Origin of the sequence: uncultured Nostoc sp. (genome assembly GCF_937863485.1) — a bacterium.
In the GTDB taxonomy this organism is placed as follows: Bacteria; Cyanobacteriota; Cyanobacteriia; order Cyanobacteriales; family Nostocaceae; genus Nostoc.
In genome coordinates this window covers 1-41,464 of record NZ_CALMFY010000045.1, presented here as the reverse complement: position 1 = coordinate 41,464, position 41,464 = coordinate 1, and the positions used below count along the sequence as shown (strand labels likewise).

Annotated in this window: 38 protein-coding genes and 2 pseudogenes; 15 read left to right on the top strand and 25 right to left on the bottom strand. The window is 41.8% G+C overall.

Translation table 11 applies throughout. The annotated features are described in order from the left end of the window. The 12 genes and pseudogenes from Q0541_RS06620 to Q0541_RS06565 all read right to left on the bottom strand — a co-directional run. Nucleotides 1-213, bottom strand: a pseudogene (locus Q0541_RS06620) (hypothetical protein); the annotation flags it as partial. A 442-nt stretch (nucleotides 214-655) separates the two neighbouring features. Further along, nucleotides 656-1,273, bottom strand: coding sequence for a hypothetical protein (locus Q0541_RS06615; RefSeq protein WP_298907296.1), 618 nt, complete (start codon nucleotides 1,271-1,273; stop codon nucleotides 656-658). A gap of 598 nt (nucleotides 1,274-1,871) precedes the next feature. Further along, nucleotides 1,872-2,585, bottom strand: a complete 714-nt coding sequence (locus Q0541_RS06610; protein WP_298907293.1) for an alternative oxidase — start codon at nucleotides 2,583-2,585, stop codon at nucleotides 1,872-1,874. An 842-nt stretch (nucleotides 2,586-3,427) separates the two neighbouring features. Beyond that, nucleotides 3,428-3,826 (bottom strand): DUF1622 domain-containing protein, encoded by a 399-nt coding sequence (locus Q0541_RS06605; protein ID WP_298907290.1) that lies wholly within the window; start codon nucleotides 3,824-3,826, stop codon nucleotides 3,428-3,430. A gap of 12 nt (nucleotides 3,827-3,838) precedes the next feature. Continuing rightward, nucleotides 3,839-4,657 (bottom strand): aquaporin, encoded by an 819-nt coding sequence (locus Q0541_RS06600; RefSeq protein WP_298907287.1) that lies wholly within the window; start codon nucleotides 4,655-4,657, stop codon nucleotides 3,839-3,841. Between the two features lie 132 nt (nucleotides 4,658-4,789). Beyond that, nucleotides 4,790-5,845, bottom strand: coding sequence for a catalase family protein (locus Q0541_RS06595; protein ID WP_298907284.1), 1,056 nt, complete (start codon nucleotides 5,843-5,845; stop codon nucleotides 4,790-4,792). 190 nt (nucleotides 5,846-6,035) lie between these two features. Continuing rightward, nucleotides 6,036-6,686, bottom strand: a complete 651-nt coding sequence (locus Q0541_RS06590; RefSeq protein WP_298907281.1) for a nitroreductase — start codon at nucleotides 6,684-6,686, stop codon at nucleotides 6,036-6,038. A 532-nt stretch (nucleotides 6,687-7,218) separates the two neighbouring features. Next, nucleotides 7,219-7,626, bottom strand: coding sequence for a hypothetical protein (locus tag Q0541_RS06585; protein ID WP_298907278.1), 408 nt, complete (start codon nucleotides 7,624-7,626; stop codon nucleotides 7,219-7,221). 20 nt (nucleotides 7,627-7,646) lie between these two features. Then, nucleotides 7,647-8,585 carry an NAD(P)-dependent oxidoreductase gene (locus tag Q0541_RS06580; RefSeq protein WP_298907275.1) on the bottom strand — a complete coding sequence of 313 codons (939 nt, stop codon included), beginning with the start codon at nucleotides 8,583-8,585 and terminating at the stop codon, nucleotides 7,647-7,649. A gap of 173 nt (nucleotides 8,586-8,758) precedes the next feature. After that, nucleotides 8,759-9,145, bottom strand: a complete 387-nt coding sequence (locus Q0541_RS06575) for a nuclear transport factor 2 family protein (protein WP_298907272.1) — start codon at nucleotides 9,143-9,145, stop codon at nucleotides 8,759-8,761. Nucleotides 9,146-9,236: 91 nt separating this feature from the next. Continuing rightward, on the bottom strand, nucleotides 9,237-9,908 hold the full coding sequence (locus Q0541_RS06570; RefSeq protein ID WP_298907269.1) for a response regulator transcription factor: 672 nt from the start codon (nucleotides 9,906-9,908) through the stop codon (nucleotides 9,237-9,239). A gap of 267 nt (nucleotides 9,909-10,175) precedes the next feature. Further along, nucleotides 10,176-10,436, bottom strand: coding sequence for a DUF4278 domain-containing protein (locus Q0541_RS06565; protein WP_298907266.1), 261 nt, complete (start codon nucleotides 10,434-10,436; stop codon nucleotides 10,176-10,178). Nucleotides 10,437-11,735: 1,299 nt separating this feature from the next. On the opposite strand from Q0541_RS06565, the gene Q0541_RS06560 reads away from it, so the two are divergent. Continuing rightward, nucleotides 11,736-11,945: a hypothetical protein gene (locus tag Q0541_RS06560; RefSeq protein WP_298907263.1), complete on the top strand. Its 210-nt coding sequence runs from the start codon at nucleotides 11,736-11,738 to the stop codon at nucleotides 11,943-11,945. A gap of 371 nt (nucleotides 11,946-12,316) precedes the next feature. Here Q0541_RS06560 and Q0541_RS06555 read toward each other — a convergent pair whose 3' ends face one another. Continuing rightward, a complete protein-coding gene (locus Q0541_RS06555; RefSeq protein WP_298907260.1) occupies nucleotides 12,317-13,663 on the bottom strand; it encodes an NAD(P)/FAD-dependent oxidoreductase in 1,347 nt (448 codons plus the stop codon). 206 nt (nucleotides 13,664-13,869) lie between these two features. Between Q0541_RS06555 and Q0541_RS06550 the strand changes: the two genes are divergently transcribed. Beyond that, a complete protein-coding gene (locus tag Q0541_RS06550) occupies nucleotides 13,870-15,075 on the top strand; it encodes a DUF4336 domain-containing protein (RefSeq protein ID WP_298907299.1) in 1,206 nt (401 codons plus the stop codon). Between the two features lie 391 nt (nucleotides 15,076-15,466). Here the strand turns inward: Q0541_RS06550 and Q0541_RS06545 are convergent, their stop codons facing one another. The 3 genes from Q0541_RS06545 to Q0541_RS06535 form a co-directional block, all read right to left on the bottom strand. Continuing rightward, on the bottom strand, nucleotides 15,467-15,721 hold the full coding sequence (locus Q0541_RS06545; RefSeq protein WP_298907258.1) for a hypothetical protein: 255 nt from the start codon (nucleotides 15,719-15,721) through the stop codon (nucleotides 15,467-15,469). A gap of 91 nt (nucleotides 15,722-15,812) precedes the next feature. Continuing rightward, complete coding sequence (locus tag Q0541_RS06540; protein ID WP_298907255.1) at nucleotides 15,813-15,992, bottom strand: hypothetical protein; 180 nt, start codon at nucleotides 15,990-15,992, stop codon at nucleotides 15,813-15,815. A 224-nt stretch (nucleotides 15,993-16,216) separates the two neighbouring features. Continuing rightward, nucleotides 16,217-16,429 (bottom strand): hypothetical protein, encoded by a 213-nt coding sequence (locus Q0541_RS06535; RefSeq protein WP_298907253.1) that lies wholly within the window; start codon nucleotides 16,427-16,429, stop codon nucleotides 16,217-16,219. 733 nt (nucleotides 16,430-17,162) lie between these two features. Here Q0541_RS06535 and Q0541_RS06530 point away from each other — a divergent pair. Next, nucleotides 17,163-18,101, top strand: a complete 939-nt coding sequence (locus Q0541_RS06530; protein WP_298907251.1) for a hypothetical protein — start codon at nucleotides 17,163-17,165, stop codon at nucleotides 18,099-18,101. Nucleotides 18,102-18,286: 185 nt separating this feature from the next. Here the strand turns inward: Q0541_RS06530 and Q0541_RS06525 are convergent. After that, nucleotides 18,287-18,497: pseudogene (locus tag Q0541_RS06525) on the bottom strand (transposase); the annotation flags it as partial. Between the two features lie 767 nt (nucleotides 18,498-19,264). Here Q0541_RS06525 and Q0541_RS06520 point away from each other — a divergent pair. The 4 genes from Q0541_RS06520 (at nucleotide 19,265) to Q0541_RS06505 (ending at nucleotide 22,934) form a co-directional block, all read left to right on the top strand. Beyond that, complete coding sequence (locus tag Q0541_RS06520) at nucleotides 19,265-20,185, top strand: NADP-dependent oxidoreductase (RefSeq protein WP_298907249.1); 921 nt, start codon at nucleotides 19,265-19,267, stop codon at nucleotides 20,183-20,185. Further along, nucleotides 20,175-20,378: a hypothetical protein gene (locus tag Q0541_RS06515; RefSeq protein ID WP_298907247.1), complete on the top strand. Its 204-nt coding sequence runs from the start codon at nucleotides 20,175-20,177 to the stop codon at nucleotides 20,376-20,378. Before Q0541_RS06520 ends, Q0541_RS06515 begins: the two co-directional genes overlap by 11 nt. 579 nt (nucleotides 20,379-20,957) lie before the next feature. Next, entirely contained in the window at nucleotides 20,958-22,046 is a 1,089-nt protein-coding gene (locus tag Q0541_RS06510; RefSeq protein ID WP_298907245.1) for a GHMP kinase, read from the top strand. A gap of 354 nt (nucleotides 22,047-22,400) precedes the next feature. Further along, on the top strand, nucleotides 22,401-22,934 hold the full coding sequence (locus tag Q0541_RS06505) for a hypothetical protein (protein WP_298907242.1): 534 nt from the start codon (nucleotides 22,401-22,403) through the stop codon (nucleotides 22,932-22,934). 427 nt (nucleotides 22,935-23,361) lie between these two features. Here Q0541_RS06505 and Q0541_RS06500 read toward each other — a convergent pair whose 3' ends face one another. Beyond that, nucleotides 23,362-23,640: a transposase gene (locus Q0541_RS06500; RefSeq protein ID WP_298907239.1), complete on the bottom strand. Its 279-nt coding sequence runs from the start codon at nucleotides 23,638-23,640 to the stop codon at nucleotides 23,362-23,364. Between the two features lie 88 nt (nucleotides 23,641-23,728). Further along, the gene (locus tag Q0541_RS34340; RefSeq protein WP_366941824.1) at nucleotides 23,729-23,836 is read right to left on the bottom strand and encodes a transposase; all 108 of its coding nucleotides are present in this window, start codon (nucleotides 23,834-23,836) and stop codon (nucleotides 23,729-23,731) included. Between the two features lie 573 nt (nucleotides 23,837-24,409). Here Q0541_RS34340 and Q0541_RS06495 point away from each other — a divergent pair. Beyond that, nucleotides 24,410-25,474: an efflux RND transporter periplasmic adaptor subunit gene (locus tag Q0541_RS06495; protein WP_298907236.1), complete on the top strand. Its 1,065-nt coding sequence runs from the start codon at nucleotides 24,410-24,412 to the stop codon at nucleotides 25,472-25,474. A gap of 407 nt (nucleotides 25,475-25,881) precedes the next feature. Here the strand turns inward: Q0541_RS06495 and Q0541_RS06490 are convergent, their stop codons facing one another. Further along, on the bottom strand, nucleotides 25,882-26,502 hold the full coding sequence (locus Q0541_RS06490; RefSeq protein ID WP_298907233.1) for a DUF1003 domain-containing protein: 621 nt from the start codon (nucleotides 26,500-26,502) through the stop codon (nucleotides 25,882-25,884). Nucleotides 26,503-26,761: 259 nt separating this feature from the next. On the opposite strand from Q0541_RS06490, the gene Q0541_RS06485 reads away from it, so the two are divergent. The 3 genes from Q0541_RS06485 (at nucleotide 26,762) to Q0541_RS06475 (ending at nucleotide 29,370) form a co-directional block, all read left to right on the top strand. After that, the gene (locus tag Q0541_RS06485) at nucleotides 26,762-27,040 is read left to right on the top strand and encodes a DDE-type integrase/transposase/recombinase (protein ID WP_298907230.1); all 279 of its coding nucleotides are present in this window, start codon (nucleotides 26,762-26,764) and stop codon (nucleotides 27,038-27,040) included. 491 nt (nucleotides 27,041-27,531) lie between these two features. Then, nucleotides 27,532-28,689, top strand: a complete 1,158-nt coding sequence (locus tag Q0541_RS06480) for an XdhC family protein (protein WP_298907227.1) — start codon at nucleotides 27,532-27,534, stop codon at nucleotides 28,687-28,689. 12 nt (nucleotides 28,690-28,701) lie between these two features. Beyond that, nucleotides 28,702-29,370 carry a nucleotidyltransferase family protein gene (locus tag Q0541_RS06475; RefSeq protein ID WP_298907225.1) on the top strand — a complete coding sequence of 223 codons (669 nt, stop codon included), beginning with the start codon at nucleotides 28,702-28,704 and terminating at the stop codon, nucleotides 29,368-29,370. 32 nt (nucleotides 29,371-29,402) lie between these two features. Here the strand turns inward: Q0541_RS06475 and Q0541_RS06470 are convergent, their stop codons facing one another. Both Q0541_RS06470 and Q0541_RS06465 read right to left on the bottom strand, forming a co-directional pair. Continuing rightward, nucleotides 29,403-29,660, bottom strand: a complete 258-nt coding sequence (locus Q0541_RS06470; protein WP_298907222.1) for a hypothetical protein — start codon at nucleotides 29,658-29,660, stop codon at nucleotides 29,403-29,405. Nucleotides 29,661-29,676: 16 nt separating this feature from the next. After that, nucleotides 29,677-29,904, bottom strand: coding sequence for a hypothetical protein (locus tag Q0541_RS06465; RefSeq protein ID WP_298907221.1), 228 nt, complete (start codon nucleotides 29,902-29,904; stop codon nucleotides 29,677-29,679). A 402-nt stretch (nucleotides 29,905-30,306) separates the two neighbouring features. On the opposite strand from Q0541_RS06465, the gene Q0541_RS06460 reads away from it, so the two are divergent. The 3 genes from Q0541_RS06460 (at nucleotide 30,307) to Q0541_RS06450 (ending at nucleotide 32,756) form a co-directional block, all read left to right on the top strand. Next, on the top strand, nucleotides 30,307-30,495 hold the full coding sequence (locus Q0541_RS06460; RefSeq protein WP_298907219.1) for a hypothetical protein: 189 nt from the start codon (nucleotides 30,307-30,309) through the stop codon (nucleotides 30,493-30,495). A gap of 267 nt (nucleotides 30,496-30,762) precedes the next feature. Next, nucleotides 30,763-31,647 carry a carbohydrate ABC transporter permease gene (locus Q0541_RS06455; protein WP_298907217.1) on the top strand — a complete coding sequence of 295 codons (885 nt, stop codon included), beginning with the start codon at nucleotides 30,763-30,765 and terminating at the stop codon, nucleotides 31,645-31,647. Nucleotides 31,648-31,655: 8 nt separating this feature from the next. After that, nucleotides 31,656-32,756, top strand: coding sequence for an ABC transporter ATP-binding protein (locus Q0541_RS06450; RefSeq protein ID WP_298907215.1), 1,101 nt, complete (start codon nucleotides 31,656-31,658; stop codon nucleotides 32,754-32,756). Nucleotides 32,757-33,041: 285 nt separating this feature from the next. On the opposite strand, the gene Q0541_RS06445 is transcribed toward Q0541_RS06450, so the two are convergent. Next, complete coding sequence (locus Q0541_RS06445; protein WP_298907212.1) at nucleotides 33,042-37,751, bottom strand: non-ribosomal peptide synthetase; 4,710 nt, start codon at nucleotides 37,749-37,751, stop codon at nucleotides 33,042-33,044. 238 nt (nucleotides 37,752-37,989) lie between these two features. On the opposite strand from Q0541_RS06445, the gene Q0541_RS06440 reads away from it, so the two are divergent. Then, the gene (locus Q0541_RS06440; protein ID WP_298907209.1) at nucleotides 37,990-39,090 is read left to right on the top strand and encodes an alpha/beta hydrolase; all 1,101 of its coding nucleotides are present in this window, start codon (nucleotides 37,990-37,992) and stop codon (nucleotides 39,088-39,090) included. Nucleotides 39,091-39,123: 33 nt separating this feature from the next. Here the strand turns inward: Q0541_RS06440 and Q0541_RS06435 are convergent, their stop codons facing one another. Together Q0541_RS06435 and Q0541_RS06430 are read right to left on the bottom strand one after the other, a co-directional pair. After that, nucleotides 39,124-40,656 carry a glycosyltransferase gene (locus Q0541_RS06435; RefSeq protein WP_298907206.1) on the bottom strand — a complete coding sequence of 511 codons (1,533 nt, stop codon included), beginning with the start codon at nucleotides 40,654-40,656 and terminating at the stop codon, nucleotides 39,124-39,126. Nucleotides 40,657-41,049: 393 nt separating this feature from the next. After that, nucleotides 41,050-41,464 (bottom strand): phosphopantetheine-binding protein (locus Q0541_RS06430; RefSeq protein ID WP_298907203.1); only part of this gene is annotated, 415 nt, incomplete at its 5' end.

Below are 41,464 nucleotides of genomic sequence, written 5' to 3'. Positions count from 1 at the left end.
TCTTTTTACCAAACTACAAATCTGCCCATCACACAACACCTTGAAAGGGCTAGTTCTAGAAGTATCTATATTTTCTAGCAGTAAGTAGAATCTTTCGTCAGAATATACAATTTTAAAATGTAAAAACTCAAATTCTAATTTGTTGTATGTCCGGTCAATTAAATTGTGACGGTGAAAGTTGGGTGTAACAGGTAAAAGCTCACAGGATTGCAACCAGATAACAGGGCAGCAAAGACATGAGCGAATGCATATAAGAGAACGTAAATCAAATGGAATTAGAGATTAAAAATATTATCTTGTCAGCTCTCGCTCTTTAGCATCAGCGATGACGTGCTGATTAGCGATCGCTTGGCTAAGATTTAGGCGTTGGCGTAGCCCGCCGCAGGCATCGCTTTCAGCCTAAGACGATGAATCGAATGATAAATGCTGATTTTTTCGTTGGTTCTTAACCTGGGTTATGATCTAGGACTAATTTAGATGCGGCCGCCCTGGTTTCAACCTCCTTTGAAAGTCAGTTTTGCTCAGGTAAATGTAGTAACAATGAGCGCTGATGCCAAGTTTTTCGCGTTACTGTTTTTGTATTTTCTTTACGTTGAAGCAACGCTGCTTTTAATTTGGAATCTTGGGAAAACAGCATTTTGCAGCTTGCAGCAGACTAATTGACTTGAGTAAGATTCGCCGAGTGGAGATGCCATTTACGCTGCTCTGGAGTTGAGCCAGGAACATCATTGACTCGTCGCAGCACATAGCTACCACGAAATCGCTGCGGAGTTCCATTTGTGGTGACGGCAGTAACAGTAACCGGAATCTCAATGTAGATTGAGCCTGCACCTGGATCTGGTCTACCGGGTTTTCCAACCTCTACAGTAACGGATGTAGTATTGGCAAAACCCTGCTTGAACTGCTCAAACGACTGCTTGCTAGCAGCGCCATTTCCCTCCCAAGCCGAGTAGGCTTGTTTATAGTCTCGACGGGCGATCGCGCTGTAATAGTCACTAATGACTTGAACTGCTTCCTGCTGAAGCGACTCAATACCAGTAGCGCTTTGTGTGGGAGAGACTAATGATGGCGTCGGACTGGAACCGCTTTGAGTAGGAGATGTTGGCGGCAGTGTCGGACTGGATGTGATCAACATTGCAACCTGTGGGGTATTCGCAGAAGATGGCTGTGATTTAAAAGAGGCATTATAGGCTGTTATGGCGATTGGAAGCAGCAGTCCTCCAATCGCCATCCGGTGCTGTTTTAACCAGATACATAAAGAAAATTTCATCATTGACAAAGATATCTCCTTGCAAATCTATTGAGTGCTTTTCAAAGATTCTACATGGTTTACAGGGACTGGATACAGCCATCGACAATCTTAAGTGTCATCAAGTTGTAGATGTTGTTATTCAAATGGTAGATAATGCTAAGTTGTCGCGCCTCCAGTATCTCCATCAAAGCGAAAATTTAAAAATAAAGACAATGCAATTATTGCAATGTAAGACTACTTCCGCTATGCTCGTTGTTGTTAGCATCGTGCCAAATTCTGCTGCGACAATCTAACCTACTTGTTCTGAAAGTTCACAATTGAATTTATTTTTCTCCATAACTAAAGTCAGAACCTTGTACCTTTAATTACGAATTACCCTTCTGTTGTGGTCGCCGCTACGCGAACAGGTAACGCTCGTACTGACACTCACGACTCACTAACGCTAACAGCAGTTCCGATGCAGAGGGAACCGTCAGACACTTGTAGATTCACCCTTGGCATCTCCTCCTCACATTCGTGAGAGGCTAGCGCCTACCGTAGGATGCCCGTACCCCTATGGAGAAGCAAGCTACGCATAGCGTCTTTTAGGAGAAGGGCTGTAGGGAGAACCCGAACTGCCTCACGAAGTAGTAATTATTTGGTCAGTTTCTCCTTCGCTCGATAAAACTTTTGTAGCTTCAAAAACAGTATGGGGACTTTTAAAAGTTAGCCGCGCTTCTGGTTTTTGGAGTGCCACCATTGTTTTCACATGTTCGCATTCGTCATCACGGATGTTCACGAACACATCGTATAGATTATCCACCTTGGGACGGCGAAATTTATGACCTGGTGCAGTCTGAACTTGATCAAACATATAGAGATCACCATCGCGATAGAAGTTGATTGCAACCTGGGGCGCTTTTTGAGCTTTCAGTTGGGCTTCATTGGTTTTCAAGTATTCGTCATAGGTGTGGTAGGCATGACCTTCAATCAGTTCCATTAGGTAGTAGGCGTAAGAGGAAAGAAACATGTAAATCGGCACAATCAACCAGTAGTAAGCCACAGCAACGTGTTGAGCGATGAAGCGATCAATCCAGTGTTGACTGCCCCCCAGTGATTCCATAATCAACAGATGATGTAATTCGTTCCAGGTTTCAGCAAAGTGAACTTTCAACAAGTCAGCTTTGCGCCAGTAACCCAGCGTCTCGTAAAGATGCAGCACTGATAGATAAGAAAAGTAAGGAACACGGGCAATGGTTTCTAGCATATAAAAGCGAGCGTAGGAACGATTTCCGTACACGACATCAATAATGAATACGAAAAAACTGACGATCAATTGAATCAAAACTTTCATGGTATATTCCTCCAAAATCAGAACACATTACTGATTCACAAATTATCAGATCCGATAGACGTAAGTTTGGTTTCTTGGGTCAACCCAACACCCACATGGGTTATGGTATTGCTAACCCATCCGACAAATAATTAAGGTTACTAAACTCTAGCCTCAAGCTTCTGCCTTTACTGCTTCAATAATCAGATTTGCTACTTCAGTAGAGTGTGAAACCATTGAAAAAGAGGTAAAGCAAATGGGATAGAAAAGAGTTGGTATTCGACACTTAGGCGTCGCCCTTCTCTAAGAAAGGCTGGCGCTTAGGGCGTAGCTATGCCGCAGGCTTTATGACGCTGCTCAGGCTAAACTTAGTAACCACTCCACCGGAACAAGAACCACGTTTTCAAGTCTGATAATCCCACTGCACTGATATTTTTTCCACGTTGAAGCAACGCCGCTTTCAGCTTGGAATTCTGTCTGAGAAATCAACGTTTTGCCTTCCATCATTTCCTCCCTAAGAAATGAGAATTAATTAAAAATTAAAAATGTCTGCTAATGGGGTTTTTATTTTTAATTTTGCATTGTCCTAAGTTCATCTGCTTTAATTATGCAATAGCAGTTCAATCGATTCTATGAGCTAGCTCATACTTGAAATGGTCTAACGATCGCCCTTGTGCCCATCAACCAGAATTTATCATGTTCCTGCACATAAGTAAGTCGATGTTACAATTTGTAGTTGGAATAAATCAAGAGGTAAGTGAGTTTTAGCCTAATTTATCTTTCTTTACATAGTTTGGTTTTATTGTACTGACTTACTTACTTAGACCTTTACTGATTTTGCCGTCCTGAGAGTGGCCTGTTTCTCACAATTCTCGTACTTCTCGTTGTAAAAAGAAGTTGAGAAAGGTACGGATACCAGTAATCGCTGCAAGTTTTGCCACTGCATCCCACGAGGGGGAAATAGCTGTGCCGACGATATCGGCAGCTAATAGAAATTCCAGCGCTAAGGCTAACACTACTCCTAGTTCTAAACGGATCGTTTCTTGGAGAACTCGATCGCGTCTCCAGAGATAAAAGATTTTTCGGAGTGTGAGAATGGGTGCGATCGCAACTGTTAAAATTGCAATACCTTCTAGAAAAACTTTCAAAAAGATTGCGAATTCTTGCAATAGTCCTTCTGCCAAAAGTGTGAACTTAGAGGTGTGCTCTACACCAGAGGCAGAATCTAAGACAATGGCTATCCAAGTAGCATAAATTGACATACCCATCTAAGCTCATCTGTTCGAGTAAGGGTGATGCTGGAAATGAGGCAGTTTGACATTTTTAAAAATACTGGGGTAATTAAAAGCGTGATAGAGTTTTCCAGTCAGAACATCCCGTTCGCCTAGTGTGATCAGCCGAAACGCTCCCACAGCGATCGCAGCACCCATTGGCGGAGCAATCCAATAAATCCACTGGTGATGCCAATTTCCACTCACCAGTGCAGGAGCGAAACTCCGCGCCGGATTGAGACTTGTTCCCGAAATTGGAGCTTCTTGCCACACCATCCCGGCAATTAAAAGCCAAAGGATCAAAGGTGTCCAGCGCATCAGCCGATGATGACTGATAAAGATAAAAATCGTCAACACTAAGAGAAATGTAATCGTGACTTCTGATAAAAATACCATCCACAGGGGATAATTCAACCCAGGCAGCGTCATGCCGTTACTAACGCTTCTAGCATAATCTCCCCACAGGGTCACAAGCAGTAACACAGCAGCGATCGCTCCCAGAAACTGTCCAATCACAAAGCCAATAAAATCTTGGAGGTGCATCTTGCCATGTATCCAAAATGCAAGTGAGACAGAAGGATTAATGTGAGAGCCACTTAGTTTCCCGATCGGAGAAACGGCTACAATCGCTCCACTTCCAGCAAAAATTAGTCCCGTAATCAACCGCCGAATACTTGAATCAGGCACAAGCTGTTCTATTGGCAAACCGTGCCCAAAATTAAAGACGATTGCACTCAAGCCGATGAAAATATTGAAAGCGGCTCCCAAGAATTCTGCAAAGTATTCGCGCCAATGCCACTGATTCGGATCGCTAAAATGCATAGATAATGAGTTTTGTCAAGGAATTTGGGTTAAGCCAAGCAATTAGTTAGAAAGAGCAATCGTTAGTGTTGTAGATATTGCCAGACACTACTTTCACCAACAACAATTGGTGGAAGTAGTTGGCAAGCAAAATTATTCAGGATTGTCTAAAACTGAACTGTATGCTTGCGGTTCTTCGATGCGGTGGTGTATGTTACTCCGTCGAGCCTTTACTACCTCCTGGTAAACTTTTTTACGAGCTAAATTGACGCTACCCAGAGGTTCGTGTTCGGGCAGGGTGTGCCAAGCCATGAACGATAGTCCCTCATCCAACCGCTTCCGCTCCTCGAAGTCAAATTTCTGAGATGGAACTGTGATGGTTGCAAGCTTGATAAACGGTGAGTCCTTCTCTTCCCACTCCTGCATTGGATCTTCAATTGGAGTTTTCTCATCGTTGACATAAAGCTGCACCAAGAAGTCAAAGGTTGCATCTTTGCCCTCTTCCGACAGATATTTGACGACTGCCTCACGCAGGTAAGTTTCGGAAGTGGGGTTTGAACCTGGAGCATCTTGCTGATGAGGTTTTACCGAAAACTTGATGGACACCGAGCCAAGTTTATAGGGAGTGGTACTCCAATATTGGATCAGCAGCGGATTTGCAACTTGTTTGCTCGTAACCGCTTTGAGGACTTCAAACGTGGATTGTAGCGATCGCAGTTCTTCTTCATTTGCTTGACCAACACTTGCTTTCGTCAGGTTGGCAAACCCTTGGGCATCGTGGACAAAGAAGACCGGATGATTAATCATCAAAAAGTCTTGGGTTTCCTGCTCATCATCCAGCACTTTTTCACCCTCTACCTGTAAGAGTTTGATAGCGAGTGCCCGAACATCGGGATTAAGGTCTGACGAGAGTTTACCGCGCTTTTCTGCGGGGGAAGCATTGGAGAGCCTCATCCAAAGTGGGTAGGTTTTGGACTGGGCAAAGATACCCACCTTCAATGATTCAGGAATATTTTCCTCAACTTTGAACTCTCCCCAAACCAAGCCGTGACTTTTAGGATGGTCTTTTCGCAGGTCTGGACCCTTCTGGGCTTGAACATTAAGATCAATGTCCACGATGGTATTAGTGGCCGCTTCTTGAGCAGCAGTGTCCAAGATGGTGTTGGTAGTCGTTTCTTGGGTAGCAGTGGATAGATTAGATTGGCTCATGGTTCTTTCTCCTTATAGCAAGACAGTGGGAGTGCAGACTGCAAATATGCAATGCCGATTAGCTTGACTGACTTACAGCGACCGAAAATTGTTTGATGTTAAATTAATTTGTTTTACAGAGGTGAACCTGTCTGTCGTAGGCACAATGAATTTCTTTTTGATAATTCTATGATCAAAAGACAGTCTTTTTCTAATTGTCGAGAAACAAGACATTTTTCTCAACAGCCTCACGGCTTATATGCAGACTATTAGCAGGAAAATCAGGATCGGAATAACCAACGGCTAAACCACAAATGATCAATAATTCTGGTGGGATGTTCAATTCGCTGCGGATAATTTCGGGATAAGCCGCTAGCGAAACCTCTACGCAGGTGCCAATGCCGCGAGCGGTTAGGCACAACACCAGCGTTTGTAAATACATCCCCACACTCAAAGCATCTGCAACGCCCAAATCTTGGTGCATACAGACGATACCAACCACTGGTGCGCCAAAAAATTCGTAATTACGCAGAAGGGCTAGCTGTCTATTCACTTTATCGTCACGAGCAATCCCCATAGCCCCATAGACTTGCGCGCCCAGTTCCTGGCGGTAATGCTGGAAGGACTCCGGCAGCCCAAAGCTGTAGGGCGGCTGCTGCTTGGCTTGATTTAGCAAAGTCTCTTGCAGACGATCACGGCGATCGCCTTGGGCAAACACCAACCGCCACGGCTGGATGTTTGAATTCGACGGTGCGTGCTGCGCTAGAGCAAGGGCTTCATCGAGTAAAGCCTGTGGCACTGGTTGGGATAAGAATTTGCGTGTTGAGTGCCGATCTTTAATAGTTTGGTCGAGATCAAACATATTTTATCAACCTCTGGGAAAAATAAATGTGAACGCTCAACCGGGATTTTTTGAATTTGCCTAATAAATATGCTCTGCTAATCTTTGGATGCCTAAGCCAGGAAGTCAGCCCCTTTGGGAAAGTCAAAAGTCACCACCTGATTTATAGCAATTTAGGACTTACGCGCAAGTTACGGAATAACGTAGACGCATTGGCGCAGCCTCTCGTAGAGAAGCGGCTTGCCGCAGGCTACCGCAGAGGCACAGAGAAGCCAGTGCGCCCTTGCGGTTTCCCGACTTAAAGCAACTGGTGCGGCACAGAGAAATCAGAGTTTGAGACATATTTTGCGTAAGTCCTACAATTCTTTAAAATCAAGCAACAGATCCAAGCCCAAGATATATCCGGCTTGCTTAATTACGAATTGGTATATTAGATACCGAGCGCTGAGAAATTGGATAATTCGCTGTGTGTCTAATGAAAGAAAACTGCTCTAAATTGAGAGCAAGCAGGTGAACAACAACGGACGATGGTGGTTAAAATCATCAAGACAACTCATATAACCTTTTCTGGTTGCTGAATCGTTTTCAATGCCCAGATGCCAATCCAACAGCCGAATCCATCCACAATTAATATTAGGATGGCTGTAATTTGGAAAAGCAGACCCCAACCTGCAAAGGAAACTTGAGACAGATGATCGGGACTAATCACCAGCAAATGATTGTAGATTCCAAAAAGAAGCGATGCTGCTATTGAACTGAGCAAGAGCCAGCTACCAATGCGGTAGAACTGTGTCCAAAGTAAAACGGTTGCAATCATGGGAATCGGAAAAATCACAATACCCACAAATAAACTCTGAAGGAGAGAGAGGGAAACTGGGATTTCCACATGTGCTAAACCATGCAGTCCGTTGATGAGCGTATGGATGACCACGATCGCTGTTCCATATTGAGCAATCTTCATATTTCTTCTCCCTTAAATTGTTAACTAGCATGAGCCACGGCGGTGTTAACCATCCATTCCAAGGGTCGAGGCTGAAAATTTAATTCGCGTTTTGCCTTAGCATTCGATGCCCCTCGCATCTGAGTACCATAATAAACAGCATCTGCACCACTAAGAAGCAGAGTATCCTCAACCGATACCTGCAAAGGTGGTGGAGCTTTGAGCCATTGGGCATAAGCAGAAAGCCACACGCGCACTTCTAAAGGGCGATCATCCGTAATCAGATAAATGCCAGGATTGCCCTGTTCCACTGCTGCAACTGTGGCGATCGCCGCATCTTCAATATGTAACCACGACCATACGCCTTCGCCATTCCCAACAATCGGGAACTGTTGCTGTCGCACCTGTTTAGCAACGTCGCCATCGGGGGCAAACCAAGTGCCTGGCCCGTAGAAGAAGCCATAACGCAGGGCAATTCCTTCTATATTGGGGTTCTCTAATAAGCGACGCTCAATTTCAGTCACTGTGAGAATGTCTGCTGCAACCGCAGGCGAGGCATCAAAAGCTAGTGGCGTTTCTTCGTCTGCCAATCCAGTACCGGGAACCGCCCAGAATGCGATGGATTGCCTTAAGTAACGGCGCACACCTGCCGCTTGCGCTGCCGTCAGCACATTGGCACCCCCTTCTCGACGGATGCGAGAGTTTAGTGCTGCTGCTGCACCCATCGATTCGCCCGTATAAGTTTTAGGCAAGGAGGTCAGTTGTTCAATCACCACTTCCGGCTGAACGCTGTTGATGGCAGCTTTGACAGCATCTGCATCGAACACATCTGCGATCGCAGATTCCACGCCTTGTTCAGCTAAAGTTTGTGCTCTTTCTGGAGAACGGGTCAACGCGACTACATCGTGTCCTTGCGCCTGCAATTGTGCAATCAGCGGACGACCGATCGCTCCTGTTGCGCCTGCAACAAAAATTTTCATCTGTAAACCTCCTGTTAAAATCTGTGAAATATTTATAGATTAAGACGAAAGAGAATCGCTGGTCGTGACAATATAAGTTTCAAACTTGAAATAGCGATCGCTCTTTCCACTGATGAACCTGATCAGCATGTTTGAGTTCAGCTGTGCCTTCAGATGTTAGTTCAAATGACTTGTTAGGCTGATGTCAATGCCGCATTCATTACATCAGTATCAATATAAACCTCTAATCGCCCAATTTTTTCTTCCTTAATTGTCCAGATGTGAGCCAAATTACAACTGAACTTTTTTCCAGTTAGCTTTGCTACGCCACTAGTCTTGCCGATCGCAACTATTTGAGCGCCAGCTTGAATGTAGTGAGATATTTCGACTGAAGAATCAATCAGCGGAAAAATCTTTGAAAAAAAAACTTTTATCTGATCAAAACCACGATACTGACCACCCCAAGGTAGTTCTTCAGTTTGGTAAAATTCAACATTAGGGGACATGAGAGACAAATAATTGGAAATATCTTTTTCTCCTAAATATATGTAAGCCTTTTTGACAATCTCTAGAGCATTCATTTTGATATTTTCCTCATGTTTACTAAACCTAATGACATCTTTCACCAAGCTTGATCAAGCTACGCCAATTATAAAAAATATTTTCCTGCTATTAAGCCGGAATTAAACCAAACTTGAAAGCAGTGACAACAGCTTGAGTCCGGCTAGTAACCTGCAACTTTTTGAAAATGCTTGTGAGATGAGCTTTAACAGTTGCTACTGTAATATATAAATGTTTGGCGATTTCTTCATTAGAGTCTCCTTGCAATAACCAATGCAGAATTTCTTGTTCCCGTTCTGTTATCTGAAGCTTTTGACGTGTTAAAACAGAAGCCTCTGAATCAGCCCAGAATCGCCGGAAAAACCCACTGGCAACTTCTGTAGGCAGATAAATCTCAGACTTAAGTGCAGTAGCGATCGCCTCACACAATTGAGTTACCAAACGATTTTTAAAGATATAACCTGCGGCTCCTGCCTGCATTGCTCGAAAAATGGCATCATCATCTTGATGATCTGACAATATTAAAACTTTGCCAATAAAACCTATCTCTTTTAAACGTATGAGAGTTGCAATTCCATTATCCAAAATTAATCCTAAATCAAGAAGAATCAGGGCGGGTTGTTTTTGAGTAACAAAATTTACAGCTTGCTCGACAGATGCAGCTTCAGCCACAATTTCTAGGGGTAATTGCCCATTGTTACTATAAAAATTAAGGAGAATATGTAATTCTTGGCGAAAGTCTTGATCCTCATCTACAAGAAGTACTGGAAGTAATTGATCCATAGTCATGTTAAAACTCTCCTACAAGGACTTCAGGGTTCTGCAAGGAATTCATGGATTGGGTAGTATGTTAACGCTCTCTTTTTAGACATAATTGCTACTCCCAGTTCTTGTACTGCCTAACTAATGTTGATTGAATTTGAAACGACTATACAGTCAGGATCTGTAAAACCTAACCAATTTTTAGATGTGAAGCATTCACAAATCTGACTTTTCCTGTTTTCTTTTTAGAGGATGCATGGACACAAAGCGGGTTGTTGTCAGACATCGCTATCCGAAATTCCTATTTTCTGCGGCAAAAGAACCATTTACAGTATAGACAACTTCTCTATAAATCAATTTATTAGTTACTGATGGAGTCATAACTTCTTTTGATTGGGAGTTAGGATCAATATGATAATTAACTCCACGGTAAATCAGATTATAAACTGAACCAGTCCGACGAACTGGCTGAAATGGTTTTTGTGTTTTCCTACTTTCAAGCTGTGATGAGTCTAATTCGTAGCTAAGACCGCGATAGTAAAGTTTCATATTTGCCTCGTTAATTGTGCTTAAGATATGGTTGCTTAGGTAATGAAATGCTTCGCTTTCTTTTATATGGGTGCATTCCAAATTAATTTATGCACTTTTGAGATGCACTTAAAATTTAGTTTGAAATTACTTCTAGCACTCCTAAATGAGTTGTCAGAAAATTTACCCCTAAGCTAATATCGTCTCTCCTTGGGTAAAATAGACTGTAGGAGGGTTACAACAATTAATTTCCACACCCTTTTTGTGATAATCTGTATTTATACATAATCACTCCTCCCAGTTGTTGTACCGCTTAACTAATGTTGATTGAATTATGAAATGACTATACAGTCAAGGTCTGTGAAACCTAACCAATTTTAGACAGGAGACATTCACAGACCATTGTTGGTTGTAACAAGTAGATAATTCCGTTGACATATATTGTTTATCTTGATGATGTGAAACTTTAGTTCTATATATCTATGGGTATGAGCAAATCTATATTATGCAGCTAGTGAGAAAAATTATTTCCTCATTGTCGTAACACTTATTTGCGATAACAAACATTTTCCACAGTGCTTGTCTGTCAAACATGGGCTGCTTGTAGCTTTTAGTTGTAGTTATGGAAAACAATAACTGTATTACATCAGTCTTCTCTTCATACTATTTTTTTGGCAAAGGTATTGACCTTGAAAATAGTCTTTAATTAACTTAAACAAAAAGGTAGCTGAAATCACAACCATCAATGTAAAAGCCTGCTATTTGAAAACTCACCTTGTAAAGAAAATTTAATAATTATTTGCAATTGCTGAATCATCTGCTGTAATATTTTTGATGTTTAAAGTATTTTTAATATGGAGACTGCGCTCAATATTTTTGTTTAAGCATCGCTGGAGGCAAGACAGCAAGATGAGCCAGTGGTATTTAAATCTATGGGTAATGATTGGCTGTACTTTGTATTTGCTAAGGTGTGATCAACCGATCAGAACAATTAGCTATTAAAGTTTACTCAAAAATAATTGATAAAAATTTATCTTTTCTTAAGATTTATTCATCTTTTTGATCCTCAGAGACTCGAAAAAGATAAAATCGCGATCGCGATTTTATTTTATAAAAGTAAACGCCGACAAGGCCCTATGAAGGCGATGTCTGCGGCGGGCTGCGCCATCGCATCCTTGATTGCCCTGAAGAGATATTTAGTTCAAACGTACTAGAAATTAAGAGGTTAAGTTTTGGATGGGTGCGCTTATATTTGCTCTATAGCTGTTAACATAAAGGTTTGGAGTTTTGCACTCCTGACTAGTCTAAACTCCAGTAAAAATGAATTTAATCGATAATAATTTCAATCAGGTAGTCGAAGTTGGGGTTGTGCTACACGCAACCCCAACTTGTGGTGCGCGATCACATGAATCGACGGATGTAAAAAACCTAGAATTTGACAACCCGCAACTTGGGTTAAGTAATTGTGAGACTTTAGGAACTGCAACCCAACAGTGCATTCGCCATTCCAGATTTTTACGATGCAGCTAAAGTTATTCACTGCGCTGACAGTATACGGAAACTGGTAAAGTTAGTGTTATTTGAGCAAAAAGAATTCAAGAAGTATAAATGGTACGTCTCCTGTCTCATTGACTAACCTAACCTTGCCATAGCTGGTGAGGACTGATGTAGTCCGGTGTCAGCAAAGCATCAAAATTATGATTTCAACACTCTCAACACCTGTAATATCTTCTTAACTGCCGTTTTCTCTGACTCCATCTCCTGAACTCGACTCAGTAAATACATTGGGATGGACTTTTTCTTGGAACAGCTAATCTTCGCCCAAGATTTCTCATCAACACGGTATTCATTACTCTAATAACCCCTTGTACCATCGTTGACTAATGCTGTGATAACTGAAGTTACAGAGGTGTCACAGAAGGCTGTTGCACGCTATTGTTAACAGTTTTTGCTTCTACAATAGGTTCTCGACCTGTAATCAATCTAGAGCGACGATTACGAGTGATGTAATTCCACGCCCACTGAAATACTACTAGTAATTTAGTGTCAAACTCGATTAAAAAGTAGATGTGAACTAGTAGCCAAAATGCCCAAGCAAGGAAACCTGTGAGTTTGATGAAGCCTAAATCTACAACAGCTAAATTTTGCCCAATCATCGCCAAACTACCCACATCGTTGTAATGAAATTGTGGCAAAGTATGACCTTTAAGCCGTCGTTGAATTAGTTTACCTACATACTCTCCCTGTTGTTTAGCTACAGGTGCAACACCAGGTAAGACTTTACTATCTTGGTGGGTGAAGTTAGCTAAATCTCCAATTACGAAAATGTTGTCATAACCCTCGATAGACAAGTCAGGTTCTACAATTACACGCCCAGAGTAATCGCACTCTACACCTGTACTTTCTGCTAAGACTTTCCCCATTGGGGAACCTTGGACACCTGCTGCCCACAATATAGTTTTTGAGGTAATTTCTGTAAATTCATTGCCTTTCTTGAAAGTAACGATATCACCTTCAATATTTGTCACCCTGGTGTGAGTGTGGAGTTCGACACCCAACTTTTGCAAAGCTACTGCTGCTGATTTCGATAACTCTGGCGCAATGTGTGGGAGGATGCGAGGGCCCCCTTGTAATAGTAAAATTTTCGTTTCTGAAGTGTTGATGCTGCGGAAATCTTCTTTGAGAGTTTTGTGTGCCAACTCGGCGATCGCACCTGCTAATTCTACACCAGTCGGGCCACCCCCCACAATTACAAAAGTCAAGAAAGCACGGCGAATTTCTGGATTAGTTTCTTTTTCTGCTGCTTCAAATGCGCCAAATATCCGGCGACGCATTTCTATCGCATCTTCCACACTTTTCAAACCAGGAGCAACTTTTTCCCAGTTTTCCTTACCAAAATAGGAATGGTTAGCACCTGTTGCGACAATTAATGTATCATAAGGTACTACTTCATCACCCAAAAAAACTTGTTGCGCTTTTGGATCAATATTATTTACTTCTCCCAACAACACCTTTGTATTCTTACTTTTCTTAAATACAGATCGCAATGGTGCAGAAATATCAGAAGGTGATAGCGTACCTGTGGCAACTTGATATAAAAGCGGCTGAAATAGGTGAAAGTTACGTTTATCAATGAGAGTAACATTTACATTCGCTGTATTCAGACCCTTTGCTGCATACAGTCCACCAAAGCCACCACCAACGATAACTACCTGATGTGGTACATTCTTCTCAAGTGAGACTACCATAAAAAATATTTCCTTGTGTTAAGAAGTTGTAACTATTCTTAACAAAGATATAACAGAATTATTATGCAGGTTGCCGTTTATTTAGAACAATTGAAAAAATAATGAAAGTAGTCAAAGTTAGTAATTAAGTGATTATCAGGCAGGACAATGGAACGACGATGAACTCACTTGGATCTAAGTCGAAGGTAGAACAACAAGAGCAAGGGATGTATCCTTTGAGCCATTCAAAAGATTGGTCATGGCCATTCTGGCCTGCTGTCCCACTCTACCCCTACAGTAGGCGGCGGACACTTCGCAAGGAAATAGTTTTGAACACTATCTGGACATTCGATCAGCTTCACGGCATTCTCTACGCCATCGTGCCGATTCGCATGACTATCGTCAAACTCGCTGCTGGAGGTCTTCTAGTCTATGCACCCGTTGCTCCAACAACTGAGTGTGTCCGCTTGGTTAATGAGTTGGTAGCAAAGTACGGTGAAGTTAAGTACATCATACTGCCAACCAGTTCTGGTCTAGAGCATAAAGTCTTCGTTGGCCCCTTTTCTAGATATTTTCCTCAAGCACAAGTCTTTGTTGCCCCACACCAATGGAGTTTCCCGTTCAACCTACCGCTTAGTTGGCTAGGCTTTCCCAAAAAACGAACTAAAGAACTCCCACTCGACTCAAGCCTTGCTCCCTTCGCTTATGAGTTTGACTATGCAATCTTGGACATCAATTTGGGACGAGGTTCTTTTGCAGAAGTTGCAGTGTTTCACAAGCGATCGCGCACTCTACTTGTAACTGATTCTATAGTTTCTGTTCCAGTTGACCCACCAGAAATCCTCCAATTAGATCCTTATCCCTTACTGTTTCATGCAAGGGACAATGCTTTGGAGATGCTCGAAGACAATGAAGACAACCGTCGCAAGGGATGGCAACGCATTTCATTGTTTGCGCTTTACTTGCGTCCTAGTGCGCTGGAAGTTACTCCAATCGCACAGATGTTTCGTGATGCTTTCAAAGCACCACAGCGATCGCTAAAAACCTACTTTGGTTTATTTCCTTTTCGCTGGCAAGAAACCTGGAAGCAAGCATTTGATGCTCTACAAGGTCAAGGGCGACCATTTGTTGCACCGATTTTGCAAATCCTCATTCTTCCCCAAGCACCAAAACAAGTCCTCAACTGGGCTGATACAGTTGCAAGTTGGGATTTTCAGCAGATTATTCCCTGTCACTTTGACTCGCAAATTTTAGCAAATCCGCGTCAATTTCGGCAAGCATTTGCTTTCCTTGAAAAAAATCCCTCTGTAAGTAATGACTTTTCTTCTAACGAAAGCCAGCCTCTATTGTCGGACGACTTAAAATTCATTAAGGAACTTGAAGCGAGTCTAGTTAAGCGCGGTATCGCAACGCCAGCTAAAGAGAAGATATAATCATGGCATTCTACTACCGCTTCCGTCGATAGTTTACGGTCATAAACTGATACCACTGCTCGTCGGGAACCCAGTACATGAGATGTGATCACCCGATGATTATCACTCTTGAACTCGATTAGATATCTTTGACATCCACTCAAAAATTTTCCCTTGTCAATTTGCTACGAATTTATGCAAAGCTGTACTTAGACCTTCCGGGTTTCTTTTTTCCCGTACTAATTTTGTAGGATAGTCTGTGCAAATTGCTTTATCCGTTCTTCCATCCCGTGGAGGGCGATATTTGCCAGCAAATGAAATATTGCTGCTTTTATGCTTAATCACACGCCATCCAATTGGCACAGCACGTCCACGATATCGCCGCTACTTGGAAACTTCTCTACTTAGATTCTCACCTAAGAAACTGCAACAGATTTAAATTTTCTAGTAACAACACAGCAGGTAATAACTGCCCCTTGTTAAAATCTGGTTGACAAATCGAATTCTCCCCAGCTTCTAACTGCGGTTTTGCCCGTTTAGCATCACGATTCGTCAAAAACTCTCGCCCCAGTGTCAAATAATAGTGCATCCGCAGTTGGGGATAGCAGCCGTTATCATCTCTCTCGACTAAATCCAGTGTAACTTCAACTTCATAACAACGGGACAATTCGGCCTTGCGCTGCTGATGTCGTTCGGTTTTCGTTTTTGCCTGTTTGTCTTACAGCTTCTTGAGTTCAGTCCCAGAGAGTTCAACAGAATTAGCGATCGCGCAATTGTCCATCATTGCAACGGGAGATTTTGGGACTATAGAGCAGATATTCGTAGGATAAAGTCCCAAAGAGCGATTTCACATTCAGGTGAAAGATTTCTTCGTCAACTCTACTGTTGAGCCATTCAGTTAAATGTTTAGCTTGAGAATCAGACTCGATTATACGCATATTTCCTCCGATATTTTGACGTCAAAAAATGGAGCGGCATTGTACATGCCGCTGGTTCAACTTTTTGTGAGAGTTTGTGCTGGCTATGAAGCCGTGACCAAGCCAGTTACAGCGTTATTTCCCCCCTCCGGTGTGCGGTCGAAACGTCAAATTAATACGTGTGCTAACCACTTTGTTGGTTTTAGGAACCTAGTGCAGATGAGTAGACTGACAGCCTGGGTGCTTCACTTGCAAGCTGCCGTGTTCCAGCTAAAAGTCCGTTGGTCTACCACCGATGGCTTTGATTTGGAATTTGCGACATGACCCCAGGCTGACTGATGCGAGCGATCGCAGGGTTGAATTCCATCGAAGATTCGTTGTCTACGTGCCAGGCGGATAGAATCAATACCATTTCGGTACTGATTACCAATGACAATGCGAAACTTGTGCGTAGGCATCGGGCAAGTGTAGTATCGCGAAATTTCTCTTTGCCGTTGACCATCACTAGCCACGGTTGGGTGACTAAATTATCGTGGTCGTATGCAATGTAGGCTATCAGTTCTTTTCCACAGTAGACCTCGTAGTGGTAGAAGTTGATTTCTACTGTTGTCAGTGGTTCAAAAGCTATGGCTTGGGCTTGGGTTGCGATGAACTGGTCGAGTTCGGTTTCGGCTGTGGCTTGTTCGTCTGTGACTTTGTGAGTTTGGGTCGATTAGTGAGCGATGATTGCGTTTACCCAAATGTCAGCCGCTCTCTTGTCCCCCTTAGGTGTTACGCCGAGTTCGGCGGCGATTCTTTTGAGGCAGGGGAGGTATAACGAGAGAGTGCTTGCTGTGTGTATTTCGGATATGTCATGATATAGATTCCTGTAAAGGGTTCAAAAGACGACGCTTTTGCTTACCAGGCTTGGGGTGTCGTATTTTGTTATTACTATATTACATACTATCAGTAAATAATATAATAGATAGTTATATGATAGTTAGTTATCTATTAAGCTACTGACATTGCTCTCTTCAAATGGAGTATGGTATAAGTACTCAAGAAAAATCAGAGTCGCGGCACGTTGCAACAGAGGAAAAAGAAGTGCCGCAATATGGAAAACAAGTATGGTTGGAAGCTGCTATGGGTAGAGGCAACTGAAGGCAAGAGCCTGAAAGTTGACTCTTCAGGTACTGTTCAAGAGGTGGGATAATGGCTAAACCACCTTCTAAACGCAAAAAAGCCACCTCTGTTACAGCCAACAACTCAAAACCATCCGCTAATTCTGCAGAAGGTACCTTTGATCGAGAAAACCCTGCTACGGCAACGATTACCGTTACTGCTGTTGAAGTTCCAGAGTTGACAGAGGAAGAACAAAGCGATCGCTTGCACTTGGAACGCAAGGTAGAAAGAGCGTTTTTTGAGGCAGGTAAAGCTTTGACGGAACTGCGCGACCGCAGATTATATTGCTCCACTCACAAAACGTTTGAGGAATACTGCCGCGATCGCTTTGGTCATAGTCGGCAACAGTCAAACTATTTAATTGCCGCAGCCAACGTTTATGAAAATTTGACAACCATTGGTTGTCAAAATGTGGCAGATGAGAATTTGACAACCAGACAATCACAAATTTTGCCCACGAGTGAACGTCAAGTTAGACCCATGACAAAGCTTGAATCCCAGGAACAGCAAGAAGTGTGGCAAACAGCAGTTGAAATTGCTGGCGGGAAAGTGCCGACTGGTAGAATCGTCAAAGACGTTGTGCAAAGGATAATGGAACGAACTCAAGTACCTAACACCTACCAAATTGGTGAGGTCTGCCAAATCCTTGCTAAGGACAACCCCGAACTCAGGGGTAAAGGTGGGTGTTGGGGGATTATCAGCACAGTAAACGAGTTTAGTTGTACGGTGAAAGCCTGGGATGGAGAACTGACGGTTGGGCTGAAGCATCTGAAGTCTTACGAATACTTGCTTGCCGAATGCGAACAGATGCAGCGGATTTGCGATCGCTTGAGTCGAGTGTATTCCGATTTGCTGGAGGAGACAGTCAAAAATCTGTTGCAGTCATTGGGGAAGGTGAATCGACCTTATCTTACTGCTGTGGAAGAGAAGTTGTTGAGTGTTTTGGAGTCGGAGTATAGAAAGAGATAACCTCCTTAGCTGGACTTTATCCATTTTTCTCTAGGGGTCATCACAAATTTAGGCGATCGCTAAAACTCTTAAATACAGCCTTGGTAAATACTGGTGACTCGTACAATACACTGAGACTGAGAGCCAATTGTGTGTATCTTCCCATGAATACAACAATACCAGTTGAAATCACCAGTATCCTACCGCCGTTCTTGAACACTTACTAACGATAATACAAAAAAAGATAGTCCTGATATCGGTTTATTTACTAGACTAGAAAAAATCTATCCAACCCATAAGTTTTTTTACCTGTTTTACTGACTACAACTTCATCTCCTGTAAGCAAATATACCTCATTTGCACGAAACAAATACTTGCGAAAAATAGCCAAAACAACGTAGCCCAAGGTATTACTGTTAGGACTTACGCAAAAAACCTCTCAAACTCTCATTCCTCCGTGTCGCGCCAGTTGCTACCCTGCGGGAACGCTAAGAGCGAACAAGTCGGGGAACCGCAAGGGCGCACTGGCTTCTCTATGTCTGGAGTGGTAGCCTGCGGCAAGCCGCTTCTCTACGAGAGGCTGCGCCAATGCGTCTACGTTCTTCCATGACCCGTGCGTAAGTCCTGACTGTATGAAATAACCTCAACATTATCCGATAACTACCACCAATGCCTGCCTAACGTGATATTCAAGGGCATAGTGACTCGGCCACTCATTGCTAAGATAGCCAAGATTATTTGGTTCAACTAGGCATTGTAAGAGTGATAGGATGTCGGACATGGGCGAATTATAGTTTTTGAGTTGTCTGTTTGGGAAGACAACAACTCTACTACAGAGCGCCCTCTCTCTTCATACTTTTGTTTTGGCGAAGGTATTGATTAAACATACTAGAATGAGTTATTATCATCAACTTTAAGTACAGCCTAAATCGCTGTATCGGGATCTTAGGACGACAAATTTCGGTCTAATACCCGGATCTGAATAATTAGATGGAAACAGTCAGTCTAAATAATAGTTGGGCGGCTCGGTAGACGAGAGGCATGGCAAGAGGAGAGAAATTACCAGTTCACCTCTGACGGCTGGAGGGTTGGACTGCGGCGCGCGGCTTGGCGACTTGCCGCAAATTGTTATGAATGATGAGCCAATTCTGCCATACCTATTGAATTAAACAGGAGCGAGGAAAATGAAAGCAATAGTAATCAAAGCGTACGGCAATGATGACGTTCTAAATTATGCGGATGTCGAACGCCCGGAGCCGAAGGCGGACGAAGTTTTGGTGAAAGTTCACGTCGCAGGGGTTAATCCGGTTGACTGGAAAATCCGCAACGGTTCGGGCGAAAGGCTCGGTCTAAAACTACCCATCGTGCTTGGCGGCGAGATTGCCGGAACAATCGAAAGAATCGGCAATGATGTCAGCGGTTTCAAAGAAGGTGATGCGGTTTACGGCATCATACGTTCTGGAGGTTTCGCCGAATACGCGATTGCCAAAATGGGGGATATTGCGGCTAAACCCCGAAGTCTTGATTTCGAGAACACGGCGGCGATTCCACTTGGCGCGTTGACCGCATGGCAGGCGCTTTTTGATTTAGCCCACCTCAGCAGCGGTCAACGAATTTTGATAACCGGTGCCTCAGGCGGAGTCGGTTCGCTGGCTGTTCAACTTGCCAAAGCAAAAGGCGCATACGTCATCGGTACGGCTTCGGGGCGCAATGAAGATTTCGTCAGAAATTTAGGCGCGGATGAATTCGTTGATTACACAAAGCAAAACTTTGAAGCAGTCATTAAAGACGTTGATGTCGTCTTTGATGCGGTCGGCGGCGACACGTTTGAGAAAACGTTCAAAACGTTGAAAAAAGGTGGCTTCCTGGTAACGTCAGTAGCGTTTCCGTCCGAAGAAAAAGCGCAAGAATTTGGCGTCAAGACCGCGCGGGTCCACTGCAAGCCAAACGTGGACCAATTAGCTGCCATCAGCGCATTGGTTGACGAAGGCAGATTGAAAGCGCACGTCGCAACCGTTTTGCCGCTCGTAGAAGTGAAAAAGGCATTCCAACTTTCCGAAAGTGGGCGTACACGCGGCAAAATTGTTTTGCAAATTGGGACATAATTTTGAAACACCAGGCGCGGCTACAGCAATTCACCCAACCGCCTATAGCTTTGCTCGTTCCTCGCTGTGCTTCCGGCAGCGGGTGCGTTTAGTCATTGGGTGGAGCTTGCGCGGAGCATTAGCTTTGACCACTCCTAACCCGGATTTCTCACAAAGATTTAAACGACTAGCCCAAAACGTTTATACCACTTAGACTTGAGATAAAATACTCGTTCACATACTGTTGTGATTCGTACAGTCTCTAAAACGCTCAAAATCTAAGCTCAATAAAGGTTTGGGTAATAGCGATCCCTACGGCGGCAAGCTACGCACCGCTTGTGAAAAATGTGGGCTAAATCTTGATTTTCTTTTGCAGCGAAGTACTTCACAGGATCCTCAGCTTTACTTTTGTCATAAGCAACACTCAGTAGAGTGAAAAGTTTTACGTTAGCGAAGCTCACCGAAGGTATCGCTCTGTGATAGATGCCATTTTATTATTACTTAAAAGACTGTATTTTTTGATACGATTTCTCGAAAACCCTTTGAAAAATATAACATAAATAAAACTAATAGATTAGCCAAAAATGTAAGGGTAGGAATGGCATTAGGACATACTTCTGGTGCTGTGTCTTAGAATTTTTGTAAAGTATTAGACTTCTTCCAAAAATCCTAAATACGTGGGAAAAGTAGGTTAGAGTTGGGTAGCATCTATGACCTACGAACAGGTAAAGAGCGTGAAGTTAGAAGACTTTAAACGCTTGTGTGGTATACGTCCAGATACTAATAACTGCAAATGAGAATTTTTGTTTCAGGGCGTCTTTGTTTGTTCGGAGAACACAGCGATTGGGCAGGAGAATATCGCAGTGTTAATCCTCTTATCGAAAAGGGCCACACCTTAATTGTTGGTACTAATCAAGGAATTTATGCCAATGTCTTGCCTAATCTTACTGAGCTAATTATTCGTACTTCTCTCAATAATGGTAGGGGTTATGAACCTTTGAGATTACCTATGGAATCTAATACCCTGAAATGCATAGCGGCAAAGGGCGGTTTTTTTAGTTATGCTGCTGGTACAACATATCAAATTCTGACTCACTATGATGTCGGCGGACTTGAGGTTAATAATTATCTAACCGACTTACCCATCCAAAAGGGATTATCTTCAAGTGCTGCTTTTTGCGTTCTGATTGCAAGGGCTTTTAATCGTCTGTATGACTTGAAAATGACAATTCGTGAAGAAATGGAGTTTGCCTACCTGGGAGAAAGAACCACTCCTAGTCTTTGCGGTCGTATGGATCAGGCTTGTGCTTATGGAAATCGCCCAATATTGATGATATTTGATGGTGAAGAAATCGACCTGCTCGAACTGAAAGTTAGTGAGGATTTGTTTTTTGTTATTGTCGAACTTGGCGGCAGTAAAAATACACAAAAAATACTACAAAGATTGAATCAGTGCTATCCTTTCGCAACTAATTCAATACAGCAAAATGTCCAAAAATATTTTGGTTCTATTAGCTCTGAAATTACCCAAGCAGCAGTTAAAGCAATACAAAAAGGAGATGCCCAAGTTCTTGGAGCTTTAATGACAAAAGCCCAAGCGGAATTTGATCGTTACGTAGTTCCGGCTTGTCCTGATCAATTAACTGCAAAAAAGCTGCATATGCTTCTCCATCACAAGCGTCTTGAGCCTTATATCTTCGGAGGAAAAGGTGTGGGTTCTCAGGGTGATGGCACTGCACAACTGATAGTTAAAAATCAAGAGAGTCAAAGAAAAACTATCGAAATTATTAAGCACGATTTTCCTCAAATGCAAGCGTTACAGTTAACTATTTCAAAACTACCAACTCGGATGATTGACTTAGCTGAGGACAAAAAGCATTAGAAGATGTTTGTAAGTTTTTGATACGCAATTTTAATTAACTTGCTCTCATTAGCCAAGCACCTACTGCGGAAACTGTGGGTACTAACCCCCTTAATACCCAGTCTACACACAGGTTTCTCTGAGAAATTTCTCAGCGCTAATAAATGACAAATCTCTCTCAAGTTATAGATGTATTCTCTACGATGATAGAGGATTTTTTGTTCCTACTTCAGTATTGTATTTGAATAAAGGGATTGTTAGAGAGAGCATATTTTTTTTATTAGCTACCTAATTGTAGTACTTTTACTTAAAAATTAACAATTTTTAAGGTCATGTTAGTACTAGAGCAAAATTCTTAAAATCACAATGGCAAACATGAATAACACAAACAAAGAAGTTGATAGTAGTAATAAATTGAGTCAGCAGAAAATAGATACTGAAACTGATATGGATTCATCATCTAACGAACTGATACAGAAAAATAAAACGATTAATATAGATGGTCAGCGTCCAGTCGAACCAAGTAATATTGAAATTAAAGAAACGATTAATATAGATGGTCAGCGTCCAGTCGAACCAAGTAATATTGAAATTAAAGAAACAATTAATATAGATGGTCAGCGCCCAATTGGGAAGAATGAAAACGATTATGATAAGACAATTAATATAGATGGTCAGCGCCCGATTGGTAAGAGTGCTTTTCAAGAACATGAGATGTTAGCTGTAGACGGGAAGCGTCCAATTGACCCTAGCGATTTAGAGATTGAAGCTGTTCAAAACATAGACGGTCAACGTCCGATCGCTAAAAGTAAATTTCTATCTTCAGATACTCTAGAGATAGATGGTAGCCGCCCAATAGGTTCAAATAACACTATCGAAGAGCCAATACTAACAGATTACGTAGACTAAAAGCACGACTTTCCTTGACACTGTAAAGTGGTAAAGATAAAACAATTGCACAATTACCTGAAAACTAAAACCACTCTCGTCCCCAAACCAGACTTGCAGTTTCTCTGGGTAACATTTTAAGGCTAATTAACAGCCTTGTAACTTTTCTTTAAATACATTCCTTTTTGTTGAGTCTTGTTTGTCCTCCAAACTGTATTTTGCCTAAAGGTAAACATACTTTTTTGTTTTATACTAAGTTGCGTTCAGAGGTAGTATCCTGACCCTTACTGAGACGGCGAGAGCGACCCAGCTACGCCAGTGTACGCTCTACTACCCAACGACGAGGTAATACTTTAAATTCGTCTGTACGATGGCTTCGCCCGCCGTAGGCATCGCAACGTTTGATAATGGAGAGTCCACAACCAATGAAATATCTAACCCAATCGACTCATGAGCCAGCATATCCGGCATCCGCCCAAACCAAATGTAGTTTAGGGAATAAGTGGTCAATTTTGTCGAATACAAGCTTTGCGCCGTCACAATCTTGAATCGAAGCTGTATGTACGACAACCATCAAAATTAAACCCATCGTATCAACAAGGATATGGCGTTTGCGACCATTAATCTTTTTTCCGGCATCATGGCCCTTCACCCCTCCTTTGTCAGTAGTTTTAACTGTTTGTAAGTCGATAATTCCTGCCAATGGCTCTATATCTCTTCCTTCCATCTGCCGCAATTGCGATGGCGTAACCGCCCGCTAGAAGCGATCGCAATACTGTGTGAATTTTCTGCCATACTCCTTTACGCTCCCAGCATCAGAAATATGAATATACTGTTTGCCATGCAGGTAAATCGTGAGGCATCATTCCCCACGAGCAACCTGCACGCAATATGTAAAAGATTGCATTTACTACCTCCCGCATATCTACTTCACGCTTTTTTCCGCGATGAAGGCTGACGTTCTGCTGGAATCATTGATTTTATCAAATCCCGTTCGATATCAGAAACGTCTGTAGGATAAGCTTTTCGAGCCATTTTACGCGATTCAAATACTATGACTGTCTTTTTTAAAATACCTGTCCTGGAGGAATGACTGTGGTGCTCTTTATTTTTTATTTATAAACATCTTCTTAGCTCGACTTTATCCAAAATTAAGAACTCGGTTTTCTTTATCCGGCAAAAACCCTGGCTTTTCGGCAAATACTTTTTCCATGTCACAGATTATCGATGAAGTTAAAAAAGTAAAACTACCGAACCACAGAGGTTTCAGCGATAGCAATCACGTTGCGAAAAAAATGGATAAAGTCGAGCTTAGAGGATATTTTAAAAGTGGGGGGCTGTTGTAAGAAAACTCCCTGTGGATTTCAGATATAGTGACTTATGAAGCTATTTTGAGAGAACTATGCACTCAAGTGATATTTACCGTATTCTGAAAGTGGACTAGTTAAGTAGTGCCAATTTTTATACAGAGATGTTTTTTTACATGAATAACACTGATGAAGCGCTTGAATTTTTTACAACAGTTCCAAAAAGTTACAACATTATCAGAACAAAAAACTCCCGTGTTGTTGCAACAGGAGCCAACTAACACTTCTACTGAATCGAACAATCCTCTCAACAAAAAATTATCACCTTCTTGGGTTCGATATTTGCTACTGCTTACAGGATCGGGAGTATTGTTGGGTATTGTTGCAATTTATTTAGGAAATTATGCTTACCGTCAATGGCAATATACGCAAAAATATCTAGAAACTGATAATGCTCATGTCACCGCAGAGATCAACCCTGTAACTACTCGTGTATCAGGAATAGTTACTGAAATTAGATTTAATGATAATCAAATTGTATCTCCGGGCATGGTGTTAGTGAAACTTGACAAAAGTAACTATCAATTATCTCTGGCACAGGCAAAAACATCTCTAGAATTAGCTAAACAGCAAGCAGCATTGGCACGGGAAAAAATTCTCAAAATTGTTATTGATACTCCAGAACCACAGCCAGTTCGCAAAAACGAAAATGCTCAAATAGAACAACGAGCTTTGATTAAAAAAAGAACTTTACAAGCACAAGTCTTGAATCATCAAAAGAGGCTAAATGAACAACAATATAAGATAGCGTTGGCTACTTTTACTCAAAAGCAGGTAGAGGTAAAAAAAGCGGAACTGGAGTTGGATTACACTAACATTGCGACTGTGGTTGGTGGACTAGTTGGCAATAAAAATGTCCAAATAGGACAGCAGGTGCTTCCAGGGCAAACTCTCTTATCAATAATGCAGCCACGTCCTTGGATTATTGCCTATTTTCCAGAAAAGCAGTTAGAAAAGATACAGCCAGGACAAAAGGTGAAAATTACAGTCTCAGCCTTTGCTAATCAGCAGTTTCAAGGTAAAGTAGATAGTATCGCCTTTATACCACAAGATAATCTTACGAGTAATTCAGCTTCTAGTAATTCATTAAATCAAATTCCCGTCAAGATTGTGTTTGATCAATCAAGTATTCAAGGTTACGAAGCTCGATTTAATCCGGGAATGTCAGCAATTGTAAAAGTTGAAACTAAATAAAACTTTTTGAAATTACTTTTCAGTAAGTTTTTTAAATCTCTTTAGCACCCCGAATTTTAAAAAATGGTTACATGAGGTGATTACCCACTCTTGCGTGCCGTCTCTTGAGCATCTTTGCTATGAGAAGGAAAAGAGAAGGCAATCACTCAGAGGTCTGTATCTTGCCCAAGACGGCTCAAAAAGCTTAAAATTGCTTCAGTTATTTGGAGAAAACTTAGGTTTGCATTACTTGCACGAGTGCTTGTAACATGATTCAGCGCTGCAGACTGTGATCAAGAAACTGAATAGTCAAGTTTGGGCAGTGGAGAATTCCTTGTTTAGATGGTAAGTTGGTTAATTAAAATGAGCAACAGGTGCGATCAAAAAGTTGCTTATTTTATACTTGTTCTAATACTACGCTTGCTTTGTCACTCCTGAGTTGATGTTTTTTGCTGAGAGAAATTTGCTAACTCTGATGCTAAGGTTTCTTCTAATACATTTATAATTGCGTGCGGATCAGTAGGAGACTTCATCATTTCGTCCTCCGGGTCAGAGCGATTTTTGACATTAGGAATATCCTGGCGTAATTCCTCAACCAAACCGATAAGTTTAGCGATTTTCTGCTCAGAAAGCAGGTTGAGTTGAAGGCTAAGTTGTGCCCGTTGCTCTGCTAACTTTTCTTGTCGCTCTTGTTTAATCAACACCCCTGTTGTGACTAACAGTGAGCCAGTAGTTAATGAAAATTGTAGCCAAGAAAATGGCGGGGGGTCAAATCTTGATAAGCCTAAACGTCGTGGTAAAATATTAGGTATTACCCACAGTGTCATTCCTAGTAAGATACTGTAAAGGAATGCCGGACGACCAAAAAAGGCGCTTGCCGCTTCTACAACCCGCTGGTGGCGAGGTACATCCTTCTCGTAGCGCCTATGTAAGGCAATGATAGTTTCGATATTTTGACTAATAGCTGAGGGTAATGGGGCTGTGGGCAGAATGGTTTGACACGATACTTGCGGTGAATCGCTTGGATTTGGTTTATCTTGGGAGAGCATTGGTAGTCTGACTTGATGAATGATTCCTCCAATTTCTTAACTCAAGTTTAGACTGCGGATCTATACTTTGAGGTAGAAAAAACGTATGAAAGTACCAAAAGACAGATTTTGGCACATTGCTATTGTTGCTGAATCAAACAAGATTTTTAGAATTTGTCGAAAACCAGGCTCAAGGTTCTGAACCGAAATCTAATCACTGAAGGGGTGACAAAGAAGTTATAAATTTTCTGAAAATCTTCAGCCGATTGAAACTGAAGATTTGCTTGATCTACTAATTGCTCATTCGGCTCTGTTGGTAGTTTTGCCGGAACTGCGGCAGAATAAGTCTCTCAATCAGAGAATCGAGCAGGACCACAGATTTATCAAATGGTTAGTCAAACCGGGAATGGGGTTTAAATCATTTAACACAGCAAGACGAACGATAAATAGTTACGAAATTATGCGCTTGCTAAAGATTGGGCAAATTGAAACAGTGAAGAAAGGAACCGTCAAAGAACGGATCAAATTTATATCTGAAATTTTTGGAGTGATAGCATAATCCATCTCCTTACAAAGGAGTTTTTTGTCCTTAATTAGTTTTTGCAACACAACCAAGAATCTGAAGGGCTTCTTACAGAGTACGGAAGTTTGCAACAATCAAAACTTTCCAACACAAAAACGCAGAGGAAGAGTTTCAAATAAAAATTTTAGCAAGAAGCTTAAATAACTTTGCTAAAATTGTAAGTTACAAAAAATCAGTATTCCCTACTAACTCTTATAATAGATAAATAATTCAAATTGACAACTATCCTGCGAGGTATGATTTTAGCGAGATTTTCACTTATCTTAAGTAGCAGAACAGTGTGATACCTGCGGCAGTAAACAACGCAGTCAGTCTCATGGGTATGCTTTAATGGTTAATGGGTGGTCATCGACTCGTATTTGACACTAGTAGTAATGCAGGATGGCACAGTCATCGTATTGTTTTCATTGGGACTGCTTGCTCAAGCTAATAAACTGCTATCTATAAACAGAAAAATAAGCAATCAAATGAACGAATTACAAGCAATTTTAGAAGGCTTCGAGTCAAGTCAAAAAAATGGTGAAATCACTTTCCTTGCCACTGTAGTTAAAACTCAAGGTTCAACCTATCGCCGACCGGGTGCTAAAATGTTGATGACAAATGCAGGTCGGATGATCGGAACAATCAGCGCTGGTTGCTTGGAGAATGACGTATTTGAGCATACTCAACAACGAATGTTAGACGGCAAACCAATTGTTGTTACTTACGATAATAGCGCCTCTGAAGATATTCTTTGGGGCTTTGGTCTAGGGTGCAATGGAATGGTGCAAGTTCTCATCGAACGTCTTGAGACAGAAAGCACACTGAATACGATCGCTTTTACACAGGAGTGCTTTCATAAAAAACATTTGGGTATTATTGCTACAGTCTTTACTTTTGAAGGCGGGGTAGATGTGAAACTTGGATCGCGCTTATTGCTGTATCCAAACGGTAAAATTCTGACTGACATTAAAGATCCAAATTTAATTCAATCTCTGAGTGCAGACACTCAAGCAGCCTTTGTTAATCAAAAGTCAAGCGTAAACAACTATCAGTTACCTTTAGGCAGTGCAGAAGTTTTTATCGAAGTCATCCACCCACCCACATCTTTAGTAATATTTGGTGCAGGTTATGACGCTGTACCCGTAGCACAGTTTGCTCAAGCATTAGGTTGGCAGGTTACTGTAGTCGATTGTCGAGCTAATGAGGCAACTAAATCGCGATTTCCTATGGCTTGTGATGTGATTCTTAGTCGGCGAGAAATTGTAAAAAAACAGGTATTTATAGATGCCTACACAGTTGCTGTAGTGATGACACATAATTATCTTGATGACCTGGAAATTTTGAAAATGTTGTTGCCATCTCCTGGACGATACATAGGGGTTTTAGGCCCTAAGGCGCGGACTGAAAGGTTGATTGAAGATTTACGTTTGCAAGGAATAGTTTATACTACTGAACAATTAAAAAGATTGCATGGTCCTATTGGAATTGACATCGGTGCAGATACACCGGAAGGAATAGCGATCGCCATTATTGCTGAAATTCAAGCAGTGCTCACAAACCGCAGTGGTAATTTTTTAAGAAATCGCAATCAACCAATTCACCAATGCTATGAAAGCAACTTAAACTTGCTAGTTACCACATAGTTTTTATCTGTCATGGTATTTAACACTGAGCAAATAGACAATAAAAAATCAACTATAGCCATTATGATTCTTGCTGCTGGTGCATCTACTCGTATGGGTACACCTAAACAACTATTGCTTCACCAAGGACGTAGTTTTTTGCAACACATTACTGAAATGGCGATCGCTTCAGTTTGCCAACCTGTAGTAGTAGTACTTGGAGCAAATGCAGAACAGATTCATCCCCAAATTAAGCAACTTCCCGTTAGAGTAGTTAAGAATTTGGATTGGGCTTGTGGAATGAGTACTTCAATCAAAAGCGGTATAGAATTGTTAAATAATCTTCCTCAAAAAATAGAAGCAGTAGTTATTACACTTTGCGACCAGCCATTTGTTTCTTACCAAATTATCAATCAGCTTGTTGATGCATATTATTCAGAAAAAAAACCAATCATTGCTTGTGAATATGCGGGTACATTAGGTGTCCCATCTCTATTTAGTCAGATATTTTTTTCAGAACTTGCTGCTTTAAAAGAAACTTCAGGAGCAAAAAAAGTTATAAATAATAACCTCAATGAAGTCTTTTCTATTCCGTTTCCACTAGGTAATATTGATATTGATACACCAAAAGATTATAAACAATTGTTATCAATTACCAATTTGGCTTCTGAAGTTCAGATGCAACAAAACGAGTATCTGTGAAGATGGGAATAAAATAGAATGGCACACAGCTATCAACGAAGCAAAAGGACTTGTTTTGAACTTGAAGATTTTTCATTTTGGGCGACGGGTGGTGCAAAAAAAGTGCCTTGATTACAGTCTTTTACCTCAACACCTATAACTTGGTTTTCTTGTTTCAACGAGGCAGAAGACTTATACAAATTCTCTATAAAGTTGCACTTAATAAAGCAGATGTGATGTAATCCGTTGTACCGTTCCCAAACCTGCTTTTTATAAGTCTCAATGCCAATACGCTCAGGGTTGGGCTGCATGAGAGGTTTTCCGCTATCATCTCTTAAAATATATCCAGTCAGACGATCGCATGGGGATTTTAGGAGATATTGCATGAAGGTTGAAGAATTCTTCTTCACGCGCCCAGGCTATAAAGCGATTGCCATCCTTTAAGTCTGCAACTTTCCACCAGAAAACCTCTTCAAGTTTGGGTAGCCAGTTAGTTCTAATATTTGTGTCACTCGTCTCCAACAATACATCCAAGTCTACAGCTGTATAAGTCAATTTTATCTGTTTAGTTGCTGTGTTTGCTATTGCTCCACCTCGACTTGTAGTCTAGTAATAATGTGATTTGCAAGTGTAATTAGTAAAGCGAGCGCACCACTAATAATTAGAAATTCTATTAAGCCGTCTCCTGAATATCTATCCCGGACTCTATCAGTTGAAAATGATTTACTGATGGTAAGAAGCATTGGTGGATTTTCTTTAAATCACTCATCCAGCGTTGCTAAATGTGTAAGAACTTATGGTCTTGGGATGCGTCTACCACATGACCAAGAGTTAACTGCATCAACACATACACCCAGTAATCGCGTTAAATCCTCATGCTTCATTGGGTGTTGCGCAAGAAAATCTTGCACAGATAAAGCTTTGATAATATAAATTCCGTTTTGTTCCATAATAATATTGTCTCCAAGACTATTTGGTGGAACTACCTACGGGTGGGAAGCGATCGCGTCTGGCCAAGGGGCGATCGCTGCTAACATAACGGCGCTTCACTTGGAAAACCCCTCTGGGCGCTGGCTCCCCTACGTATCTGTTCAAAAATCAAATAGTAGTCCTAATATTATGAGTAATCATCAATTTTTCTGGTAAGATAGTCAGCGTCTTGACCATCAATGCCATAAGCGAAAACTAAGCTAATAGGTATATGTTGCAAGAAAATTCTTCGGCTTCTCTACGAGACGCTACGCGTAGCTTGCTTCCCCGTAGGGCTACGTTCAGAGTAAAAGATTTGAGTCTTGGAAACCAGGACTCCTGCCCTTGGAGGGAATGTCAGACCAATAGAACTACGAAGTCCTGGAGGCTGTTCCCGATGAATTGGGAAGCCCCGTCCGTCTATAGGTTGGAGTAGTTCACCCTATGAGTTCAACTCCACAACCAGTTCCAACAACTCCGCAACAAACACAGAAAAGCAGGTTTTCTCTAAAAAAAATCCTGCTGCTAATAGCAATTGTCTTAGTAATGTTATTCAGCCTAGCGCCAGCCCTATGGCAATTGCTGACCTCGTTTAAAGTTAACGAAGATATTGCCGCCGTTCCCACTGTCTATTTACCCACGCGATTCACTTTTAGTCACTACATTGAGTTATTCACCCGTCGTCCATTTTGGCGCTACATCTTCAACAGTGCCTTTGTGTCGATTACTTCTACAGCTTTAGCTTTAGCGATCGGTGCACCCGCTGCGTATGCGCTGGCACGGTTACGCCCGTGGGGTGAAGGAGTTATCCTCGCTAGTGTTCTAATAGTGACTTTATTTCCTGGAATTCTGTTATTCCTGGGACTGTTAGAAATTATCCAAGCGCTCAGACTGGGCAACAACTATCTAGCGCTGATTATACCCTACACTGCCATCAATTTGCCCCTGACAATTCTAGTACTCAGAAGCTTTTTCCAACAATTACCTAAAGACTTAGAAGATTCTGCTAGGGTCGATGGCTACAACACTTTTCAACTACTGTGGCAAATCGTGCTGCCCATGACCCTTCCCGCCTTAGTGACTACTGGAATTCTCACCTTTATTTTTGCCTGGAACGAGTTTATCTTCGCTCTAACGTTTATGACCCGTGAAGAGATGAAGACGATTCCTGTTGCTGCTGCTCAGTTGGGTGGTGCGTCAGTATTTGAAATTCCCTACGGTTCCATCGCCGCTGCTACTGTTGTAGGGACGTTACCCCTGGTTTTACTAGTTTTGTTTTTCCAGCGCCGGATTGTCCAAGGTCTTACCGCTGGTGCTGTCAAAGGATAAAAAGAAAAATGGCTAAACTCGAACTCAAAAACTTGAATAAAACCTATACTTCCAAAGTTGTCCCTGTTAAAGACGTTAGCTTAACAGTAGATAACGATGAGTTTCTCACTTTACTTGGCCCTTCTGGCTGTGGCAAATCCACTGTTCTACGCATGATTGCGGGTCTTGAAGAACCTACTCGCGGTCAGATTAAGATCAACGACGCAGATGTTACCTATAAGTCAGCAGGCGATCGCAATATCGCAATGGTATTTCAAAGCTATGCACTCTATCCGCACATGACAGTGTACCAAAACCTTGCTTCTGGACTCAAGCTAAGAAAAGTACCATCTGTAGAAATTAAACAGCGAGTAGCAGAAGTGGCAAAAATTTTAGGACTAGAAGAGCTAATGAACCGCAAGCCTGGTCAAATGTCTGGAGGTCAACGACAGCGTGTTGCAGTTGGTCGTGCCTTAGTACGTAATCCCAATGTGTACCTGCTAGATGAACCCTTAAGTAACTTGGATGCGCTGTTGCGGGAACGAGTCCGAGCCGACCTCAAGCAAATTTTTGCCGAGCAAAAAGTCCCTGTGGTCTATGTTACCCATGACCAAACAGAAGCGATGACACTCTCCACGAAAGTAGCTTTGCTCAACGATGGCTATGTCCAGCAACTTGACCCGCCCGAACTCATCTATAACCATCCAGCTAATTTATTTGTGGCTGGATTTGTTGGTAGTCCTCAGATGAATTTGCTGACTCTACTTTGTAATGAGCGATCCGCTCTAATAGGTAACTTCCAGATATCTCTGCCAGATATACCAACTGTACCACCCCAGATTGTGCTAGGTATCCGCCCAGAAAACGTTCGCATTGCCCAACCAGGTGATACTCAAACTATCCAAGGGCGAGTGTATCTAGTAGAAAACTTGGGTATGCACTATTTAGTCAGTGTCAAAGTTGAAGGTTCACAAACTGGAGCGACTATAGTACGTGCTTTGTTACCAATAGACCAAAATTGGAATGACGAGGATATTACACTGACATTACCCCCTGAAGATATTCACTGGTTTGATGTTCAATCTGGACATGCTCTTGTCAGAAGGCAAATATTAGGTGTGAGGGGCTAGTAACCCTGCACCGCCGACATAGTGCTTTCTGGGTTGGAATGCAATGGTCAATTATGGATAGGGGCAATGGAATTTTGGACTGATCTAGCTCATGAATTGATCTGCTTGAAGCCCGGCTAAACTACCCTTTTTTCAGCGAGGTCTACGGGCTATGGCTCTTATCCAGTCTGCTTTATAACTTATCTGAACTTGATATAACAGTAACGGCAAGCTTATCCTTAAAGTCACACCGAAGCCGTGGTTATTACCATCTTTCTGCTCTCCAGTAAAACTTTTTCATAACTACTAACGCCCCTTGCTCTCTTCGTTTAAAGAAGATAACTTAATCCGCCGACTTTCACGCGATAGTGGTACTAAAACTGGGGCTTGATTTTGAGTATTGCTTTCTTTAAAGCTTTCCACCACTTTAGATAGTTGTGCAATTGTCGATGCTTCAAATACGCTACGCAAAGGTAACTCCACACATAAACCGTCGCGCACTCTAGAGACAAGCTGAGTTGCCAGTAATGAATGACCGCCTAATTCAAAGAAATTGTCATAAATTCCTACGCGCTTAATTTCTAAAACCTCAGCAAAAATTTTCACCAGCACTTGTTCAACAGCAGTCCGAGGTGCGATGTAATTTTTAGACAATTGGAGCTTAATTACATCATGCAATGCTCTTAAGGCGCGACGATTGACTTTATCATTAGCTGTTAAAGGTAAAGACTCTAATACTACAAAAGCTGATGGCATCATATACTCAGGCAGTTTTTGTGCTACGTAAGTCTGCAACTGCGGCACTAATTTACGCGCTGCTTTGGCTTGTAGGGGATTATTGGCGTAAGATTGCCAGGGATGAGAGTGAGTCATGCTATGTGGAAAAATAATTCTCTTACTTACTCCATCTTGTCGTATAAAAACCACATCATAATGACCTTCAATACTTGAATGTGACCAGGTAATATCAACCCCATAAGGTACATTCAGCGCATAGAAATCTTCTGGATCTACTCCGAAATTTTCGAGTTCTTGCAAAGTTTTACGTATTTGACCTACAGTTTTAAAACCTTCTACGTTTGATAGCCATTCTGCTGTTTTAACTGCTGACATTACCCGCGCATTAGGTACATTAATAATATTTAATATTTCTGGTTGATTTTCAATTAATAACTGACGTACTGCTGAGATTGTTAGATTATCTTCAGACCAGTTTAGCACGGAATAATTTTTAGTATTATTAACAGTTTCGTCATTAATATGAAGAGTCACATTATAACGAAACTCAGTTAACTCATTGTGATGTTTACCCCGCATCAGTTGAATTTGCACATGATTTATCTGGGGAAAGTGTTGCTTTATTGCAGTAAAAAAAGCTGGATCAATGACTAACTCTGTTTCTTGAAATATCTGCATTTGTATCCGTTGCTGCAACTCAAAGCTGCTAAGGGAAGGTTCAGCTTGATACAGTTGCACTGACGCATGAAAAGCTTGCAAGAGTGGCAAACTACGTACATCTCCTATGAAGATAAAGCCACCTGGAGCAGTTGCCTCCACAGCACCTTCTAATACATGAATCAGATAATCAATAGTAGGAAAGTATTGTACAACCGAGTTCAGAATTACTGCATCAAAAGCTCCTGTTTCTACTTTCTCGAAGTTAGTAGCCATTTGCTGATACAGCGTTACTTGCGGCATTTCTTGCTTTTGTAACTGCTGCTGAATGTAGTTAAGCGAAACTGCGGAAAAGTCTGTCCCCCAATATTTAGTGCAGTGAGGTGCAACCCTAAACAGAATTAAACCTGTTCCACAACCAATTTCTAACACTCGTTTGGGTTGAAAAGCCAAAATTTGCTCGACTTGGTTATCCACCCACTCACGCATCTGCTCTGATGGAATAGGTAGATTTGTATAACTACTATTCCAACCTACAATATTCAATTTTGGATCGGAATCAACAGGTTGGTTATAAGTTTCGTTATAGAGCATTTGCCATTGCAAAACTTGCTCATTCTGCAATTGCATTAATTGCATATTCTCCTGCTTGCTGCTGTATTCGGTTTTTGGTACTACATAAGCTACTAAGCATTTTTCTCTTTTATCCTCGCGAATTATAACTACAGTTTGCTGCACTGCTGGATGCTGACTGAGTACCCCTTCAATTTCTCCCAACTCAATGCGGTAGCCGCGGATTTTTACCTGCTCGTCGAGGCGACCTAAAAATTCAATGTTACCATCTACTCGATAGCGAACTAAATCACCTGTCTTATAAAGCCGTACTTTTAACTTATTAGTAAAAGAATGATAAATGAAAGATTTAGCAGTCAAGTCAGGACAGTTTAAATAACCTCGCGCTAATCCATCACCACTTATGTACAACTCTCCCGAAACGCCGAGGGGTACAGGTTGTAAATATTGATCTAATATGTAAACTTGTGTATTGGCGATCGCACGACCAATTGCAGGTGCTAAATTATCTTTATGTTTAACAGAAACATGGGCAAAAGTTGTAACGACTGTGTTTTCAGTTGGCCCATAATTATTAAATACTTGAAAAAAATGGTCAGCTAAAGGATATTGATTTAATTTGTCTCCACCTATAAGTAATATCCGTAAAGCCGCGTTCGTGGGAAAATCTAATAATAAAACTTTCTCTGCTAAAGGTGTTGGGAGGAAAGAAATTGTTATCGCTTTTGATACTAGCCAATCTCGTAATTGTTCAGGTACTTGCCTGATTTCATCATTTACAAAATAAATGCTTGCACCAGTACTAAGATAAGGCCAAATTTCCCAACCGCAAGCGTCAAAGCCAACTCCAGAAATCTGCGTTGCTCGGTCAAGAGGTGAAACTGTAAACGTTTTTTGATGCCAAAAAACTAGATTTAACAATCCTTTATGTTCTATTTTAACCCCTTTAGGCTTTCCAGTTGAGCCAGAGGTATAAATGACATAAGCAAGGTTATCTACTTTAACTTGGTTGGGAAGATTATCTTCAGTTTCTTGAGTAATAATTTCCCAATCATTATCTAAAGCGATTACCTCTGAATTATGGGTTCCTAGACGTTTAATCCATTTATCTTGAGTTAATAAAACTGAGATTTTAGTATCTTCAAGCATAAAGTTTAAACGTTCAGACGGATAGCTTGGATCTAAAGGTATATAAGCTCCGCCTGCTTTTAAGATGCTCAACATCCCAATTACCATATCAAAAGAGCGTTCTACACAAAGTCCTACTAAAACTTCGGCTTCAACTCCTAATTTTTTTAAATAATGTGCAAGTTTGTTGCTGCGTATATTTAACTCCTTATAGGTAAGTTGTCTGTCTCCAAATACCAAGGCTATGGCATCAGGTTTCTGCTCTGCAAAACTCTCAAATAATTGATGGATACACTTATCTTGAGGATAATCTGACTGAGTATTGTTCCATCCAACTAATAAATCATATAGCTCAGATTCGCTTAAAAGTGGGAATTGTGCAATTCGGTGTTCTGGATTTGCAACTATACCCTCCAGTAATTTTTGAAAATGTCCTAGCATCCTGGTGATAGTAGCATCATCAAATAAATCAGTGCTATAAATTACAAAACCACTAATTCCCTCTGAGCTATCTGCCCATAACCCATTTTGCGTATTTGGCTCCCACAAGTGGAACTCCAAATCAAAGCGCGTTGTTTCCGTTTCAAATGGTAGCGGACTTAAAGTTAAACTAGGTAATTCTAAGGCGGACATTGGCGTATTTTGGAGCGCAAAAACTACTTGAAAGAGCGGATTTTGATTTAAATTCCGCTCTGGATGTAGTTCCTCTACGAGTTTTTCAAAAGGCAAATCTTGGTGAGCATAAGCCTCTAAAGCTACCTCTTTAACTCTACTCAATAATTCCCGAAAAGTTGGGTTTCCACTTAGTTGGGTACGCAGTACTAAGCTATTGACAAAAAAACCAATTAATCCTTCAATTTCACTACGGTTGCGATTGGCAATAGGTGAACCGATAGCAATATCTTCTTGTTGTGTATAGCGGTAAAGTAAAACTTGGAATGCTGCTAGTAGGGTTATAAACAAAGTTACCCCTTCTTGCTGCCCGAGAGCTAAAAGTGCTTTACTCAAAGTTTTTGATAATTGCAGAGGTTGCCTTGCACCCTGGTAACTTTGAGCAGCTAGTCTTGGTCTGTCGGTTGGCAGATTTAGCATAGAAATGCCATCTAATTGCTTCTGCCAATAACTCAGTTGCTTTTCTAAAACTTCCCCTTGCAACCACTGGCGTTGCCAGTATGCAAAGTCTGCATATTGGATTGTAAGTTTCGCTAGAGGAGAAGGCTGATTGTTGGCAAAGGCTGTGTAAAGTACTGCTATCTCTTGAATCAGCACCCCAATGGACCAACCATCACAGACAATGTGGTGTATAGTTAGCAGCAAGATATATTGTGTCTCATCTAACCACAGTAGTTTTACTTGCAGCAACGAATCGGTTGATAAATTGAAAGGACGTTGAGCTTCTTGGGTAGTAAGTCGTCGCGCTTGCATTTCTCGTTCGGCTTGTGGCAGTTGCTGTAAATCTATTACTGGCAAGGGTATTTTGAGCGTAGGATTAATTACCTGAACTGGTTGCCCTGACTGAATGACAAAAGTGGTGCGTAAAGCTTCATGTCGGCGCACAATTTCGTTAAAAGTTTGCTCTAACGCGGCTTGATTGAGCGAACCTGTTAAATTTAGTGCTAGTGGAATGTTATAGAAAGCATTATTAGGGATTAATTGGTCAAGAAACCATAACCGTTGTTGAGCAAAAGAAAGGGGAAGATTTTCTGACCGCGAAATAGGTACCAGAGGTCTAAAGCTGTGGTTATTAGTTCGATTAGTTGCTTCTAAAAATTCAATAATTTCTGCTTTCCGCTCTTGAATTTCTGCACGTAATTCTCCTGTAAGAGTCCCTTCAGGGGCGTTACAGCGAAACTTTTCACCATCAAGAAAAACTTGAATATCTAAGCTGCGAAGATAAGATAAAAACTCAACCGTATTCAAATTATACCCCTTCGCAACTGTTGTTACTTATTAGAAGGTAGGAGATACACAAAAGTGTGAGCGAAGTGCAAATTTCTGCCAAGCTGCACTGCTTATTAACTAACCCAACATTTTTATCACACTTATAACAGGGTATAAATCCTTCTTGAGGCTGAAAATAGGATGGTACTAACTGTGGTATGAACCTAAAAGACAAAGCAGTTAATCACGTATCGCAAGGTTTAGGCTCATGCTGTTCATGCCTCATAATTTACTGCTCGTATGGTTGAGTCAACTGCTGTCGATTGGGGTACTTGGCGGGGGAATATACATTCTTTATGAGTGGTACGAAGGAGAACTTGTAGGAACCTCCTACTTAGTGGCTGGGCTAGTAATGTTTCTTTGGTCTTTTGGTGGTCGTTTTATCAGTTTGCCACTGCTGCGCCGTCCAGGAGCCGAGGAACCTAAGTTTATGCGTAGCAAAACCGTGCAGCGTTTGCCACGACCGGATGGGAGCGTGTTACAAGTAGAGTTTTTTGGACCTGAAGATGGTCAACCAATTATTTTGTCACACGGTTGGGGGCCAAACAGTACTATATGGTATTATGCCAAACGACAACTAAGCGATCGCTTCCGAGTAATTGTTTGGGATCTACCAGGACTAGGAAAATCCTCCAAACCGAAAAACAATGATCACTCTATAGAAAAATATGCCCGTGACTTGGAAGCTGTTGTTGCCATAGCAGGGGATAAACCTGTTATTTTGGTAGGACACAGCATGGGTGGGATGATCAACCTAACATTCAGTCGCCTGTTTCCAGAGCAATTAGGGAGTCGGGTGGCTGGCTTAATTCTTGTAGATACTACTTACACCAATCCGGTAAAAACTTGTATTTTTAGCGGTCTGGTACGTAAATTGCAGAAACCGCTACTCGAACCTGTGTTGTACCTGACTAGTGTGCTGTGGCCGATTTTTTGGTTGATGACTTGGCTCTCATATTTGAATGGTTCGCTGTACATCACCGTCGAACTGTCTGGATTTACGGGTACTGAAACACGTGGTCAACTAAGTTTTGCAGGTCTATTATCAGCATTGGGTTCGCCTGGTGTTCTAGCTCGTGGCACACTGGCAATGTTGAAGTTTGATGAAACAGAAACACTTGCAACTATTAACATTCCTGTGTTGGTTGTTTGTGGCGCTTCAGATATAGCAACTAAACCCGTTGCAAGCGATCGCATGAAAGCAGAATTGCCTTACTCTCAAAGAGTCACCATAAAACCAGGTGGACACATGGCATTGATGGAACAAAACCAACAGTTTGCCGAAGCAGTCAGCACGTTTTGTGCAGGCTGCTTATAGCTGGGATGATTACTTAAAACTTCCTTTACTTCTTCACGGGCTAGATGTACTTAGTACCTTTTGGTTAGTTCCAAAGTAGAGGTCGCTCAATTCTTCCAAAGAAACATCGGTCTGCGATTCTGGATTACGGAAGTAGGGATGGATGGGAAGCAGGTCAGCGCGAGGGCGGGTTTCCGGTGAAGACAGAATCGAATCAAGCAAAGACAGGTAGTTTTCAGCAGTAGATTCCCAAGTGTACATCTTTAGCACTCGTTGCTGACCAGCTTGGGCAAAATACTCCCACTCCTGAGCATCACATAGCAACCGCTCCAAGCCCCGCGCAATATCAGCAGGATCTTCTGGGTCAACGAGTACGCCATATTCGTTATTTCCCTGTTGCAAGCTCTCGCTAGGGCCACCGTTCTTGGTTGCTACCACTGGTAAACCTGCAACTGCTGCTTCTAAGGGAGCAAGTCCAAAGGGTTCGTAGAGTGCGGTCAGCGCGAACACCGAGCGGCATTTAATCATAAACCGATAGGCTGCTGCTAGTGACTCTTGAGACTGATCTGACAACCCAAATCCACTGATCTTACCCCACAAGTCGTTTTCTTTAACCACCTCCCGAATGGGGGCTAATACTTCTTCAGTCATGTCGTCACTAGTCTCCTCTCGTAAAGGATCGTCCAGCCCTCCTGTAAGTAGCACCAAGTTAGCTCGTTCCTGAAGTGTTGAACTCATTGCAAAAGCTTGCACCAACCCTAATACGTTTTTTTTAGGCTCTAATCGACTGGATGCGATGATGGTGGGCAAATCTCGACGTGGTTCTGCAATGTCCCGTGCCAATCGCTCCTGAATGAGTTGGTAGGTAGCCTCCTCGTTTTCGGAACGCGCCTTTGCACCGAAAATCGAGAAATCTGCTCCCGGTGGAATCACCGCAAAACGGTTGTCATTGTCTACATCCACCGCACCACAATAGACTTGATGAGAGTACTGTTCAAAGCGTTCCTGTCGTGTACTGGTGATATTAATAGCCGAGCGATTCATGCTCAGGCGTTCGGCTAAGATGCGATATCTGAACTGGAATTGCTCATCTATTTCTGTAAGATTTTCTGGGGTAACTTCCAGTTTTTCCATCTTTTGAGCGCCGAGAGAATGAGCAGTAAAGGTAAAAGGTATACCTGTCTCTTCTTCAATCAGAACGCCACATAGTCCGCCATCGGCGTAGTGGGCAGTCATTGCATCGGGTAAGCCACCCTGCTGTTGATAAAATTTCAGGATGTTAGGTACCCAATCACTAACTAGATCAGACCATAAAAACTCTTTAGGCAAAAATTCTTTTGGCCCTGCTGGTAAACGGATAATGCGAACGTTATCGACCCCTGGATAAGTGTCAATCGCTTGGGCAAACTCTGGCCACTCCGGGTCAATGATTTGACGGGTGAGAATATCAACTTTATGACCCATTTGAGCTATGGCTATGGCGACTTGCTTAACATAAATCAGCTGACCCCCAAAATCTGGGTGTTTCGTTATGTGACTATTGCCTGAATCAAAATTGCCTTGAGGGTTGAGAAATCCAATGTGCATCGCCCACTTCCTAATACAGGTTAATTTCTACTAGAGATTTTTGCTTGAAGACGGCAGTAGAAAAGCTTAGTGAGCTTGTTAAAAACTCCCAAGACTGAAAAACGCAGGCAGCGAGGCTGTACATAAATGCGATCAAAAAGTAAGTCATATCAAGTCCGGTTGAATACTTATCATTACGGCTGACGCAAAAACACTGTAAGGCTCTTACGTGGAGAGTTTTATTTAACAAGCAGTTAGACGGACATGATCTTAAAGAGCTTTTCTTGCTTCCCTTTAGCTTAAACTCAGCCAATTCGCGCATTTATCCTAATAGCTTAAGTTAATCGCTACTGCGGCTCGTACACATATACCGGATGGCATAAATGGCATGGTGATTTCTAACTCAGGGGTTTCTCAAAATTCTACTTCTTCTCGTTGAATTCCGGTAGTTTCAGTGTTATTCACACCTTTTGCTGTCCAATACATTGTGTCAATACACCTAGCAAGTTGTTCAACAGTTGGTGCTTCAAACAAATTGCGTACAGGCAAATCTATTTGGAAGGTGTCCCGAATGCGGGAAGTTAGCTGAGTCGCTAGTAGAGAATGACCGCCCAATTCAAAGAAATTGTCGTGAACGCCTACTTGCTCTTTTCCCAAGACTTTAGCCCAAATTTCTGCAAGTAACTCTTCAACCTGCGATCGCGGTGCCACATAATCTTGATTATAGGAAGTAATTGTCTCAGGTATGGGTAAAGCATGGCGATCGACTTTGCCATGGGAGCATCCCAGTTTTTTGCAAAGAGGACGAAAATCAGTCAGGATAAGTAAG

What these genes read in the sequence shown, in the direction of transcription:
- Q0541_RS06450 (WP_298907215.1), top strand. Translation starts at nt 31,656, where the DNA reads ATGGCTAAACTCGAACTCAAAAACTTGAATAAAACCTATACTTCCAAA.
- Q0541_RS06535 (WP_298907253.1), bottom strand. Translation starts at nt 16,429, where the DNA reads ATGCCTACGCACAAGTTTCGCATTGTCATTGGTAATCAGTACCGAAAT.
- Q0541_RS06470 (WP_298907222.1), bottom strand. Translation starts at nt 29,660, where the DNA reads ATGCAGCCCAACCCTGAGCGTATTGGCATTGAGACTTATAAAAAGCAG.
- Q0541_RS06530 (WP_298907251.1), top strand. Translation starts at nt 17,163, where the DNA reads ATGGCTAAACCACCTTCTAAACGCAAAAAAGCCACCTCTGTTACAGCC.
- Q0541_RS06595 (WP_298907284.1), bottom strand. Translation starts at nt 5,845, where the DNA reads ATGAGCCAATCTAATCTATCCACTGCTACCCAAGAAACGACTACCAAC.
- Q0541_RS06510 (WP_298907245.1), top strand. Translation starts at nt 20,958, where the DNA reads ATGAGAATTTTTGTTTCAGGGCGTCTTTGTTTGTTCGGAGAACACAGC.
- Q0541_RS06500 (WP_298907239.1), bottom strand. Translation starts at nt 23,640, where the DNA reads ATGGAAGGAAGAGATATAGAGCCATTGGCAGGAATTATCGACTTACAA.
- Q0541_RS06615 (WP_298907296.1), bottom strand. Translation starts at nt 1,273, where the DNA reads ATGATGAAATTTTCTTTATGTATCTGGTTAAAACAGCACCGGATGGCG.
- Q0541_RS06565 (WP_298907266.1), bottom strand. Translation starts at nt 10,436, where the DNA reads ATGAAACTTTACTATCGCGGTCTTAGCTACGAATTAGACTCATCACAG.
- Q0541_RS06580 (WP_298907275.1), bottom strand. Translation starts at nt 8,585, where the DNA reads ATGAAAATTTTTGTTGCAGGCGCAACAGGAGCGATCGGTCGTCCGCTG.
- Q0541_RS06490 (WP_298907233.1), bottom strand. Translation starts at nt 26,502, where the DNA reads ATGCTCTCCCAAGATAAACCAAATCCAAGCGATTCACCGCAAGTATCG.
- Q0541_RS06600 (WP_298907287.1), bottom strand. Translation starts at nt 4,657, where the DNA reads ATGCATTTTAGCGATCCGAATCAGTGGCATTGGCGCGAATACTTTGCA.
- Q0541_RS06585 (WP_298907278.1), bottom strand. Translation starts at nt 7,626, where the DNA reads ATGAAGATTGCTCAATATGGAACAGCGATCGTGGTCATCCATACGCTC.
- Q0541_RS06540 (WP_298907255.1), bottom strand. Translation starts at nt 15,992, where the DNA reads ATGCGTATAATCGAGTCTGATTCTCAAGCTAAACATTTAACTGAATGG.
- Q0541_RS06480 (WP_298907227.1), top strand. Translation starts at nt 27,532, where the DNA reads ATGAACGAATTACAAGCAATTTTAGAAGGCTTCGAGTCAAGTCAAAAA.
- Q0541_RS06560 (WP_298907263.1), top strand. Translation starts at nt 11,736, where the DNA reads ATGAATTTAATCGATAATAATTTCAATCAGGTAGTCGAAGTTGGGGTT.
- Q0541_RS06555 (WP_298907260.1), bottom strand. Translation starts at nt 13,663, where the DNA reads ATGGTAGTCTCACTTGAGAAGAATGTACCACATCAGGTAGTTATCGTT.
- Q0541_RS06435 (WP_298907206.1), bottom strand. Translation starts at nt 40,656, where the DNA reads ATGCACATTGGATTTCTCAACCCTCAAGGCAATTTTGATTCAGGCAAT.
- Q0541_RS06590 (WP_298907281.1), bottom strand. Translation starts at nt 6,686, where the DNA reads ATGTTTGATCTCGACCAAACTATTAAAGATCGGCACTCAACACGCAAA.
- Q0541_RS06440 (WP_298907209.1), top strand. Translation starts at nt 37,990, where the DNA reads ATGCCTCATAATTTACTGCTCGTATGGTTGAGTCAACTGCTGTCGATT.
- Q0541_RS06550 (WP_298907299.1), top strand. Translation starts at nt 13,870, where the DNA reads ATGTATCCTTTGAGCCATTCAAAAGATTGGTCATGGCCATTCTGGCCT.
- Q0541_RS06605 (WP_298907290.1), bottom strand. Translation starts at nt 3,826, where the DNA reads ATGTCAATTTATGCTACTTGGATAGCCATTGTCTTAGATTCTGCCTCT.
- Q0541_RS06610 (WP_298907293.1), bottom strand. Translation starts at nt 2,585, where the DNA reads ATGAAAGTTTTGATTCAATTGATCGTCAGTTTTTTCGTATTCATTATT.
- Q0541_RS06475 (WP_298907225.1), top strand. Translation starts at nt 28,702, where the DNA reads ATGGTATTTAACACTGAGCAAATAGACAATAAAAAATCAACTATAGCC.
- Q0541_RS06520 (WP_298907249.1), top strand. Translation starts at nt 19,265, where the DNA reads ATGAAAGCAATAGTAATCAAAGCGTACGGCAATGATGACGTTCTAAAT.
- Q0541_RS06570 (WP_298907269.1), bottom strand. Translation starts at nt 9,908, where the DNA reads ATGGATCAATTACTTCCAGTACTTCTTGTAGATGAGGATCAAGACTTT.
- Q0541_RS34340 (WP_366941824.1), bottom strand. Translation starts at nt 23,836, where the DNA reads ATGCGGGAGGTAGTAAATGCAATCTTTTACATATTGCGTGCAGGTTGC.
- Q0541_RS06575 (WP_298907272.1), bottom strand. Translation starts at nt 9,145, where the DNA reads ATGAATGCTCTAGAGATTGTCAAAAAGGCTTACATATATTTAGGAGAA.
- Q0541_RS06455 (WP_298907217.1), top strand. Translation starts at nt 30,763, where the DNA reads ATGAGTTCAACTCCACAACCAGTTCCAACAACTCCGCAACAAACACAG.
- Q0541_RS06505 (WP_298907242.1), top strand. Translation starts at nt 22,401, where the DNA reads ATGAATAACACAAACAAAGAAGTTGATAGTAGTAATAAATTGAGTCAG.
- Q0541_RS06495 (WP_298907236.1), top strand. Translation starts at nt 24,410, where the DNA reads ATGAAGCGCTTGAATTTTTTACAACAGTTCCAAAAAGTTACAACATTA.